The organism is Paenibacillus sp. FSL R7-0273 (genome assembly GCF_000758625.1).
In the GTDB taxonomy this organism is placed as follows: domain Bacteria; phylum Bacillota; class Bacilli; order Paenibacillales; family Paenibacillaceae; genus Paenibacillus_AQ.
Genome location: NZ_CP009283.1, coordinates 642,501 through 700,171, shown reverse-complemented (window position 1 = coordinate 700,171; position 57,671 = coordinate 642,501). Strand labels below are relative to the sequence as shown.

The following is a 57,671-nucleotide window of genomic DNA, read 5'->3' as shown; positions in this document are numbered from 1 at the left end:
CGAACTTGGTAAAGGTTTTGTAGAGCAGCGCGTACTCGTAACCAAGGGCGTCCGACTGTCTCACATTTAGCACTGCGGGAGCAGTCGCGCCTCCTCCCGGGGCATCCGTCGGCACTTTAAGGTCAAGCTCTGAATAGGTAATACCGGACAGCAGGCCCCGGTCAACGAGCGAGGCATAGAGGGCCATTGCATATTGGTTATCGCTGGCAAGCGTCTTGCCAACGGCATCGTGTCCCTGGATACCGATGTCTTCGATAAGAGGTCTTCCGTCATACAGCGGATCGGAGAGCCAGGCGGTATTTAATTCGAGAACCATGTTATATACCGTCCTGGCCTTGCTGCGGGTCGCAAGTCCGTAATCGTTGTAGGTCAGCTTCGGAGGATTGTCAACGATGTAAGCGTCAATACTGCCGTCTTTGTCGTGTCCATCGAGCTTCATGTACTCCGGAAGGTCAGCGTAATTAGCTTTGTAAGCCGCAGCCATCTTGGCGTTGGGGGCTGCGATGTGCGCGTTTTTGAAGAGCAGGTAAATATAATGTCCAGTGATGTCGCCGCCAATCTGATCATCCGAAATGGCAGCTAGCCAGTTAGTGTGTTTAAGGCTCGTTCTCCAGTTGTCCGCATTCGTGGAGATGAGCTCGCTGTGGCGGCTTTCGTGAACCTCTTCGTTGAGCACATCCCATGAATGGAAGGGGATTACTCCACGGGATTCGCTTGAGCCGTACTTCGTATCTGTAGTCAGGAAGTGCCGCATCACATACATGGTGTGATTAAACTGCACTCTTCTTGCCATCTCTTTGTCTACCTTAACCGTAGTGGTAACGCCGTTGCCAAGCCCGTAGAAATCGGCCGAGCCATTGTACCCGGAGGAAAGGTTCGCAGGAATAATCTGTGTCATCCACCCAGGGGCCTGGTTGTACCATGCCAATACATGGCCGTGAGACTTGTACTGTCCGGGAGCTCCGGAATCCCTGATCGCCTGGTAAGAGCTGGTCGGGAAGCTGTATTCAGCTAAGCCAGGGGTTGTAGTTGCGCCGTTCAGGGCTGCTCCGGTAACGCTTTTCAGCCACTCGGGGCCACGGGGATGCGTTCCATCAGCCTTTAAATTGTTGCCGTCGACAAAAATTTCATAGTGATTGGCTCTGGTTCCGGTTACGGCGCCGGTTCCGATTGCGCCGACCATGAACAGGCCATTCTCCTTATTGTAAACACTCTTTAGAGGCGCAACTTCACTCTGGTTTTCCTTGTTGACTACGCTCGGAAGCGCAATGCCGTTAGGATCAGGTGCGGTAATCTGGATATTGGCGACAAGCAGCATACCGGTTTCTGCAGAACGGGCATTCTCGCCATGGAGCTCAAGAATAAAGCTTGAGGAATTGCCCGTCGAGGCGGTAATGCTGTGATGAGCCTTCAACCAGGATTCACCGTTGAAGCTGCCAACCCAGTCAGGATTCAGGTTGTTGTACTGGTACTCCCTGAGGTAGGAATCAAGGTTAGTGTTAGTATTTCTGATTCTCCACCTCATGTATTTGCCCTGTGCACTCTTTGGATAGTAGACATCGAATTCAATCGTTGAACCCTCTGGGACATTTACGGCCGGAGACAACGGGGATTCAATACTTATGCCGCCGAACGTGCTTTTCCCGTTATGGGCATAATTAATCTGGAGCACTTCAGCTTTGCCTTGAGAATCCGCAAAAGGATACGGAATCATTGCGAATGTGCCACCGGCAAAGTCAGCGGGGACGCGATTGTCGAGCGGAGCTCTTGCCGTCCAGTTATTGGTGGGTGCAGTAACTTTTACAGGAACCTTCCCAGGACCCGGATCAAGACGGAAATAGGGATCGGAACCGTCTGATTTAATATTCTCAGTAAAGTTGACTATTGCTTCTTTAAGAATGGCTATAGCTTCGGCGTCGGGAGTATCCGCATGGCGTGCGAATTCAAGAGCAGTATTAAGCGCTTTGAGTTCACTCTCATGCACCCATGGAAGAGCCTGGTTCACATCGGAGCCATAGACGGCACCATAGACAGACTGACTGACCTGGAGCGGGAATTCCCGATTGCCGGTTTTTAGAGCTTCGGCTTGAGCAATGAGATCATTCAGCTCAACAGCCCGTTCATCTCCGGCCGCAGCAGCGGGGACGGGAGTATACGTGAATACGGAGAACAACATGATGACGATGAGGAGGCGGGAGATGCTGATTACACATTTTCTACTGTTCATCTTCGTCTGACTCCTTTTCTTAAGGAAATTTCTTAAGGATTCGAATTTACTCCTTTGGCTACGTCAAGTCTGGCTGGACGATTAATACACCTCCTTTTGAATACAAATGCCGACAAAATTTGAAAACGCATTCACAAAAGCGGACGGATAGACGGCCTCGATTATCTGCAGCCCTTAAACGCTAATTACTTGCTGTAACAGCTTTCATAATATCAACAGGAAGAGAAAGTCTAAATATGGGTAATGCACGAATCATTTTAATATAATACGAAATTAGTTCACTTCTCATCAGATCCTCACAAAAGAGCATCTGATAAACAGCCCTTGCCTAAAAAGGAAGCTCTGGTGGACAATAACAGCAAAAAATTATGCAGCATTGCAGAGCGGTAATTAAACCGATGTATAAATATGGTAGTTTTTCGGAAGTATCTGATTCTTAAAAAGCAGCTTAGGGGTAATATATAGAGCGGCATCCGTCTACATAACAGCTGTGTTGGCATAAAGGACAGTATAGCTGTCCTCCTGCGGATGAGAAGCAAATGATTACAGAACAGGAGAACAAGGATGGAGAATCAAACCCAGGATACATATCGCTTTCAGGTCAACTTAAGTGGCATGATCAACATTTTGTCTAACCATTTGTATAGCAGCCCGAAGGTATTCTTGAGGGAGCTGCTGCAAAATGGCGTAGACGCGATTACTGCACGGCAGGCTTATTCCCAGGGTGGATACGAGGGCAGGATTCATATTGAGGTAAACCGGGATTCAACCGGGGCGACCTTATTAGTAGAAGATAACGGGATCGGGTTAAACGAGCCGGACATTCATGAGTTCCTGGCAATGATCGGACAATCCTCCAAGCGGGACGAGGATTTTCTTCAGACCAATAGCTCTTTTATCGGACGGTTTGGCATCGGGCTTTTGTCTTGCTTTATGGTGAGTGACGATATCGTCATGGTTACCCAATCCGCCAAGGGCGGACCTGCACTGGAATGGCGCGGAAAGCCGGACGGAACCTATACGATCCGCAAGCTCGAAGGGATACACGCTCCGGGAACCAAGGTTTTTTTGCGTTGTAAAGAAGGCTCCGAGCCGTACTTCAAGCTAGAGCATCTGCAAGAATGGCTGTTCCATTATGGAGCTCTGCTGCCCTATCCCATCGAGTTGATGTCCAATCAGGCCACTCACTTAATTAATCCGCCATCCCCGCCATGGGTCAAAGATCCGCAGCTGGCCCGGAAGCATCGCAGCGAGGTGCTGGCCTTTGGCAAGCAGGTGCTTGGGGAGACGTTCCGCGATTTCATTCCCCTGCACACCTCCTCGGGCCGGACGGGAGGCATCGCCTTCATCCTGCCGCAGGCGGTGAACCTGGGCGCCAAACGCAATCACCGGGTGTACCTGAAGCACATGCTGGTCTCCGAGGCCGCCGGCAATATCCTGCCGGACTGGGCGTTCTTCGTTAAATGCATGATCTGGACCGATGAGCTGCAGCCGACCGCTTCCCGGGAGCATTTCTATGAGAACGTCCAGCTGGAGCAGGTGCGGGAAGAGCTGGGGAACACTATTCGTCAGGAATTGATGCGAATGGCAGAATATGATCCCGATCGCCTGCAATCTATCATTTCCCTGCATGCCTTATCCATGAAGGCTCTCGCGGTGGAAGATTCGTCCTTCTACTCGATTATTCACGAGTGGCTCCCGTTTGAGAGCACGTTTGGCACGAAGCCGCTTGGCAAGCTGAAGCAGCAGTCTCCCCTTTATTTTACTGCTACTCTGGATGAGTACCGTCAGATTACCCATGTAGCTTCGGCCCAATCCATGCTGGTGGTGAATGGCGGATATATTTATGATGCCGAGCTGCTGTCCCTACTGCCTCTAATTGATCCGGACGTGCAGAGTGAACGCTTGCTGCCGGAGGAAGTCTCATTATCCTTTACCGATATTACACCTCAAGAGCGGCTTGATTACTATGAATCCGTAAGACTGGCGGATAGTGTGCTGCAGAAATTCCGCTGCCAGGTGCAGCTTCGCCGCTTCAAGCCGGAGGAGATTCCTGTGCTCTATACGCTGTCGCAGGAGTCCGCTCAGTGGCGTGTTATGGAGGCGGCCAAAGAAGTGAGCACCGACGCTCTGTCCTCCGTTCTGGGCAGTCTGGGCGCTACACTCAAAGATGCAGCATACGCAACGCTTTATTTTAACCTGAACAATCCCGTCATTGAGCGGGCCTTTCATCCGGCACACAAGGCCATGCTGCCTTCCATTATCGAGATGCTGTACTGTAATGCGCTGATGATGGGACATTATCCGATGAGCCGCGAGGAGACAACGCTTCTGAACAAAGGCATTATTCAATTTATTGATTGGGGTATGACGGCCAGTCACTCAACAGGAGGAGACAAATAGATGAACCTTACCGGGATGAGTTTCGAAGAGCTGATGGACGAAGCCTATGACATGCCAGGCGGAAAAGCTAAGCTGGAGCTGCTGGAGCAGGCGGTACGGGTGGCAGATGCTGCAGGAGATATCGATCAGGGCTTTGAGGCCCGCAGCGAAATCGTAGAGACAGGCAGCTTCCACGGATATCCAATGAAGGCACTGGTCGCCTTTTCCTGGCAATTAGGGCAATATGACAAAAATCCGGACCGGTTTGACAGCTTCACCCTGCTGTGGTCCTACAAGTGGGTTCTGGACCGCATCACCTCCTTTGCAGATATAAGCCGTGTCCAGATTGAGAATTTGCTGGAGGACATGAAGATACGCTTTGCGGCCGAAGGCTATAGCAGCCGTTCCTATCACTACTACCGGGCGCATATCTTCGCGGAGCTTGGGGAGCTGGACCATTCTCAGTCAGAATGGGACATCCTGCAGGCCATGGACCGGGATGAGATGAGCGATTGTCCGGCCTGTGAGCAGAACCGTCTTGTCGAGTTTCTGGCGAAGCGGGGAGACGACGAAGGGACCGTGAAGACAGCAGAGCCGATTCTCAAAGGTAAAATGAGCTGCGGCGAGGTGCCCCATGTGACCATCTCGAAGGTGCTGTTCCCCCTGCTGCGGCTGGGCCGTCAGCAGGAAGCAGATAAGCTTCAGAAGAGGGGCTTCAAGCTGGTAAAGGGAAACCGCGACTTTCTATATCATCAGGGAGAGCACATCGGATACCTGACCTTGACCGATCCAATCAAGGCGCTGGAGGTCTTTGAAGAGTATATCGCCTCCTCCCTCGATCATGAGAACCCGGTCGACCGGATGATATTCAACGCCTATTCGGCCAAGCTGTTCCGCCAGCTGGCGGAAGAACCCATCCAGTTCCAGGTCAAGCTTCCTGCAGGGCACCCGTGTGAGCACCAGTCCGGGGAGGTAACGTTGCTTGCGAAGCACTTCCAGCAAGCCGCTCTCGCCACAGCGGAAAAACTGGATAAGCGGAACGGAAATGATTACTATACCGCGCTTCTGCAGCGATTGTAGAGTGTGTTCGTGTTCTAGTTTCACATTTCTGATACACCGGGTGGAACAACACCGTACTAAATGGCTCCTATGTTACAGCCAAGGGCTAAGGCAATCCCCGCTCCTTAGAGTTAATATGAAATGTGACCTTATAGAACTGGACAAAAAAACTCCGTGGCGCAAGCCGCGGAGTTTCTAAGTGAGGAGCCTCTTATCTTATTTTATATAAATCACTTGGCAAGATATCCGCCATCAACTGAAATCGTTGTTCCGGTAACAAAATCATTTTCGGCCAAAAATACGACAGCGTGAGCAATTTCTTCCGGGTTACCCAAACGGCCTAATGGATGCTTGGCCACTAATCCGTCATAGAAATCGCCCAGTGCCTCTTTATTAACAAGGCCACTTTCGATAAAACCCGGAGCAACTGCGTTAACACGAATATTGCGGTCTGCATATTCCAACGCAAGTGATTTTGTAATTTGGTTTATAGCACCTTTACTTGCTGCATACGGCATAGAAGTCGGTTCACCAACTGAACCTAAGATTGAAGAAGTACTGATAATGGACCCTCCGCCAGTTTTCAGCATTTCACGGATGGCATATTTCGCACCATAGAAGACACCATCCTGGTTAATTGCTATTACGCGTTTGTACTCTTCATCAGTTAGTTCGTGTGATGGCTTTTGAACGCCTATACCTGCATTATTAAACATGATATCCAATTTACCGAACCGTTTAACCGTTTCAGATACCAGATTCTCAACTTGTTTTTCATCAGCTACATTTACTTTAACAAAAAGGACATCGGAATATGTTTGTTTCAAATCTTGCTCAGCGGCTTTGCCATGCTCTTCATTGTAATCGGCAATGACCACTTTAGCTCCTTTAGCTAAAAAAGCTTTAACTGTAGCCAAACCAATACCGGAAGCTCCGCCTGTAACTATTGCAACTTTGTCTGTAAGGTTAGTCATGATGAATTCCTCCAATAGTAACTAATCATTATATTGTCGGTACAAATGAAATTTAATATACCCTCGAGGATAGCTATTGTCATAGTGCCGAATTGTCGAATACCTGACACAAATAATTCTAAACCTTATAGCTTATTATTGTCAAGTTAATATATAAAAGTTAGTTTATGAGGATAAGTTTAAAAACTCGGAATCAGATGCGATTCCCGGCAATGAACATTTAGGGTCATACATTGCAAAAAAAGCTGATAATGATGCAGCTAACAAGGCGATTGATCTACTATTCTTGCCAAGTACACGGAAACTAAAGCATAAAAAAAGACGACGTATTATAAGCCCTGACGTCGTCCTTTAAATAAATAGTACCAGATATTAGCACACAACAAATAATCACCATGCCGCTATACATTACAGATATAGGGATATATTTCCCTGTTTTAACTCTTCACCAGCACAGCCACGCTCTCCACATGCACCGTATGCGGGAACATATCCACCGGCGTAACCTCCACCGTCTTATACCCGCCATCCTCCAGCACCCTTAAATCCCTTGCCAGTGTCGATGGATTACACGACACATACACTACCCGCTCCGGCTTCATCGCCAGGATCGTATCCAGCAGACGCGGGTCGCAGCCCTTGCGCGGCGGATCGACGACGATCACGTCGGGCGTAACGCCCTGCTCTTTCCAGTTCGGGATAACGTCCTCGGACGCCCCTACCTCGAACACTACATTATTCATATTATTAAGCTTCGCGTTTCCGCGCGCATCCTCAATCGCTTCAGGCACAATCTCTACGCCATAAACCTTAGCTGCATGCTGGGCCAGGAACAGGGAGATCGTCCCGATGCCGCAGTAGGCATCGATGACGGTTTCGTTGCCGGTCAGTCCCGCGTATTCTACGGTTTTGCCGTACAGCACCTCAGTCTGTGCCGGGTTCACCTGATAGAAGGAACGCGCCGAGATGGCGAACTGTACGTCCCCGATGTAATCGTAGATTACGTCTCGGCCCCACAGGACGCGGGTTTCGTTGCCGAAAATCACGTTCGTACGCTGAGGGTTTACGTTCTGGCAGATGCTGACTACATCCGGGAGCTGTTCGCGGATGCTGCCGAGCCAGGCATCCAGGTGCGGGATATCGCGGCCGCTCGTAACAAGGACGAGCATCATCTCACCGGTGCGGAAAGCCTTCTTCACGACGACGTGGCGGAGCAGGCCCCGGCCTGTTTCTTCATTATATGCAGTAATCCCGAGCTCTCTGCCGATGCTCTTCACCGCAGCTACGACGTCGTCGTTATGCTCATGCTGGATCAGACACGTCTCCATATCGACGATCCGGTGGCTGCCGCGGGCATAGAAGCCGCCGACCAGCCCGCCTTCAGTGACGCCGATCGGCACCTGGGCCTTGTTGCGGTAGCGCCAAGGCTCGTCCATACCCAGCGTCGGGCGGACGATGATGCCGTCAGCCCACGCCTCCCCGGCACCAGTACTCGCTTCACCCGCAGGCTTCGCCGCTTCTGCAGCTCCTTCCGCGTCCCCGCTTCCGGCACCGGCACCCGCGCCCTCAGCCAGCCCAGCCGCCTCTGCAGTTCCCTCCGCGCCGCCGCTTCCGGCTATAGCGCCTCTGTCCGGCGCTCCGGCCACCTGCAGCTTACCGATCCGCTGCAGGTTGTCCACCACCAGCTGGCGCTTCCAGGCTAGCTGGGCGGTGTAGTCCATGTGCTGCAGCTGACAGCCGCCGCACTGGTCGTAGATGTCGCAGGGCGGCGCGATGCGGTCACGGCTGGACTGCACCAGCTTCAGCAGCTTGGCATAGCCGTACTGCTTCTTGGTCTTAAGCACCTTGGCCTGGACCTTCTCACCGGGCAGGGCGCCCTGCACAAAGAGGGTAAAGCCATCCACCCGGCCTACCCCCTCACCTTCATGGGTCATGCCGATAATATCGAGCATCACCTCGTCATTCTTGTTCACTGGCAGATCGGCGGCTGGCGCTGCTGCTTCCCGGCTGCCCCCACGGCGTCCGCTGCGGTGTTTACTCATATTGTATACTCACTTCTTTCATGTTCTTCTCATGCCAAAAGCTCCAGCTGACCCGGCGGGCCACCGCACGAATCAAGTGGAGCTTTATCTTGTCTTACTTTTTGCTGATCTCCCGCTTAGTGATTCTGCGCAAAAATCCGCAGATGCTGCGGCAGGATCTCGAACCTGCCCGGCAGGGTACCGCCTAGCTCACCGTCCAGGTTAAGCTGGACGTAGCCCGGAGAGGTAACCTCCATTGCGTCGGTACGGAAGTACACGACTTTCTTGTCCTGCAAATGCTCGCCGCGGATGGCCAGGGTGACCAGACGGATGAACTCGGCAAGGTTACATTTCTTGACTGCAATGACGTCGAACAGGCCGTCGTCGATCCGGGCATCCGGAGCAAGCTTCTCAAAGCCGCCGACGGAGTTGGTGTTGGCGATCAGGAACAGCATGAACTCGTCATGAATCAGCTCCTGGCCGTTCGCGCGGATGTAGAGCTCCTGCGGCGACAGGCTGGCCATTTTCTCGATACCCTTCAGGTAGTAAGCAAGCTGGCCCATCATGGTCTTCAGTCTGCTTGGAACCTCGTATGTCAGCTCGGTCAGGCGTCCGCCGCCGGCTATATTAATGAAATAACGGTCGTTGGCTTTACCGAGGTCAATCAGGCGCGACTCCTGGCGCAGAATCAGATCGCAGGAATCCTCCCAGTTCTTCGGAATGCCCATCGCCCGGGCAAAATCATTGGTCGTACCAAGCGGCAGTACACCCAGCGGGGGCCGGTTAGGCTTCTCCGCCATCCCGTTGATGACCTCATTCAGAGTACCGTCACCGCCGGCCGCTATGATCAGATCAAAAGTGCCGCGTTCAACAGCCTCAGCCGCCGCTGCCGTTGCATCGCCTTCCCCGGTTGTGGCATGGCAGGAGGCTTCAATGCCGCCAATATCCAGCCGCTCCAAAATGTCGGCGAGTCGTCTTTTCATTTCTTCCCGTCCAGAAGTGGGATTATAAATCAATCTCGCAGTTTTCATTACCGGAACGCCACCTGTGTATTTAAAATAGATAACCTTACTGATTATACCCAATTCCGCACCCTACAAGCAATGTTGGAGGCTAATCGGCAAATCTTTTTTGCTATATCATACAAATTGCATCAGCAGGCTATCTAAATATATCTATGCAGCAGAACCCGTTTTAGACTATAAAAGCTCATTACTATCCGCGCACCCGCTGCAGCATCACACGCACCTGCTCTTCAATCCAGTGCGGCAGCAGCGGATGCGGCAGCAGTGTGCGGCCGGTGTAGCCGTAATCCAGCCCCTGGAGCTGCCCCGGAAGTACAACCTTGGTGAAATATCCCTCACTCAAAAAGAGCGGGGCCACCAGCACACCGTAGCCCAGCCCTATCCAATATTCCGCCCGCTCCCGCACCGTCCCGACGCTCAGCAGGCCGTAATCCGCCGCTGCTATACCGCTGACGGCGCGCACCCGCTCCGCCAGGGAGGAGATGCCCGCTTCCCAGCGCTGGCGGAAGCCGTCGTGCTTGCTGCCGTGGCCGACGAGCAGGATGACCTCGCGCTCCGGGCGGACAGACAGCTCCCGCAGCTTGTCCCAGAGCATGACCGCAATGTCCGGGTCGTCGTCGACCGGATAGCCGAAATGGACGTTCGCCCAGACGGTGAACGGCTCAAGATCGGTCTCGCGCTCCGGCGCAGGCTTCGAGCCCAGTGCATATGCTATTTCATCAATATGCGTACTGCCCGATGAAACAAACAAGGGGACCACAATAATGTCTGTGACCCCTGCATGTTCAAGCTCATTTATTCCGTCCTGAATCAGGCGGCCTTCTACCAGCTCGAGAAAGGACACTGCCACCGGCAGCGCCTCCTCCAAGGATAACTGGTTCACTGCTTCATCGACAATCTTCACCCAGGTCTTGTCCCGGGAGCCGTGACTGATGATTAGGACGCCCGGTTTCATATGATTAGCGTCCCAGGCGTTCCAGAGTCATTTTGTAGCCGTCATTACCATAGTTCAGGCAGCGCTTCACCCGGGAGATGGTAGCCGTGCTCGCTCCGGTCTCAGCTTCGATTTGATTGTATGTAGAGCCCTTGCCCAGCATGCGCGCAACCTCAAGACGCTGTGACAGCGACTGAATCTCATTTACGGTGCACAGATCATCGAAGAAGACATAGCATTCTTCCATATTTTTAAGTGTTAAAATGGCTTCGAATAATTGGTCAATACTTTTATCGTTTAGCTTCTTAAGCTGCATCGTAGAATCATCCCCTAAAAAGTTTGGTCAGCATCATCTTCACGGATTAAGCATCATCCAAAACTGGCTTTAAAGCATTAAAGCTGTAAAATCAACAAGACTATCTTGCCTCTACTATATTGCACTGGGGCAGTTTTTTCAAGCATTAACGATTTCACGCTGTAAAGAACGAAAATGATGGACATTTGTCCACCCCAGGCGTACACCAAATGTCGGGTTTGGATTCTACTCTATATGTATCTGATAGGATTTACCGCCTTAACTATAGTACTACATAACCTCTGAAAATCAAGCATGGACACGGTTTCTTCACTTCCGCCGCCCCCTTGTGGGCATCCGCCCTTTTCCGCTCTTATCCCGGTAACCCGGGCGTTTGTCTATACCTTATGTTCGCCCATGACATACAGTATAGCAAACCAACAACAAAGGAATGTGATGTTATGCCTCATCATTACTATAATCATTCCCGCCGGGAGGGGCGCTCGCTGGCCGGTTCATACGCTCCTTCAGCCTATCCCGGCATCGGTCCCTACGTCCAGCCGCCGCCTCCAATTGAAGCCGGCCTGCTGCCGGCATTCGGAGCCGAGGCCGCCGATACAGCGCTTGCCATACCGGTAGCCGCAGCTGAAGCAGCTCCCAAAGCCGGCGGACTGCTTGGTAATCTCGGCAATCTCGGGAACCTGGCTAATCTGGAGCAGATTAAGGGCATCGTGGACCGGATGGGCGGGATCGACGGGATTGTCAGCTCCATGGGCAAGGTGCAGAAGGTCGTTGAGGGCTTTCAGCAGATGGCGCCGATGGTGAAGCTCGTTATGGGCACCTTCGGCAAAAAGAAGGGCTCCGGCTCGTTCGCCGCGGAGGAGGACGCCGCCATGTATCAGCCGAAACGCAAAAAAAGACGCCCGTCCAAGCAGCGCCGCAAATCCCCGGCCAAACCCAAAAACCGCCGGAAGTCCTCGCCTTCCTCCAATAAACGCCGCCGCTCATAGCGGTGGCGTTTGGCTTTTGTCATATAGGTTACTTAAACCAGCCGCTCCGCCGGAACCAGAGGATCATGCCACCTCCAAGCATCAGCATAATCAGCAGAATGACCGGGTAGCCGAAGCTCCAGCCCAGCTCAGGCATTACGTTAAAATTCATCCCGTAGATGCCGGCGATCAGCGTCAGCGGCATGAATACGGTCGTGATGACCGTCAGCGTCTTCATAATGGAGTTCATCCGGTTCGAATTGAGCGAAATATAGCTGTCACGCAGATCGGCGGTCATCTCACGGTCCACCTCGATCATGTCGGTCAGCTTCAGCAGATGGTCATGGATATCGCCGAAATAGACCCGCTCCTCCCCGTTGCTCTGGACATGCTGCGAGTTGACGATCCGGTACATCAGGTCGCGCATCGGCACAATCGTCCGCCGCAGCTTCAGCAGCCGTCCGCGCACCCGGAAGACCTGGCTCATCAGCTCCTCTACGGATTCTTTTTCACCCATGCCCTCAAGATCCGCCAGCTCATCCTCCAGGTTGTACAGGCTTGGAAAATACCGGTCAACCAGCTTGTCCATCACCGTATACGCCGCAGCAACCGGGCCGCCCGACCAGCCTTTGCGGCTGTGAATTTCCGCCTGCACCAGCGCCCAGGCCTCGTCCATTTCCGGCTTCTGCTGGTGGTGATAGGAGACCAGGAAGCTCGGACTCAGGAACAGGTCCACCTCTTCCGCCTCCAGCGTCTGCTCTTTAAGCGCATGCAGCACAAAAAACTGCACATCCTCATAATAATCCAGCTTGGGCCGCTGCAAGGTATGCATACAGTCCTCAATCGCCAGGGGATGGAAGTGAAAATAGCTGTCCAGCAGCCGTGTCTCCTCCGCCGTCGGCGCGTTGAAATCAGCCCAGATCCAGGCATAATCCGAAATAGCCATGCTCTGGAGCGGCAGGCCGGTCAGCACCTCCCCCTCATGGGTTACCGCCAGTGTACGTATCATGAATGAGACCTCCGTTTACTCCTGCTTCCCTAGCTGCAGCGCTCTATTCCTACTATTGTACAGCATGGAGCGGCCTTCGCCCAAATTGCACACCGCTAAGGACTTCTCTGCGTAAAAAAATAACCCCCTGCCCGCGTTAAGCGGTTTATGGCGGTTATTTTATGACATCCTACGCTAGTGTTGTAACCGGCTGTGAGCAGCTGGCTGCGCACCTTGTACCTTACGCAGCCTAATTCCATTAGCCGGCCGGCATTTAGTTCGATTTTCGCTACTTAATTTGCATATCCCAGGGCGTTTACCATGATTAGTTGGAAAAACGTCAGTTAATTCGGCACATTTATTGCTCTGGACGCTTTTTCGGCGAAATTAAGTTACCTTTTTCCAATTAATCGCCCGATAATGGGCTTCTGCCGCAAATTAACTATCTAAATTCCACTTAATCCGATGAAACGCACACCCTGCACACTCTGCACAGCAGTGAGTCGTAAATCAGCCGCTCAGCCGTAACCCGCCTCACCGCCCAAGCCCCTCCAGCAGCTCCAGATGCAGCACCTGCAGAAACTTCTTGATGTTGACCTTCACCTTACCGGAATCCCGGCGCAGCTCGATCTCCTTCATCTTCAGCCGGACCTCCTCGAAGTCGAAATAGAGCGGCGCATAGTGCTCGAACTTCGGATTGCCGTAATCGGTCAGGCCGATCGAGGCCAGGTTCGTCAGACCGGCGGACAGGGCGCGGCGCAGACGCTGCTCAATCGCCTTTACTTCCTTGGCGGCCTCTGCCGGCGAGGATTTATAGGTGGCCGCAGCCATCTCGTACAGCTCCTTGAGCGGGGGTAGCGTGCGGTTATCCTCTCTGGCCGCCACCAGCTCCATCATCAGGATGATGTCACGGCTGCCGCCCTCGGAGATCATGCCCATATTCATCAAAATCGGCTGAATAATCTCTTTAACGGTCCGCTTGCTCACCGCCGCCTGCGCCAGTCCGAACTGCAGCCCCTCCAGCTTACCGAGGCTTGACTTGATCTCATCCAGGTAGCGGTTGATCGCATAACGCTCGTTCACTTTATGCAGCACGGATTCGACCTCAATCTTATTGATCGGCTTGCGGATGAAGAACTCAATGCCGCTGCGGTAGGCGCGCCCGACCATATCGCCGTTCTCGATTTGCGAGATCATGACGAATTTGGAGCGGCAGCCCTGAGCCTGCAGGGAATTGATCGTCTCTATCCCGTCCTGGTCCGGCATCAGCAGATCCATCAGCACAATGTCAGGACGCTCCTCCAGAATCAGGCGCACGCCGTCCTGCCCGCCTTCCGCTGTACCGGTCACCTCTCCAAGCCCGCTGTCCTCGATGATATGCTGCAGCATTCTTCTGGCAGTAGCATCATCATCCACAATACAGAAAGATAACGGCATTCCCTACTCCTCCTTCCGCAGCCCGCTTGTCGGTATTGTAATTTGAAACCTGGCCCCGCCTGATTCCGAAACCGGCTCGACGCTAATCTGTCCCGCAAATAAATGGACAATATCCTGCACATGCGACAGTCCGATGCCCGTAGCCGCCACACCTTCCTGATCGAACTTGGTCGTAAAGCCCGGCTCGAACAGCAGCTCACGGTCACGCTCCTTAATCCCGCCGCCGCTGTCAGCCACAGCAAAGACGGTATTTTCCCCGTCCTCATGCACATCCAGGGTGATGCTGCCGTTACCTTTTATCACTTCAACCGCATTAGCTGTAAGATTACCAAGCAGAGTCAACAGGGGAGTATAGCTGGCGGTAGTATAGTCTGAGGTCATATTCAGGGTGAAATGAATGTGCTTGCCCAGCATTTCGGCATACTTGGCATTGCTCTTCATCGTAAATTTCATGATCACGGACAGCGGCAGATCACCGGTCACCTCGCGGTCGGCCAGCTTCACCAGCCCTGCCAGAATGCGCTGTGAATCCTTCTTCACTTCATGAATCTGCTGCGTAATATCAAGCACCTGGCGGCTGTACGGCTGCAGCGTCTCCTCCGCCTTAAGACTGCGGTACAGATCGTAGCTGCTAAGCGTAACACGCTCCAGGGTACCGATTGATTTTTTCAGATAAAAGACTTCGCCATACAGCCCGGAGCTGAAGCTCATCATCTGCTCCATCCGCCGGTTCTGCTCCCGCTGCTTAATCCGCAGCTGGCTGACAGAAATACTGCTGTAGACACCGGTCGTGAAATACGTGCGGACCACGGCAATTGCCATCAGAAAGGTCCATTCATTCAGCCGGAAGGAGGCGGAATCCAGCACGATCAGCCGGGTCAGCAGCTCCAGTTCATTCGACAGGAGATCAATCACCGCCGCAACACCGCCCAGCACGAGCGGATGGAACGTATCGATCCGGCTTTTGATCAGACTCATCAGCACGGCGAAGACAATATAGTAGATCATTGCCGAGAAATGACTGGTCAGACTCTCAGTAGCCGAAGCTCCGCTGCTGCCTATAGCATCCATCCCGGTACGGAACAGCAGCACCACAATTCCCGTGGCAATCCCGGTCGTGATATAAGGCAGACGCCTCATTAAAAGCAAAAACAGCAGAAACGCGCTGCTGCCCATTGCAATCCGGAAAACATCGCCGTCAAACGGATTGATTTTGAATTCTCCGGCTATTGCTGTACCGAAAGCTGCCATAGCAATCTGTACCGCTCTATTTTTGAGTATAAATTGTCCCATCAACACTACTCCTGCTTATGATGTTGTCAACTATACTACCATAACCTGCATTTGTTTAATATGCCTGACACACTTTTTCTTGAAATTATACCGTTTTATGCTCCAGCCGTCTGGAAATCAGCGACAGCAGATAATTTACGACAAAATACATCAGGGCTACCATCAATAAAATAGGAATGGTGTAGCTCTCCTTCTGGCCCATGACAATCTTCGCATTATGCATGAGCTCCGGCAGCGCAACGATCGTCGCCAGCGACGTATCCTTGAGCAGGGAAATGAACTGGCTGACCAGCGGCGGCACCATATGTCTCAGCCCTTGCGGAAGCACGATATGCCATAGGGTTTGAAAGCTGCTTAAACCGGACGAGCGTGCGGCTTCAATCTGCCCTTTATCTACAGCAGCCAGCCCCCCGCGCACAATCTCGGCAATCATCGCCGCTTCAAATACGGTCAGCGCGGCAATTGCAGCCGTAATCAGCCCCATCTTGATTCCGATCTCCGGCAGCGCAAAGCGCACAAAGAAAATAATGAGCAGCAGCGGCAGATTACGGATCAGCTCAACCAGAAAAAACATGACCGGTGAGAGCACCGGAACCTCCGCATAGCGGATCACACCGACCACAACGCCGATGATAAAGCTCAGAATAATCGATACAAACGCCACAATCAGCGTGATATACAGGCCGTCCATCAAAAAGCCTAAATTAGCGGGTGAAAATGCACCGGCAAAATCCATACTATCCCTCCTCAGGTGCTTCGTTCTAGTATTTGCGCTGCAATCTGCGTTCCCATACCCGTACGCCGTAGCTAAGCGGCACAGTGAGCACCAGATAGAATACCGCTACAAAAATATAAGTATCGAACGTGCGGTACGTCTCCGTGGAAATGCTGTCCGCAAAATACATCAGGTCAAAGCCGGCAACGATCGTCAGCACGGATGAGTTCTTGATCAGGTTAATAAACTGGTTGCCGAGCGGCGGGATGACCAGCTTGATGGCCTGAGGCAGAATAACATTCGTCATCGTCTGGATATAGCTCAGGCCGGACGAACGTGCCGCCTCCGTCTGCCCTTTAGGGACAGCCATTATACCCGCACGAATCGCTTCAGCGATGAACGCCGAGGTGTATACCGCCAGCCCGATTGTTCCGGCCGTGAAGCCGTCGAGCGTGAAGCCGAGTGTCGAAGGCCCGTAATAAAAGATGTACACGACAAGCAGCAGCGGAATATTGCGCACAAACTCCACATAACCCGTTCCGAACCAGCGCAGCGCCTTAACCGGGGTAATGCGGAAGACGGCGATGACCGCCCCGAGCACGAAGCTGCCGATCAGCGCCAGCACACTGGATAATACCGTGCCCCAGAAGCCCTCCAGATACAGGCTGAAATAATCCGTCAAAATCGAAAAATCCATCACTCTCACCTACCCTTGCCTGCAAAATAATAGCGTTATTTAAAAGAAGAAACGGCAGAGCCGTCCTGTACAGGCCGGGTACCGTTTCACTGTTCCTTATAGGACAAGAATACTGTCAGGCTTATTTCGCTGGAGCTTTACCGATCCATTTTGTATAGATTGCATCGTATTCACCGTTCGCCTTCAGTTCAGTCAAAGTATCGTTGACAGCCTGAACAACGTCAGTGTTACCTTTTTGTATAGCAATTCCGTAAGGCTCATCCGTGAACGGTTCGCCTACAACCTCATAGCCTTCATCTTGAGAAGCCATACCGTATAGAATCGCATCGTCTGTTGTCAGCGCATCCCCTTGACCTGCCTTGAGGGCTGCGAAGGCATCCTGATAGTTATCGAATTCGAGAACTGTGATGCCCGGAACCTTTTCTTTGATGTTCTTGATCGAAGTTGCTCCCTTGGAACCCAGGATCTTCGTATCCTTAGTCACACTTTCAAGTCCGGTAATCGGGCTGCCCTTCTTAACAAGCAGGGACTGACCGGCCTGGAAGTATACGTCGGAGAAATCCACTTCCTTCTTGCGATCTTCTGTGATCGTCATCGTAGCAACGACCATATCAATCTCACCGTTGTTAAGCATCGGGATGCGTGTCTTGGACGTTACTTCCTTCAGCTCAATTGCATTTTCATCGCCCAGGATATGCTTGGCAATCGCTTTGGAGATGTCAATGTCGAAGCCTTCCACGTTGCCGGAGGCAGGGTCTTTAAGTCCGAACAGCCTGGTATCATACTTCACACCGACCAGCAGCTTGCCGCGCTCCTTGATTTTGGCAACCGCCGCCGAATCCGTCGTTTCCCCGGCAGCATTACCGCCTGCAGCAGCGCTGTTTCCGGAGTTGTTATTACCACAGCCGGCAATTACGAACAGTGCAGCAACCAGCAGCAGACTTACCCATTTGACACTCTTGATCTTAATCATTTCTCTTCCTCCCCATAATCTGTATATTTGGTTAATGGCTTAATACACGGCTGAGAAACGTACGTGTCCGTTCTTCCTTGGGATTTGCGAAGAAGTCCGCAGGTGCCGCTTCCTCCACAATCTGTCCCTGATCCATGAAGATCACCCGGTCGGCAACCTCTTTGGCAAAGCCCATCTCATGCGTCACAACCACCATCGTCATTCCCTCGCGGGCCAGATTGCGCATAACATCCAGCACCTCACCCACCATTTCAGGATCAAGCGCCGAGGTCGGCTCGTCAAACAGCATAATCTTCGGCTTCATCGCCAGGCCCCGGGCTATAGCGACACGCTGCTGCTGTCCGCCGGACAGCTGGTTCGGATACGACTGTGCTTTATCGGCAATTCCGACCTTCTCCAGATAATACATGGCAGTCTTCTCTGCCTCTTCCTTAGACAGCCCAAGCACCTTAACCGGGGCCAGCGTAATGTTATCAATCACCCTTTTGTGCGGATACAGATTGAAATGCTGGAACACCATCCCGATCTCTTTGCGCAGCTTGTTAATATCTGTTTTACGCTCATTTACCGTTATTCCGTCAACTGTCAGCCCGCCGCTGGTTATGCTCTCCAGGCGGTTGATGCAGCGCAGCATCGTGCTTTTACCGGAGCCGGAAGGGCCAACCACAACAACCACTTCCCCTTCTCTGACATGCAGGTCAATATTTTTCAGCACATGGAAATGCCCGTAATGCTTCTCTACCTGATGAAAATCAATCAACGACAGTCCTCCTTTGCAAGCTGCTTATAGTTAGTTATACAATCCCAAGCCGTTCACTGTCAGCTATGGTAACACTTAGAACACACCTTACTGCGCCGACTAGCGAATCCTACAATATCCTACGATTAATTGTAAAATTTCATGTCATTTTATTTTCTGAAAGTGAGATATTTCATTTTCTTTTTGCCCCAATTAATGTTTTTTATCGATTTAATGTAACTTTTTGTGACCTTTGCTCTTGTAACGCGAAAAAGACACCTCACGGTGTCTTCTGCTGTACTCTGCATATGTATGTTTCCGGGCAATAAAAAAAGATGTCAGCAGCCGTTCGTGGCCTCCATGACATCTTCAGCACCGTCTTTATTAGAAGAAAAGCTTACAGATCAGTCCGGCCAGCACTGCACTGATCGGAATGGTAATAAACCAGGTAACGATGATCCGTCCGGCAACTCCCCATTTCACCGCGGAGAAACGCTTGGCCGAACCTACGCCGAGAATCGCCGAGGTAATGGCATGCGTCGAGCTGACCGGCAGGTGCAGCAGGGTAGCGGTAAAAATAACGGATGCGGCAGACATGTCCGCTGCGAAGCCGTTGATCGGCTCGATCTTGAAAATCTTCGTACCCATTGTCTTGATGATCTTCCAGCCGCCGATCGAGGTACCAAGGGCCATGGACGTTGCAGCTGCAATCTTAACCCACAGCGGAACCTCCATCGTATCCAGGCGTCCCGAGGTCACGAGCGCGAAGGTAATAATCCCCATCGCTTTCTGGGCATCGTTCGTACCGTGCGTAAAGGACTGCAGTGCAGCCGTTATGACCTGCATCGAGCGGAAGCCTTTGTTGACGGTATGCGGACTGCGCTTGGCAAAGATCCATTTCAGGATCGTCATTACAATATAACCGATCACAAAAGCGATCAGCGGGGAGAAAATAAGCCCCTCTACAATCTCAATAAAGCCCTCCCACTTGATGTGGTCGGAGCCTGCTCCGACATACACCGCGCCGGCCAAAGCGCCGATCAGGGCATGTGAGGAGGAGGATGGAATCCCGAACCACCAGGTGACCAGGTTCCAGATAATGGCCGCAATCAGAGTCGCAGCTACTATATTGATCCCGTTATCCAGCAGGGTTGGATCGGTAATGCTTCCGCCGATTTTTTTGGCTACCCCTGTAAACATCAGCGCCCCGACAAAGTTCATGACGGCTGCAAGGATGATAGCGGTACGCGGTTTAAGCGCACGGGTCGAGACGGAAGTGGCGATTGCATTCGCTGTATCATGGAAGCCGTTGATGAAATCAAAGGCCAGTGCAAGAAAGATTACAAAACCCAGCATGAATAATGATGTTTCCATATCTTAGAGCCCCTTATGAGTTGCGCATGATGATCGATTCCAGCATGTTGGCTACGTCCTCGCATTTATCCGTGGTCGTTTCCAGCCGTTCGTAGAGCTCTTTGCGCTTGATCAGCTCAATAGGGTCCTTGACCGTTTCAAAGAGATGTTTGGTGCAGATCCGCAGCACTTCATCACCCTGGTTCTCCAGGTCGTTCAGGCGGATTGTATATTCGCGGATCGCCAGCAGCTTCTTCTGGGAAAGTAAATGAACCGCTTTTTGAATCTCATAGGCAGACTGGCGGAGAATTTCGGCAAATTGCACGATATATTCATCAGCATCCAGCAGGTTGTACATATAGAAACGTGAAGCAGAGGCCTCAAGACCGTCCATGACATCATCCATGCTGGTGATCAAATCCATAATGTCATCGCGTTCGAGCGGAGTGATGAACGTCTTGTTCAGCTCCTTAATGACAGTGTGCGTGTAAGTATCGCACTGGGATTCGTACTTCTTCATCACCGAAGCAAACGTATCGATATTTTCCCGGAGATTACTGATATTCTGAGCGAAGTAATCAGCTGACTGAACGATCGTATCCGCCATATTTTCCAATGTCTCAAAGAAAATATCCTTCTTTTTCAACTTCATTCCTTTAAACCCCTTTACATAATATTGCCGTGAGAGTCTGGAATGCCATCCGAAATGTAAGCAGCATGAAAATGAATGACAACCTTTGTTATCTTATCATATCCGAACTGGGGATAGAAGAAAAAAAAGCGAACTTTTTACGTTATATTAACATTTTGCTCGAACTTAGATGACATTTCTCCGAACCGACATTTTTCGTTCACATTCATTGCGGGGTTGCTGATGCCGTATATTCTATATGACTTGCAAAAGACGGGCTGTTCGGCACGATCAGGACATGGGTGATTCCCGGGTACATCAAGGCCTCGGTTCCATCCTGTTTCACAAAACGGATCATATCATCCGGCTTCCGCGCCCACTTGCCTGAAATGACGGTTCCGCGCTGGAACAGCAGTGCCTCTCCCCCCAGCTCGACATCGATCTGCAGGCGGCCGACATCATCCAACACCTTATGGTCTGCCCCAATTACCATAATATTAGCCGCTTCCACCGGATTATTATTGTTCAGATCCAGATGCGGTTTACCGTTGACTAAGCGTGCGTAGGTCCGGCGCTCAGTGCTGTAGTTATAGCCTACCTTATAGCTCTGCAGCAGAAAATGAATATCCAGGCTCACAGCTGCCTGTCCCTCTGTAGGAAGGTAGTCCGGGTCGGTGAACACGTAGGACGGAACCTCGAAGCTGCCCGAATAGCCCAGCTTGTCAGCCCCCTCCAGCAGCTTGGCTGCATTGCTGTACAGGTTATGCGGCGCCTTCCGCTCCTTATCGCGCCAGAAATAGGCTCCGGCATTGCCGATCTCGTCCATATCCGCCTTCTTCTGCCGCTGGAGAATGGCATAGGCTGCGGGGCTGCCTCCGGCATGCACCGTTATCCCGCCGAAGCTCTCCCCGAGGTCAATCAGGTAGGGGCGGATGCTGCGGATCGGACCGATTTTGACCACGCCGGTATGGCTCTGGAAAATACCGACCAGCCGCGTAATTCCGCCCTCTGCCAGCACCTCATAGAGCACATCCGCCTCGCTGATGCCGGACTGCGGCCGGGCCGCGGGCGCATTGTTGATCATGACTGCCAGCGGACGCGTCAGGCTGCCCTCCTGCACCGGCAGACCCGTCAGGCCGGAGACCTGCTGCACCGGAGGAGCTGTAGTCGGCGAAGCCTCCGGCAGTGCACTTGGCAACGGCGTTGCCGAGGCCGCTGGCGTCGGAGCCGCCTCCGGCGCTGCATTACCTCCGCCGCAGGCAGATAGCAGCATCGAAGCAAGCATAAGCCCGGTGAGCAACCGGGGATAATTGCGGTTTATCATCATTTCTGTTGTTCCTCCTTAAGGTTTGAGCAGGGGGATTTTGGAATCGCTTCCTCTATTTAAGCATAGCCCTATCCCCTTTGTCTTGAAGCAGGCGACAAAAAAAGGATACAGCCTCTTTATCGGCCATATCCTCCGCTTATTTTATTAAGGCTAATCGAACATCCAGCAATTCAGGCTGAGTGTGCCGTACTGGTAGGCCTGAATCATCAGCTGCGCCTGTCTGCCTGCATCAGCTGTTCCCATGATGTAGAATAGCGGAACAAAGTGCTCCTTGCCATAGGATGGAACGGCGGCACGCACATGCGGCGCCTGCTTCTCATAGGCGAACAGCGCGGGCAGATTCCACTCCTGAAGGCCCTCAGCCAGCCAGGCGTCGAATTCCAGCGCCCACGGCTCAGGCTGGTCGTCCTGCTTCAGCATCCGCAGATTATGCACAAGTCCGCCGCTGCCCAGCAGCAGAATCCCTTCCTCACGCAGCGGAGCCAGCATCTGTCCGATGGCATACTGTTCCTTTGGGGAGCGCAGAGAATCAACAGATAAGGCTACAACCGGAATGTCGGCCTGCGGGAACATTTTGCTGAGGATAACCCATATCCCATGATCCAGACCTCTGCCCAGAACGGGCTGATGCGGAAGGTTTCCTTTAGTAAGCAGCTCCGAAATCCGGCTGCTGAGTGCAGGATCACCGGGGGCCGGATAGGCCAGCGAATACATCTCTTCCGGAAATCCGTAGAAATCATGCTGCGCTTCATGCTGTGCATCTACCGTAATCAGCTGCTCGGGACTGTCCCAATGTGCAGAGAAGACAACGATGCCCCGGGGCTTCCCCAGATCCTGGCCCAGGCGCTCCAGAAAGCGGGTATATTCGTTATCCTCAAGTGCAAGGAGCGGAGAGCCGTGTGCGATAAAAAAGGCCGGTAAATTCATAGGAGCCTACCTCCATAACCCAGTATATGGTCTGCCCCTTTATTTTAACGCTTATCGTCAGGGAATGCGAGCCGCACGCTAGATCATCCAGTTCTGCCACTCCTGCTGCAGATGCTCCTGCTGATTCATCCATTCCTTGGTCCGCTTCAGCACCTGCTCCTGGGCCGGACCGGATGAGAAGGTATGATCCGCCTGGAAAATAATCTCCTTATCGCAGCGCCCCTCCGGCCGGGTCCAGAACAGCTTCTGGTAGAGGAAGGCATAGTCTACAGGAATGATCTCATCCGAGGTTCCGTGGATAACCAGCACATCCCCGCTGAATTTGCCGGCCTCCTGGAACGGCTGGAATGCCGCCAGGGAATTGAAATAGACCGGAGTAAAGGAATAGCCTGCATAATCGGCAGCTCCTTCTTTAACGGAGCGGTCGTACGCATCCCTGCCCACAATCTTCACAATGTCATTGAACGGGTAGCCGACTGCAGCCCACAGCACCAGGTTCTTCACCCGGCGGTCCCGGACAGCCGTCAGGAGGGCTACTGCCCCGCCCAGGCTGTGACCGATCAGCGTAACGCGCTGCGGATCGATATCTGCGGAGCTGATACCGTAGTCCAGCACTGCCCGGGTCTGGGCAATCAGCGACTCAATGTCCTGGCTGCCGTAATTCCCGCTGCTCTCACCGCACCCGGCATAATCGAAGCGGATGACCATGTATCCGTCCTTGGCCAGCTCACGCGCAGCCTTAACAAAAATCCGGTCAACACCGATCCGGTTGCCCACGAACCCGTGGCAGATAACGGCCAGCGGTACCCTGTCCTTGCAGCGTCCGGTAGCTCCCTTGTCCCGTGATGGATAATGTATGCTCGCAGTAAGCTCTTCCTGTTCATGCCGGATTACGATATTCCGCTCCATTGCCGTATCCTCCTCTAAAAATAACACTGGCTCAATATAATATTATTCCGATTAACTTAGTATGATTAATATCTTTATTATACTTTTAACATTCTCTTTGTCAACAGTATTACATTAATGCGGCCGGCAGACAAGATTACACTACATCCGGCATCACCCGGCAAAAAAAGCCCCTTCCGCTCCACCGGAGCACAAGAGGCAAATGAACCATACCTGCTCCGACTGTTCAGTCGTAGCTGTTGTGAAACATATCGTGAGTCTCCTGGCGGCCACCCCAGTCCTCGAAGCCGGTCACAGTCTCCTGGCCTGCCGCGTCCCAGAGACTGTAGCCGTCAGAGCCTCCCCAATCGCCGACTCCGCTGTTCTCTGCAGGCGCGAAGCCGTCACCGCTGAATGCCCCTGCCTGTTTTTTGTTCTCATTGTCCATAACGCTACCTGCCCCTTCCTACTGCCGTGTATGTGAAGCTAATCACAAGATTAGTGTTCACTCTTCCAAAATAGATTATTCATGCTGCAGGCGGGTTGTCCTTGCACACAGCAGCCGGGCAAACGTATACTCTAGGTTGAAGGCTTTTGCGTTTACACCCTACCCTGGAGGTTTATAATTCGGCCATGAAAGTTAAAGCTATGATGAAGGAAAATAACGCCCTGCGCGAGCAGATGATACCCTTTAACCGTTCTTACTTTGAGGATATGATTCTGGCTATGCGGGCAAGCCGTGTAGAGCGGGTCCAGGCGGAGGAGCTGCTGCTGGAGGCGGCTGCACTGCTGCTGGAGGGCCAGAGTAAAGGCAGAAATGCCAAGCAGATCTTCGGAGAAGATCCTGAGGATTATTTCAGGGAGGTTATGGGCAGCACTCCTGCACGGAAGGAACGAAGCAGACTGAACTACTATTCTATGATTGCCTGGACCGCCCTGACCTTAATGTTCTCCGTGCTTGCAATAGGCGGACTGATTATGAAATGGAGCGGCGGGTCTGCGGAGCTGTTCAGTAAGGTGAGTGTTTTTACATTGATTGTAGTGGGACTGGGCTCGATTGTACTGATAGAGCTGCTAGTGCGCTGGATGTCGTCCCTGTCCGAGAATGATGCGCCAAAGCCCAAAACCTTTGATATAAAGGCACTCGGCATATATATCGCTGTAGCTGTTGTTGTTATATTCGCAGGTGTTTTCCTGGATAATCTGTTTCCGGTCATTACAGTCTCCCCCTGGGTTAGCCTGGCTTTAGGCGCAGCCGGCGGGCTTGGACTGAAGCTTATATTCTTCCGATCCTAGATTTCTTATTCCATTTCGCACTCTACAGGGGGAAACTTCCATGAAGAAGCATAGCATTCTACTGACTGCACTGGCCCTCATACTCGGCCTGTCTGCTGCTAATTCCGCTCAAGCCGAAGGCACTGCTGGCGATGCTGCTGCAGGAGCTGTCAAGGCTGTCACCTCAAGCACAGGCACCAGCCACGCCCAGGCGGTCTATACAGCCGCATTGCCGCTGCTTACTGACTCCGGCAGGCTGCCTCAGGCTATAAGCTATTTGAACAGCAATATCTATGCGGTTACCTCTTATCAGGCTACTGTTCTCGTGCTGAAGCTGGAGAATGTGCACAAGGCCGGGCTTAAGGTTTGGGAGAGCAAATTTGATAACAGCACAGTACAGCGCAAGCTCGGCTCCATATACACAGCCGGAGCCAGCATGGCCAAGCTTGCCGCAAGCACGGATGACAGCAGCCTGCGCACCCTGCTTAAGAGCGCCGGGGATAGCGGGTATAAGCTGGAGACCGCAGAGGGCTCCTTTTTCCCGGTGATTGATTATGCGGCCTATCGCAAATATAAGCTCTACGTTACAAGCGATATCCATGACTACATTACCATTATGGCTACAGAATCCGCTCTCCCTTCCTCAAAGGATAACGGGCTGGTTATCGGCTGGTCCGAGGTGGCCGCCAGAGCACTAAGCCAGGAGCATTTTGTTAAGAGCCATCCGAAATCCAACCGTACAGGTGCAGTTAAGCAGCTGTACAGGATGTATGAATCTGACACCTTCTACGGCCAGAACAATACTCCGCTTTTCCATTATGACAGTCTGGAGATGGATCTGGAGGCACAGAAGGCCTACAGCAGTATTCTCACCAAGAATACCGGCACAAGCCCCTTCCTGGATAAGCTTGACGGCTTCATGAAGCTGCTGAAGGAGAACGGCTACAAGCTGGATGACGCTGTCGAGAGCTACCGTAAGGCAGAGGTTCCGCTGTCGTAGAGCTGTGAGATTGCAAGACTTGCCAAATCCGCAAGGTTTGCAGGCTGCAGAGACTAGTAAATAGATTCATATAGACCTGCGTGCGCTTTTAAGAATGCTGCAGGCTTCAAGTTCATACAGGCTTCAAGCAACAAGGCCCGCCAGCGGAGAGTTCACCGCTGGCGGGCCTTGTTGTATACATGAGAGCTCCGACACTACCCTTAACCCAACCAATCGCGGTTAACCCGCAGCTCTAGCTGCCGTTAACTGCACTTTATAAAATTAAAACGCCACTTTTAGCTCGCAGCAGCACTTTAACTGCATATGGTGCAACTATAATCCCGCAAAAGACCGGATTGAGCCAATCCGGGCAGATTTAGTTGCACAAACTACACTTATATACTTCTTCGGCCCGTTTCTGCTCCTTTTAAGTGTACAGAATACAGCTAAACGCTAGATCAGCATATTGAACAGATTCGGTTCCTTGTTAATCTCGGTGTAATCGACGCCCTTCTGCTTCATCCGCTCGATCAGCGGCTCATAATCCTCCCGCTGGAACAGCTCGATGCCTACTAGCGCCGGTCCGTTCTCCTTATCATTCTTCTTCGTATATTCGAAGCGGGTAATATCATCATCCGGTCCGAGCACCTCGGCCAGGAATTCCTTCAATGCACCGGCACGCTGCGGGAAATTGATCATGAAGTAATGCTTGAGCCCTTCATAGATCAGGGAGCGCTCCTTGATCTCCTGCATCCGGTCTATATCATTATTGCCGCCGCTGACGATGCAGACAACGGTCTTGCCGCGGATTTGATCCCGGTACATATCCAGTGCCGCAATCGGCAGTGAGCCTGCCGGCTCGACGACAATCGCATTCTCATTATAAAGCTCCAGAATCGTCGTACATGCCTTGCCTTCCGGCACCTTAACCACATCATCCAGATGGCGGGCACAGATATCATAGGTCAGACCGCCGACACGCTTGACGGCTGCTCCGTCCACAAATTTATTAATCTCCTGAAGAGTCACAACTTCACCGCGCTGCAGGGCTTCGCTCATCGAGGCAGCTCCGGAAGGCTCCACTCCAATAACCTTTGTGGCCGGATTTACAGTCTTCACATAAGTGGATACACCAGCAGCCAGACCGCCTCCGCCAATGGTAACGAACACAAAGTCCGCCGGCTTGTCCAGGCTCTCCATAACCTCCATGGCAATCGTACCGTTGCCGGCGATAATCCGCGGCTCATCAAACGGGTGAATCAGCGTCATGCTATGATCAATGCAAGCCTGCAGCGCTTCTTCATAGGCATCATCGAAGGTATCGCCCTTGAGAATAACTTCAACGAATTCGCCGCCAAAGCGCCGGACCTGCTTAATCTTCTGATTGGGAGTCGTGCTTGGCATGTAGACCTTGCCCTTGATCCCGAGTGCTTTGCAGGAATAAGCCACGCCCTGCGCGTGGTTGCCTGCGCTCGCACAGACAATACCCTTGGCTCTATCCTCGGCAGACAGGCTGCGGATCATATTATAGGCCCCGCGAATCTTGAAGGAACGGACAATCTGCAAATCCTCGCGCTTCAAATATACATTACAGCCGTATTTGGCCGACAGCACCGCGTCCAGCTGAAGCGGTGTACGGACGATTACCTCCCGCAGCACATGGTGTGCCCGCACAATATCTTCCATTCCTACGATCCGGTCTTCGCCGTCTCTCATCAAGTTCCTCGCCTCACTGTCTCTATCTAAAATTTTCGCTTCTTGTAACATACTCTCCCAAAGACATTTTATCAAGTACTGTCTGCTTGGGGCAATACTCCAGCCCCGCTGTAAGCTCAAAAAAACAGCCTCACGCACAGGGCAATGAGACTGATGGCAATGATTACAGCTATTAAGCTTTAAAGCGGGCTACAGCCTGCTGCAGCAGAGCAGAGCTATGCTTGATGTCTTCCATCTCGGCGACAATCCCGCCTGATTTGCCGATAATCTGCTCTGCCTGTACAGCGATGCTTCCTGCTCCCTCAGCCCCCTCATTCGTAGCGCTGCTGGTCTCTGCAATAGCTGTCAGCATGCTTTGGACAGAGGCGAGCAGCTGCTCTGAGGTGGCACTGAAATCCGTTACCAGCTCTTCAATATACATAGCGTCCTCACTGTACCGCTGGCCGGTTTCCTGCATGGAATCGTAGTCCCTGCGCACCTGGCCGCCCATGAAGCGCAGCATGGTTTCCGCCCCGTCCACCAGCTTGGTCACAGCGTCCACTACAGCTGCTGTAACATCCTGAATCTCGGAAACCGTCTCACGCGACGTATCCGCCAGCTTGCGGATCTCCTCGGCAACAACGGCAAATCCGCGTCCTGCGTCGCCTGCTCTGGCCGCTTCAATAGAGGCATTCAGCGACAGCAGATTGGTCTGGGCGGCAATTTCAAGAATAGCACCGGACAGCACCTGAATCTGCTCAATCGACCTGGACTGCTCAATTGCACTGCGCAGCTTCTCCTCGCTCTGTCCGTATACCGTATCAGCCAGCAGCCGTGAGGCGTTTGCCGCCTCCTTCAGCCTGTCTGCACGTTCATTGATTCGTCCGGCAGCCTCTGCACCTTCCTGTGCTTTGCGGGCAATTCCGCTCACTGCATGCCCGATTTCATCCGTACTTGCATTCATCTCCTGCATGGAGGCTGCCGTCTGCTGCATCCCGGCGGACAATTCCTCGGTAATCCCCGAAATTTCCGTGATACTGCCATCCAGCGCGAATACATTCTGCTCTGTATTGTCGAGTGCTCTTGAGATACTGCCGGAGCTCATCTTAATATCCTGAATCAGCTTTTGCTGGGATGAGATCATCTCGTTAAAGCCGTCAGCGAGCAGGCCGATTTCCCCTTTGGCCGTCACCTTGGCCCGCACCGACATATCACCGGTCATTGCAGCCCGGAATGCTGCTGTCAGGATCGGAATCTGCTTCAGAATACTATTGGAGACAAAATAGAGCAGAACCGACATCACCGCTACAGCCCCGATAACGGACAGTAAAAAGATCAGCTTGAAGGTCTGCAGAACCTTTTCCGCGTCAGCCCGGGGAACAATCAGCGCAACCGACCACTGGTTCTCCACAGCAGGAGCATAAGAAATATAGCTATCCGTTCCGTCAATATCCGAGGTGATTACATTAGCCCCCCACTGCACCATAGCATCGCCGACAGCCTTCCAGTCGGGACCGAGCTCACCCATCTTTTTCATCAGAATGTTGTCCGGCTCCGGATGATAGATGAATGTCCCTGTCTTATCAATCAGGATGGCAAATCCGCTTCCGTTATAATTGAACTCGCTCAGCGCCCGGGTTATCTGCTCGGTTGAAATATCTACACCCGCTACCCCGATCAGCTTACCTGATTCATTCTGGATCGGTGCGGTGACGCTTACCACCATTTTGCCGGAGCCGGCGTCAATGTACGGATCTGTTACAGTGACCCGGTTATTCCGGGCAGTGGAGGTATACCAGCCCCGCTCCTTCATATTAAAGTCAGCCGGGGGCTCGAATTCATCCTGTGTAACAACCTTGTTCACCGCATCCAGTCCAATATAGACGTTCAGCAGATTTTTATTGCTCCCCTTGATTAGGTTAAGCGTCTCAATGAGCTCGGTATAGCCTTCTGTTGTCTTCACCGCATCTGCCGATTCCACATTTCCGATAAAATTGCGGATATAACTGTTCGCATTCAGCAGCTCCACACTCTCCGAGGCTGGCTGAAGCAGATCATTAACCTTTACATTGATCTTTTCCTTCTCATAGGACAGCGAGCTGTTCAGATCCTCCACGATAATCTGCTTAGCATTGCTATAGATAACCAGGGCCACGGCAATAATAATAGCAACCACCGACACAATGACGGACAAAAACAGCTTGCCCCGGATGCCCATATTGCGGACCGGACCAATCAGTGACTGCAGTGCAGGAAGGGGCTTTGCTGCTGCATTGGTATGCTCTCCCGGTTTTCTCTGCCCCTCTACAGCGGTAAGCTCCGCCTTTTTCCCCTTTTCGCTCTTCACTTCCTTGATTTTTCTTAATGCCATAGGCTCCCCACCTTTAATAAATATGAGCCGACTGTACTCTCTTCTGAAAATGATCCTGCTGTGTTCGACTTATTTCTGCTTATTTCTGCAAAAAAACTCTTTATCCCTTTACCGTTTCACCTCGAGCTGTGAAAATACTGTGACCATGTCAGGTTTTTTCATAAAAACCCATAATTAAATAAACATCTTTATATAAATAAGCATGTGTTTTAAGCGGATTATTGGCAGAAAGATAGAATCAACGGTATTCATGTGAGGTTTGTTATCAAAAATACAGCTTTAAGCCGGATAGATAAATGATTTGAGTATGGCAAGAGGCCGTTAAGGGGTAGATAAAAGAGGATGCAGAAGCGGCAAAGAGCTAGTCCAAGCACTGTGCAAACGTTTTGCCGCAACTACGCAAAAAAAATTCTAACTCTGGGTATCCGGGGCCTGGAGCGTTTAGCTGAAGCTCAGCTGACGCGTCTGCTCAGCATGGTTAGCCTGGGCGGCCGGGGACTTGCTGCGCAAGGCTCCCATTGCACGTCTGAAGCAATACCGGTTGTAATCATTTATAAGTTCATCAAGTACCATCGATTGATGGAGCACCATGGGATGTAAGAGATCAAATTGCTGTTCGAGCTTGTTCAGTTTATAGCGTGCTTGTTCAATGCTTTGTTTCATACATTCCGAGTCTATCACCTTTTATCCCTCCTTTTTATAGTATTGTAAAATAGTATGCGTTTCTCTATATGAAATTTTTTTTCAGATAAATAATCGTATTAAAATCAATCATGCTTATTAACCATGTCACAATTTTTGCCGTCTGAAGCGTTATATGCTTGGGAGTATAAATCGGACATGGGAGACTGAAACCTTGAAAATAAATAGACTGAGGCTGTTAATATGCTATATTTGCGTTTTTATACCGCTATTGATTTTTTGGTATGCTCTAATGGATAATGTTGTGCATAAGCTCGATATTACCGGTGTGGACGGATACAAGATTTCAACAGATGCCTATACTTTAAACCCTAATCTTGAGGTTTTGCTTGCTAAGGATGTGGCCGAGCGGGTTCTGGATGCCCGGATCAGCTGGCAGGAGCAGGCGCCGCTTCCCAATGGTATTTACTACAAGGATCAGGTGGCCGTGCTGATGTACCATCACCTCATCGGGGAACCCGTATCACTGGCTCCGGGTGTGTTAACCGCAGGACAGTTTGATGAACATATGCAGCTGCTGAAGCAGGAAGGTTTTCAGGTTATTACGATGAAGCATTACCGGCAATTTATGCTGGAGAATGCACCCGTCCCCGATAATGCTGTTTTACTGACTTTTGATGATGGATATGAGAGCTTCTATAGGCTTGCATTTCCCATCCTGCAAAAGCACGGCTACACTGCAGCTAACTTCATTATTGCTTCAGACGTTGATCATCCGGATGGAAGGAAGGTACCCAAGCTTACCTGGGAGCAGATGCGTGAGATGAAAAGCGCCGGAATGAGCTTCTATAATCATACCTACAATCTGCATTATTACGGCATTGTCGATGCAGAAGGGGGAACCCGTCCTGCGGCAAGCAACTTGCTGTACATAAATGATGAGAACCGAAACGAGCTGAACGAAGAATACTACAGAAGAGTAATCGGGGACCTGGCTCAGGCAGAACGCAGGCTTAAGGAAGAGCTGAATAACACGGATTCGGCAATTGCTTTTCCTTACGGTTCATTTAATGACAGGCTGCTGGAAGCGAGCAGCTCACTAGGAATCGATTTGAGGTTCAGTATCCGGGAGGGCCTCAGCTCCAGAATGACACCGGTCGCACCGCGGATTAACAAAGGAGACAGCACCCTCACCCCGGCTCAATTCATAGAACCATTGAAACATGCTGAGCCACTGATGGAAATGACTGTGAACTCAAGCAAGGTTCCTCTTGCCTGGACTCAACCGCAGTTGAGGGACGGGGTTCTATTGGTCCCTTTAAGCCCCCTATGCAAAGTGCTGGGAATTGAGATGGACTATGATCAGGACACCCGGACATTGAAGCTGACTCCGGGCGGCCTGGGCACGGATGATGTAACACTGAAGTAGCCAGTGCTTGTCTAAGTGACTGAGCTGCAAAAGTTAATAACAAAATAAAAGACCAGCCGGATGCTGGTCCTTTGGAAGATTTAATTACAGACAGCCATGAATATTGGACGGAGTTATAGGACTTCCTTGAGATACGCCAGGAACAACCAGTACGGCTAATAACAAGCTACTTACTACTAACAACCCTGCTAATTTTCTTTTCATTCAGACCAAGCTCCTTTTTAATTAAATTTTGGTATTGCTGCTGTATATCAAATGATGCGTAATCCCGAAATTGTTCAAACAGCCGCACAAAGGATAGTATACGGGCTTCGTTATTAATAAACTCCGCCTTCTCCAAACCAGCCAGCACATATCGGAAACCCTCTGAATATAGCTCATTCCATAGAGAGTAATAACCTAATTGATAGCAGCACTCTGTAGATTCTTCATCTATAATCTGAGGTGTATAGATGACTGCAGACTCCGACTGCAGCGAAAGATAGGGCATAAGCCGGGGCTTAAACTTCTCCAGAATACTATCGATATTAAAATCGAATCTATTTGCAGCCTTTGTAATATTCAGAATTCCTATCAGCAGTTCTTCTTCATCCTGATCAATGAATTCTGCATAATCAGAAATAATACTCTCATCCCCGATCATGAGTTTACATACGAATATATTGGCTTTGGCCCAACCCTGGAATAGCTGAACCCATTTCTCAGTTTCTTCATCCCTATCCTTAACCCAGCTTAAATCAGCATACCGGTAGGCGTATTCAAGCGCCTCTTCATGAGCACCTCTCGAATCACATACACCGCCGCGCAGCAAATATGAAAATGTTAAATATGCGAACAGGGGCCGTTTCAGCCTCTTATCCGTTGGCTCCCGCTTAAGTCCGGGATGATCAGCCAGCCTGAGCTGAATCTCGGCCTTGGCGCCAAGCTCTGCAGCAATTTCATCAACCTTATCCCAGCGTTGTAATGACTTATATGTATTAGCTAATTCTCTAAGGGCATCCAACTGATCAAGCTCATCCAGCCTGTCCACAAAAGGCTCAAATTGAATGGCTGCCTGCAGATTCCGTTCCTGGTTATCTCCCTGCCTTAGCGTGAATAACCGGTACTGGCAAAAGGCCAGGCGTTCCGAATGCTGCCTTCTTTCACTGGCGGCAACACATTCATAGAGAATAGCAGCCGCTTTCGGTTTGCCGGTGGCAAAAAACTCTTCTGCAACCTCAAACAATAGAGGAGAATACGTCAGATTGTCCAATAGCATCTGCACGGACTGGCGGATGCAATTCAGACAATCCAGCTCAGCACACCGGAACAGAAACGGTCTGATTCTGCGCCAGTTAGGCACGGTCTCTACGATACACTCCTGAATGTACTGCTCATAATAATGGCCCTCAGGCAGACCTAGTACTCTAGTAATTCTGTCCAGCTGGTCAATCGCCAAAATCCGGCTCCCCTTCATTAAGGAGCTGACCGTTCCGGCATTCAGGCCTGCTCTTCTGCCTAATTGGCTGAGATTCAAGCCCTCCCGTTCAATAAAGCCTTCCAGCTCGCTGCGAATCGTGGTTGTGTAGATCATCTAACCACCTCCTGGAGGAACATCGGAAATGCCGGCAACATCGTCAATACCTTCGCTGAAATTTGATATCTTTTACTAATATATTACAAATATAGCCATAAAAAGAATATCCGTCAACAGCTTTTTTTCCTGTTTTCTTACTTTTTTTTGCAATCCATTATATAATGAAAGTTTTGTGAAGCCCTGTCCAAAGGCAGGTGAACCTGCTCAAATCAAAAAGCCGCCGGAAACCTTCCGGCGGCTAGTCAGCTGTACAATTATTAGGTTAAATACTAATGCTATTGCTTCAGCATCCACTTTAACAGGTCAGGCAGACTGGCCCATAGACGGGAATGCATAATAACGTATTCGACCGCTTCGTTGGAATCGCCCATGCCGACAAAATCCGGAAGATTATGCGGCAGACGCTTCACGCCCAGCAGATAATCAGGCACATGCTTGTTCACACCGCGCGCTACACGGTACAGCATTTTGAGCTGGGAGGTAATTCCGTTCTTCTTATATTCAAGGACGATCCGGTCATAGGCAAAGGCAGCAGCGGCATCATCCTCGCCGTATTTCTTCAGGAACTGCTCCGCTTCTTTCAGCTGGTTGCTGTATAGATAGACTGCGGCCAGCAAATAGCGGGCGCCGGTATTGTCGTCCGGATTCAGCTCCAGAATGTGCTCCAGAATCTCTGCCGCTTCCTCCGCCTTGCCGCCGAACCAACAGGATTCCGCATAGCTCTTGCAGATCCGGATATAAGGCCGGGTCTCTGTCAGCCCCCAGAAATAGCCTTTATTCTTGGCAAAAAAAGCTTCGCCCAGCTCCCGCTCACCGGCTGCAATACCCGCCTTCAGAAAAGCACGCGCATCCTGCTCGTTCTCTGATTCTTCAGCAAGCACCAGGTATGCATCAGAGCTGTCCGGATAGATTTCCAGAGCCGCCTCTGCCAGCTGGACACGGCGCTTTCCCGAGGTTGACTCCATCGCCTTATGCAGCAGCTGCTGTGCCTTCTCACGGGCAGTTCCGGCACCGTTCAGCACGAGCAGCTCGTCAGCCTCTCCTTCTCTGCCGTATTCCTCAATGTAATTCAGCATTTCCTTCACTTTACGCGAAATCGTTGCCGTAGTAACCTCGTATTTATCAGCCAGCTCGGCTTGGGAAAGATTGAACCCGTATTCCTCAGACAAAATATACTCAATCGCTGCACAGAATGATCCGGCCTTCTTCACTGCAGGCTTGGTCTGGCCGGAGAAGCCGTTCCAGAGCACCAGTGCTTCAAAAATCAGCTCCCGCTCATACTGGCTGCGCATATGCTCAATCAGCTGCATAGCCAGCTCCTCATGGGCAGGATGCTCCCACTTCAGCTCGCGCGTAACCATTTTTTTCAGCTTGGTCAGTGTAAGCTTGCCTTCAGGCCGGATTGCCGCCTCAGGAGCAGCAGCCTGTGCTGCAATGGCAGCTGCCTCGCGGCCGGCTGCTTCCTCAGCTGTAACAAGCCGCAGAATGGAATCTACCGCAGAGGTTTCTTTATCCAGGCAGCATTTTTTATATTTTTTCCCGCTTCCGCATGGACACAAGTCATTTCTTCCAACCTTACTCAAAGCTAATTCCTCCTATACTTAAAAAACCGATTTAAAAAAGGCCTTTCCATGAAAGGAAAGACCCTTTATCTGTATATATCCGAACATTTTCCCCCGTACGAGTTGTATTATAGCACTTCTTCTATCACTTGTCAGTCCTTTTTTGGGACTTTTTACGAGAAAATTAGGAATAAAGTAGCTGTTTCATACCTTTAGACCAGCGCTTTCATAGCGATGTCAGTGCGGTTTTGCTTGCCGTCAAAATGAATTTTCGCAGCACTTGCATAAGCTGCAGCACGTGCTTCGGCAATATCCGCACCTTTCCCTACTACCCCCAGCACACGTCCGCCGTTTGTAAGCCAGCTTCCGTCCTCTCCCCGTGCAGTTCCCGCGTGGAAGACCAGTCCGTTCCCGGCATCTTCCAGTCCGGTGATCGGCACGCCTTTTGGATAATTACCCGGATAGCCCTGGGACGCCAGTACTACACATACAGCCGCCTCCTCGCTCCATTCAATAGCGGTATCAGCCAGTCTGCCCTCTGCCACAGCCAGGAAGATTTCCAGCAGATCACTTTTCAGCCGCGGAAGCACCACCTGAGTCTCCGGATCGCCGAACCGGGCATTGAATTCGATCGTCTTAGGCTTGCCGTCCGGCGAGATCATCAGGCCCGCGAACAGTACACCGCTGAAGGAGCGGCCTTCAGCTACCATAGCCTTAGCCGTAGGCTCAATGATCGTCTCAACGGCTTCGCGGATAATCGCTTCATCTATGTGCGGCAGCGGGGAATACGTTCCCATGCCGCCTGTGTTCGGCCCTTTGTCGCCGTCGAATACCGGCTTGTGGTCCTGCGCAGCTGCCATCGGGCGTACAGTCTCCCCGTCAACAAAAGCAAGAATCGACATCTCCTGTCCGGCCAGGAACTCCTCTATAACAACCTGGGCGCCGGCTTCACCAAATACCTTGGCAACCATAATGTCACGAAGCGCCTGCTCGGCTTCCTCGCGTGAATACGCAACCGTTACCCCTTTGCCTGCCGCCAGTCCGTCAGCCTTGATCACAATCGGCAGTCTCTGACCGCGCAAATACGCAAGCGCCGCCTCATAATCGCTGAACTTCTCATAGGCTGCTGTCGGAATATTGTATTTATGCAGCAGATCCTTCATAAAGGTTTTGCTGCCCTCGATCTCCGCTGCATTTTTACGCGGTCCGAATACAGGGATCTCCTGTGCTTCAAAAGCATCGACGATGCCTGCCGCCAGCGGATCATCGGGACCGATGACCACTAGGCCTACCGCTTTCTCCTTGGCAAACGCCGTCAGCTTGTCGAATTCAAAGACGCTAATCGGCACACACTCTGCCAGCTGGGCAATGCCGGCGTTGCCGGGTGCACAGTAGATTTTACCGGCTCTTGGGCTCTGGGACAGCTTCCAGATGATCGCATGCTCCCGGCCCCCGCCGCCGACCACTAAAATATCCATTGAACTGAAATCCTCCCCGGTAGTCTAGTGTTTGAAATGGCGGACGCCGGTGAAGACCATAGCGATTCCATATTCATTGGCAACCTTGATCGATTCCTCGTCCTTGATCGAGCCGCCCGGCTGAATAACCGCGGTGATGCCTGCTTTTGCCGCAAATTCCAGCGTATCGCCCATCGGGAAGAAGGCATCAGAGGCGAGGATCGAGCCCTTGGCTTTTTCTCCGGCCTGTTCGATGGCGATTTTCGCTGCTCCGACCCGGTTCATCTGGCCTGCACCGACGCCAACGGTCATATCATCCGCTGCCAGCACAATCGCATTGGACTTGACATGCTTAACAACCTTCCAGCCAAACAGCAGCTGCTTCAGCTCCTCCTCGGTAGGCTTACGGTCAGTAACAATCTGCAGCTCATCCGCATTTACGGAGTGCACATCGCTCTCCTGCACAACCATACCGCCCTCAATCGAGGTCACAACAAAGCTGCTCTTACGGGCCGCTCCGCTGCTTAGATTGCCGATCTTAAGCAGCCGGATGTTCTTTTTCTTCGTCAGGATTTCCAGCGCTTCCTCAGTGAAGCCCGGAGCCAATACGATTTCCAGGAATATATCCTTCAGCAGATTCGCAGTATCCGCATCAATAATCCGGTTAGCGGCAACAATTCCGCCGAAGATGGAGGTTGGATCAGCATTGTACGCTTTTTGATAGGCTTCATACACACTGGTACCCACGCCTACTCCGCAAGGATTCATATGCTTAACAGCCACAACAGCCGGCTCCTCGAACTCCTTCACGATCTGCAGCGCCGCGTTGGCGTCGTTAATGTTGTTGTATGACAATTCCTTGCCGTGCAGCTGCTCGGCAGCAGTCAGTGTGTCCTGCGCCGCCAGCGGCTTGCGGTAGAATGCCGCCTTCTGGTGCGGGTTCTCCCCGTAACGCAGATCCTGGATTTTCTCGTAAGTAACAGTGTAGCGCTCCGGCAGCGGTTCACCGGTAACATTGGCCAGATAATCGGCAATCAGGGCGTCGTAAGCCGCCGTATGGCGGAACACTTTTGCCGCAAGACGTTTGCGGGTTTCAAGGGTCGTATCTCCGCCTGCACGCACCTCTTCAAGCACACTCTCATAATCCGCAGCATCCACAACCACACTGACAAAAGCATGGTTCTTCGCCGCAGAACGCAGCATCGTCGGTCCGCCGATATCGATGTTCTCGATTGCTTCCTCGTAGGACACATCCGGCTTGGCGATCGTCTCCGCGAACGGATACAGATTCACCACTACCAGGTCGATGTAGCCCAGACCCAGCTCAGTCATCTGACGCGTATGCTCCTCGTTGTCACGAACCGCCAGCAGGCCGCTGTGTACCGCAGGATGCAGGGTTTTGACCCGTCCGTCCATAATTTCCGGGAAGCCCGTTACATCGGAGATGCCGATAACCGGTACGCCTTCTTTAGCCAAAAGTGTGCTAGTGCCGCCTGTGGAGATAATTTCTACACCCAATGCAGACAACTCGCGGCAAAAATCCACGATGCCCTGTTTGTCCGATACGCTGACCAGCGCTCTTTTGATACTCACTTGAATAGTCCTCCTCCGGATGATGCAAGATTATGTTGTTTATTAACATTTGCCGCCGAACTTCGCTATGAATGGTTATAATCCTGTCATTTTGCGCACGCTGCAGCATAAGAAGCAAGGTACAGCTGCCGCCAAACGACACTCTATAGACTTTGTGCAATATTTCCCGAGAAATATCAGAATCCGCGGGTGATGTGAAAATTGTCGTTACTCGTGAACAACAACATGTCTGCCCTGCAGCTCAACCTTTCCGTCTGCAAAAGCACGGACAACCTCCGGATACAACGAGTATTCAATCTCGTGAATCCGCTGTGCCAGCAACTCTGCCGTGTCTCCCGGTTCCACTCTAACGCTGCGCTGGGCAATGACCGGACCGGTATCCATCCCGCCATCGACAAAATGTACAGTTACTCCAGTCAGCTTCACACCATAGTCGATGGCCTGCCCGATAGCATCCTTCCCGGCAAAAGCAGGCAGCAGCGAAGGATGGATGTTGATAATCCTTCCCGCAAAAGGCTCCAGCAGCACCGGACTGATTAGCCGCATGTAGCCGGCGAGAACGATCAGACCGATGTCCCGGCGCTTCAGCTCGGCAACAATCTCCGCCTCATACAGCTCGCGGCTGGCAAAATCCTTCGGCCGCAGCAGAAGGGCGGGTACGCCCGCAGTCTCCGCCCGCTGTGCTACAGGCGCTTCCGGGCGGTCGGAGACCAGCAGCTCGATGCTTCCCTCACCAAGCTGCCCGGCTCTCTGCGCTTCAATAAGTGCGGCAAAATTGCTGCCCTGCCCGGAGGCAAATACAGCGATCCGGCTGCTGCTCATCACACCTCAGCTCCTGTAAAGGTAACAATGCGCTCCCCTTCATTCACCGTTCCGATCAGATAAGCGTCTTCCCCGCTTGCCTTCAGCTGCTCCAGTGCACGTTCACTGTCTGCAGCAGAGACTACCAGCACCAGACCAATCCCCATGTTAAAAGTAGTGAACATATCACGGTTCGTTACACTGCCCTTGTCCTGCATCAGGCCGAAGACCGGCTGGATCGGCCAGGAGCCGTAGTTAATCTCAACATTTACGTTATCCGGCAGCATCCGCGGAATATTCTCGATAAAGCCTCCGCCGGTAATATGGGCCATGCCTTTGACGGTCAGCTGCTCCAGCAGGGCCAGCAGCGGTTTTACGTAGATTTTGGTTGGTGCGAGCAGCACATCCACCAGCGGAGCGCCCAGCTCAGGAACAACATCGTTCAGCTCATAACCCGCCTGCTCCAGCAAAAGCTTGCGTACCAGCGAGAAGCCGTTGCTGTGGATACCGCTGGAGGACAGGCCGATTACAGCATCACCAGGGGCAATGTCTGCACCGGTAACCAGCTTGGCCTTATCCGCTACACCTACTGTGAATCCGGCGATGTCGTATTCGCCAGCAGCGTACATGCCCGGCATTTCAGCTGTTTCGCCGCCGATCAGCGCGCAGCCTGCCTGATGGCAGCCTTCAGCGATTCCAGCCACGATAGCCTCAATTTTCTCCGGCACCACCTTGTCGCATGCGAGGTAATCGAGGAAGAACAGCGGCTCTGCGCCCTGCACCACGATGTCGTTCACACACATCGCAACCGCATCGATGCCAATCGTGTCGTGGCGGTCTGCCGCGAAGGCGAGCTTGAGCTTTGTGCCTACGCCGTCTGTACCGGATACAAGCACAGGCTCATCGTATTTATCTTTATTGAGGCCGAACAGTGCGCCGAATCCGCCGAGCTCTGTCATGACCTCCGGACGGTATGTGCGTTTTACATGCTTTTTCATGCGTTCTACCGCTTCATTACCGGCTGCAATATCCACTCCGGCGTTTTTATAAGCTTCCGACACTTTGGACACCTCATTATAATTAGTTTAGAGCGCTGTTTCGGGGCGGCCTGGTTATTGGTGGTCATAGTCGTCATTACGGGGAATGTTTGGACTTCCGGTCGCTGTTATGGGCCGATTTCCTGATTTAAACCGCGATCCGCGGTAGAAATCGGCCCATAAAGGCGAACGCTACGCTCCTACAGTTCCAAACTTCCCCTCCATAACTCAGACCACCCGGGTAAACCCGGCCGCAAGCCGAAGTTTGCGCCTTGCACAGGGGCATGGGCTCGGCGCTCTTGGCGAAGCCAAGCGCCTCGCTTAGCGGGAGCCAACCCGCTTTTGCGGAGCAAACAGGCGGGGGCTCTAGCAACGGACTTCGGGCGCGGGGCGAAGCCGCGCACACCCTCTGGCGAGAGCCAACCCGCTTTTGCGGAGCAGACAGCCGGGGGCTCTAGCAACGGGCTTCGGGCGCGGGGCGAAGCCGCGCACACCCTCAGCGAGTGAACCCCCGCTTTTGCGGAGCAAATAGCCGGGGTTACGAGCCAATGGCCCGGCGGGGCCGCAGGCCGCCAGGGCGCGCAGCGCCGTAGAGCGTGTCCGCAGGACAAAGCGGGCACCCGCACCCACGCCATCTTAGCAAGTTTAGAGCAAACTCCTACCGCCGAGCTTTCGGGTGGCCGGAGGGCCGAGCCCTCCGGAATCCCCCTTTGCAAGGGGGACTTAGGGGGATGGACACCATGACTTAGGGGGATGCATCACTCGATATTAGAGTGATCCCACTAGCAGCTACACCCGTCTTTTTCTTCCCCGCCGAAATCCACCTGCGTCGGGTAATCATTATCGAAGCAGGAGAGGCACAGGCCTCCCTTGTACTCATTGCTGCTGTAGCCGCCGATGGACTGGATCAGTCCTTCCGGCGACAGGAACGACAGGGAATCGGCGTTGATCTCCTCGCACATTTCCTGAATGGTCTTGTACGAGGCGATCAGCTCGCGGCGGTCCGGGGTATCAATCCCGTAGAAGCACGGGTTCTTGAACGGCGGCGAAGTAATCCGCACATGCACTTCAAGCGCTCCGGCTTCGCGCAGCAGATTGACGATCCGGCGCGAGGTCGTGCCGCGCACGATCGAGTCGTCGATCATGACGACGCGCTGGCCTTCGACGACGCGGCGCACGGCGCTGAGCTTCATCTTCACGCCCTGCTCGCGCAGCTCCTGGCTCGGCTGGATGAACGTCCGGCCGGTATACTTGTTCTTGATCAGGCCGAGCTCATACGGGATACCCGTCTGCTCGGCATAGCCGATGGCTGCCGAGATACTGGAGTCCGGTACGCCGGTGACGATGTCGGCATCGACGAAGGACTCCAGCGCCATCCGGCTGCCCATCCGCTTGCGGGCAGAGTGCAGGTTGGAGCCGTTAAGGTCGCTGTCCGGGCGGGCAAAATAAATATATTCCATCGCGCACAGCGCTTTGCGTTTCGGTTCAGTGAATCTGTCTTCCAGGAAGCCGTTCTTGTCCAGCACCAGCAGCTCGCCCGGCTCGATGTCACGGACTAGGGTAGCTCCGATAACCTCAAGGGCACAAGACTCGGAAGCGAAGACATACGCTTCACCAAGCCGGCCCATCACCAGCGGGCGCAGCCCGTGCGGGTCAGAAGCAACGATCAGCTTGTCGTTAGTCATCAGCAGGAAAGCGAAGCCGCCGACCAGCTGGCGGAGCGCATCCTTGGCCGCCTCGACAAAATCCTTCGGCGAGCGCGCAATCAGATGCGCCAGCACCTCAGTATCACTGGTGGTCTGGAAGATCGACCCGCTCATCTCCAGCTGCTTGCGGATCAGCGGCTCGTTGACGATGTTGCCGTTAGTGGCAATCGCCAGGTCGCCGTCACGGTACTTGAAGACCAGCGGCTGCGCGTTAGTCAGCCGGCTGTCTCCGCTGGTGGAGTAGCGCACATGTCCGATGGACATATCGCCGACCAGCGAAGCGATTTTGTCCTTGTCGAAGACTTCCTTAACCAGGCCCATGCCGCGGTGGTAGTTGAAGTCGCGGCCGTCTGCTACACAGATGCCTGCGCTCTCTTCTCCCCGGTGCTGCAGGGCATGCAGCCCGTAATAAGACATGGAGGCGGCCTCCGGGTGTCCGAAGACCCCGAAGACGCCGCATTCTTCTTTTAACGTATCAAAAATATCTCCCGAGCCCGTTCCTTCATTGTAAAAGTCGCCGGTCCACAGGATGGGGGTCTCCTGCTTGTTCCCGGTCTTTATTTCATAAGACATGGAATAGCATCCTCCCACACGGATTTAAGTTCAGATACAGCCTCATCAAGTGCAGATGCACCGCCCAGGGACACGCGCAGTCTGTCTCCACCGACAGCTCCGATGATTTCCACCGGTACGCCGTAAGCAGCAACAGCGGCTTTGAGCTCCTCAGCACGGTCAGGTGCCGAGGTCAGCACAATGCGGGACTGGGATTCGCTGAACAGGGCCACATCATGGCGCAGTCCGCCAGCAGACAAGTCCACGTTCGCACCGATGCCGCCGCTGATGCAGCTTTCTGCCAGTGCAGCAGCCAAGCCGCCTTCCGACAGGTCATGCGCCGAGCGGACCAGACCGCTGCGGATTGCAGACAGTACAGCATCCAGCAGTTTTTGCTCTGTAGCCAGATCAAGCGCCGGCGGACGGCCTTCTGTCAAGCCGTGAACAGCATATTGGAACTCACTTCCGCCAAGCTCAGCTTTGGTTACACCAAGCAGCAGAATGACATCGCCTTCCTGTTTAAAGGCCTGAGTTGTAATGTGATCGGTATCTTCAACCAGACCCACCATGCCGACAACCGGGGTCGGGTAGATGGCGCCGGCAGCATTTTCATTGTACAGGCTGACGTTACCGCCGATAACCGGCGTATCCAGCACCCGGCAGGCTTCAGCCATACCATCAACAGCACGCTCCATCTGCCAGAAAATCTCCGGCTTCTCCGGGCTGCCAAAGTTCAGGTTGTCCGTGATTGCCAGCGGCTTGGCGCCGGAGCAGACAATGTTACGTGCTGCTTCGCTCACCGCGATGCGTCCGCCCACTTCAGGATCGAGATAGACATAACGGCCGTTACAGTCTGTAGTCATGGCCAGGCCTTTGCGTGTACCTTGAATGGTAACCACTGCCGCATCGGAGCCCGGACGGACTGCAGTGCTGGTGCGGACCATGTAGTCGTACTGGTTATACACCCAGGCTTTACTTGCTACTGTTGGCGAACCCAATACCGTCCGCAGAGCACCGCCGAGATCGGTAACCTCTTCATAACGCAAAGTATCTACCTTTGCATTCTCTTCATAATAAGCCGGAACTGTGGAAGGCTTCTTATAGATTGGACACTCGTCCACAAGCGCTGTTACCGGCATGTCGCCGACAACCTCGCCGTGATGGTAAAGCTTCAGGCGGCCATCATCTGTTACCTTGCCCACTTTACGGCAGATCACGCCCCAGCGGTCAAAAATCTCCTGTGCCTGCGCCTCATCCTTAGGCTCAACCACAAACAGCATGCGCTCCTGGGATTCGGACAGCATCATTTCATAAGGCGTCATGCCTTCTTCACGCTGCGGCACCTGATCCAGATACAGCTCGAGACCGTTGCCCGCCTTGCTGGCCATTTCGGCACTGGAACAAGTAAGGCCTGCTGCGCCCATATCCTGAATACCAAGCACGATACCGCTGTCGATCAGCTCAAGGCAGGATTCCATGACCAGCTTTTCCATGAACGGATCGCCGACCTGTACCGCTGTCTTCTTGGCTTCGGATTCCTCGCTCAGCTCAACGGAGGCAAAGGTTGCCCCGTGAATACCGTCGCGGCCGGTAGGAGGACCTACGTAGAACACCGGGTTACCTACACCTTTGGCGACACCGCGCTGAATTTTATCATGATCAATCAGTCCTACGCACATTGCGTTAACCAGCGGATTGCCGTCATAGCTGTTATCAAACATAATTTCGCCGCCGACAGTCGGAATTCCGATACAGTTACCGTAGCCTGCGATCCCGGACACGACGTGCTCGAACAGATATTTTACCCGGTCGCTCTCAAGCTTCCCGAAACGCAGGGAATTAAGCAGCGCAACCGGTCTTGCCCCCATGGAGAAAATATCGCGGATAATCCCGCCCACCCCGGTCGCCGCGCCCTGATAAGGCTCAACAGCCGACGGATGGTTATGGCTTTCTATTTTGAATACAACGGCCTGGTTGTCACCGATGTCTACAATCCCTGCGCCTTCGCCCGGTCCCATCAGGACACGCGGTCCGCTTGTCGGGAAACGTCCGAGTAACGGCTTGGAGTTTTTGTAGGCACAATGCTCGGACCACATTACGCTGAACACACCGATTTCGGTGTAATTAGGCTTACGGCCCATAAAAGAGGTGATCAGCTCATATTCGCTGTCCGACACACCGAACTGGCTGTAGATTTTCTGCTCCGCAATCTGCTCTGCGGTCGGCTCCTTAGCGGATACTTGCTGCGTCATAACGTTCCCTCCAAGTCTTGAGAATGGATGTAAACATCCGTTTGCCGTCTTCCGAGCCGAGCAGACTGTTAGCTGCACGTTCCGGGTGAGGCATCATGCCTACCACATTGCCTGCCGCGTTGCTGATCCCCGCAATATCGGCTACCGAGCCGTTCGGGTTATCGCTGTATGTGAACACGATCTGATTGTTCGCCTGCAAAGAAGCAAGCGTCTCTTCATCACAGTAATAATTGCCTTCGCCATGTGCGATCGGAATGACAATCTCCTCATCCTTCGCATAATCAACCGTAAACGGAGTGGTGTTGTTAACGACCTTAAGCACCGTGTCATGACAGCGGAACTTCATCGACATGTTGCGGCGCAGCGCCCCCGGCAGGAGGCCGGCTTCGGTCAGAATCTGGAACCCGTTGCAGATGCCGAGCACGAATTTGCCCTGCTCCGCCGCCTTGGCTACTTCAGCCATTACCGGAGCGAACCGGGAAATCGCGCCGCAGCGCAGATAGTCACCATAGGAGAAGCCCCCTGGCACGAGAATGCAGTCATACGCCGACAGGTCGGTTGCCGTATGCCACACATAATCAACGGGTTCACCGAGGCTTTCTTCTACAGCCTTGTAGCAGTCAATGTCACAATTGGAGCCCGGAAAGACAAGTACAGCAAATTTCATGACATTTAGTCCTCCAATTCGTAGCGGTAATCCTCGATCACCGTGTTGGCCAGCAGCTTTTCACACATTTCCTTGAGGCGTCCTTCCGCTTCAGCGCGGTTGTCCGTGTCGAGCGTAAGCTCCATGTACTTACCGATGCGCAAACTTTCGACTTCCTGAAAACCTACCGAATGAAGAGCTCCCTGCACGGCAACACCTTGGGGATCGAGCACGCTTTTCTTGATGGTGACATAGACTGTCGCTTTTAACATACGCTTGTAGTTCCTCCTAAATTTTAATGGCTGATTAGCTTTGATCAAAAAAGAGAGTTGCCTTACAAATCCTTACCGGTAAGCCGGTGATAGATATCCCGGTAGCGGCGGCTGGTCTCCTCTACCACTTCCTGCGGCAGCGGATCAGGCGTGCTGTTCTTGTCCCAGGAGGATGCGGAAAGGTACGTCCGGACCGGCTCCTTGTCCATGCTGTCAATCTCGATATCAAGTGCATATTTGTCTTTAGCCCAGAAGCGGGAGGCATCCGGCGTAAAAATCTCATCGATCAGAATCACCTTGCCGTCCAGCAGCCCGAACTCGAACTTGCAGTCTGCGAGAATGATCCCGCGCTCCTCACAATACGCTCTGGCAAAAGAGAACAGCTTCAGGCTTTTCTCCTTCAGCTCCAGTGCAAGCTCTGCACCGATCTGCTCCTGCATTTGTTCAAAAGGAATGTCTTCATCGTGCCCGACATCATTTTTGGCAGCTGGCGTGAAGATCGGCTGGGCCAGCACGGCGTTTTTGCGCAGACCCTGCGGAAGCTCAATCCCGTTGACCTTGCCGGTCTCCTGATACTGCCGCCAGCCTCCGCCGGTAATGCAGCCGCGGACGACACATTCAATGTCAATTCTTTCGGCTTTGCGCACGACCATGATGCGGTTTTTGAGCGCTTCCCGGTCCTTTACAATACCGCCGAGCTGATCGACATCAATGTGCACGACGTGGTTTTCGATCAGGCTCTTCGTCAGCCCGAACCAGAAGGCGCTCAGCCGGTTCAGCACATTGCCTTTGTCCGGCACAGCCGGATCGAGCACATAATCAAACGCGGAGATCCGGTCCGTAACCACGATCAGTACCTGTTCCCCCAAATCGTACAATTCGCGGACCTTTCCTTTATAGAGCAGCGGTGCATTTACGAGCTCCACAGCCGTGGATACGGCAGGGTGTGTCATGACCTTTCCTCCCTCAACTTTTTATTGCTTTGTTTCTCCTAAATCAGCTCCAGCTTGCGGAAAATCGTGTCCACATGCTTCAGATGCCAGGTCGGATTGAAGGCATCCTCAATCTCTTCTGGGCTTAGAACGGCGGTGATTTCCGGAGTGGCTTCAACGATATCACGGAACTGGGTCTGCTCTTCCCAGGCCTGCATTGCACGCGGCTGAACGGTATCGTATGCCTGCTCGCGGCTGAAGCCCTTGTCGATCAGCTTGGTCAGGATGCGGCCGGAGAACGGAACGCCGAAGGTACGGTTCATGTTGCGCTTCATATTTTCCGGGAACACGGTCAGGTTCTTCACAATGTTGCCGAAGCGGTTCAGCATGTAGTTCAGCAGCATAGTTGCATCCGGCAGGATGATCCGTTCCACTGAGGAGTGCGAGATATCACGCTCATGCCAGAGCGGCACGTTCTCGTAGGCGGTTACCATGTGGCCGCGGATTACGCGGGACAGGCCGGAGATATTTTCACAGCCGATCGGGTTGCGCTTATGCGGCATAGCAGACGAGCCCTTTTGACCCTTGGCAAAAGCTTCTTCCACCTCGCGGATTTCGCTCTTTTGCAGCGCGCGGATTTCCGTAGCGAACTTGTCGAGCGATGTGGCTACCAGCGCCAGTGCAGCCATGTATTCCGCATGGCGGTCACGCTGCAGGGTCTGGGTGGAGATTGGTGCAGGGCTCGTACCCAGCTTCTTGCAGACGAATTCCTCTACGAACGGGTCGATGTTGGCATAGGTGCCGACTGCGCCGGAGATTTTGCCGAACTGAACGCCGCCCGCCGCATGACGGAAGCGCTCCAGGTTACGTTTCATTTCCTCGTACCACAGGGCCATTTTCAGACCAAAAGTTGTAGGCTCCGCATGAACACCATGTGTGCGTCCCATCATCGGAGTGTCCTTGTAAGCTACCGCTTTGTCTTTGAGAATCTCAATAAAGTTAATGATATCCTTCTCCAGAATCTCGTTCGCCTGACGCAGCAGGTAACCCAGTGCTGTATCAACAACGTCTGTTGAAGTCAGTCCGTAGTGCACCCATTTGCGCTCTGCACCCAGGCTTTCGGATACGGCACGTGTAAAGGCGATAACATCATGGCGGGTTTCCAGCTCGATTTCATTGATCCGGTCAATATCGAATTTTGCATCCTTGCGCAGCTTGGCGGCGTCTTCCTGCGGAATGACTCCCAGCTCGGCCCAGGCTTCACAAGCGCAAATTTCTACTTCAAGCCAGGCGTTGAATTTATTTTCTTCGGTCCAAATGGCCCGCATTTCAGGTCTGCTGTAACGTTCGATCATAGCTTTCAGTTCCTCCAAAGGTTAGTTTGCTCTACCCAGGACAGCCCGTCGCCGGTATCCTTGCAGAGCAGGTTGATATGGCCCATTTTGCGGCCGGTCTTGCTCTCGCTCTTGCCGTATATATGAAGCTTGGGTACAACCCCCAGCTTGTATGCCGCTTCATCAGCCTGTCCTGTCCGTTCTATTACTCCGTCCAGATGCTGCCCCAGCACATTTACCATGACCACAGGGGTCAGCAGCCTCGTATCCCCAAGCGGTAAATTGCAGACTGCCCGGATATGCTGCTCGAACTGCGAGGTCGCGCAGGCATCCATTGTGTAGTGTCCCGAATTATGCGGCCGCGGCGCCAGCTCGTTGACGAAGATTTCCCCGTCTTCCGTAACGAACATCTCTACAGCCAGCAGTCCGACAGCATCCAGTCCCGCGATCAGCCGTTCGGCCAGCTCGCAGGCACGCTGCAGAATCTCTTCAGAGACCCGGGCAGGCACGATCGACAGATGCAAAATGTTGTTCACATGGATGTTCTCCGCCGGCGGGAAGCTTTTCACTTCCCCTGAGGTGCTGCGTGCGGCAATGACCGAAATTTCACACTGGAATTTCACGAATTTCTCCAGCACCAGCTCCGGGGCTTCGGCTCCTTCCGCAGCGCCAGGCGCTACCTGCCTGAACGCGGCTTCCAGCTCCTCCGGCTGGCGGATGACGGCTTGTCCCTTGCCGTCATAACCCCCTGTGGCGGTCTTCAGCACACAGGGCAGGCCCAGCCCGGCAGCTGCAGCGATAAGCTCCGCCAGGCTGCCGACCTTGCGGTACGGGGCGACGGGCACGCCCGCAGCCTCGATCGCCGCCTTCTCGCGCAGCCGGTGCTGCGTCGTATACAGCAGCGCGCTGCCCTGCGGCACGTACGATTCCTCTGTCAGCAAGGCGGCTACGCCGGCATCGACATTCTCGAACTCGTACGTGATCACATCTGCGCGCTGCGCCAGCTCCCGCGCCGCGCCCTGGTCGTTGTATGCCGCGGTAATCTGCGGCGATACCTGCCCGCAGGGCGCATCCGGCGCCGGGTCCAGCGCCACAAAGCGGTAGCCCATGGCGCTGCCAGCGAGCGCCATCATCCGGCCGAGCTGGCCGCCGCCGAGCACGCCGATCGTCGTCCGTCCCGGCAGCAGCGTGCGGGGGGCTGCGGCACTTTTGGCCTCACCATTGGCTTGTCCGGCATGCCCCTGTTCCTCGCTCATCTGCCCGGCCGCCTTCAGCTCCTCCTGCCTCATAAGCTCTCGCTGCTTTCCAGCACTTCGCGCTCGATTCTTTCGCGCCGCACCAGCACCCGGCTCTGCACTTCAGGGTCAAACGCGCCGAGGATCTGCGCGGCCAGCAGCCCTGCATTGACCGCTCCGGCCCGGCCGATTGCCACCGTTGCCACCGGAATGCCGCCCGGCATCTGCACGATGGACAGCAGCGAATCCAGCCCGTTCAACGCTTTGGTCTGCACGGGTACACCAATTACAGGCAAAATCGTCTTCGCAGCCACCATCCCCGGCAGATGCGCCGCTCCGCCTGCTCCGGCAATAATAACCTTCAGTCCGCGGCCCGCTGCCTCCTCCGCATAACGGAACATCAGATCCGGTGTGCGGTGCGCTGAAACTACCTTTTTCTCATACGGTACGTTCAGCTCCTCCAGCACCGCACAGGCATGCTCCATCGTCTCCCAGTCCGACTTGCTGCCCATGATTACTCCAACCTGCACTGACATATTTCAACCTTCCCCTCCGCTCGATATAGAAGCTCTTTTGTCGTATGCTCTCTAAGTTTGTCCTATTTCAGACCCATTTTCCATAAATCCGAAAAAAAAAGCCCGGATTCCAGACGCATGCTGCTGCGGGTGGACCCAGACTACTTAAGGAAGCAGGGGAAGACAGCCTCCGGCACGGAGGCATTACGAACAGCTCAGCCGCAAAAGCCAGCCACTCCGTTATGAAGCGGTGCCAAGGGCTGTTCCAGTCAACCTATTTCCTCGTAGTCCGGCGATTTACGGTTACCGGGTAGAAACTTCCGGGCCCTATTCCCGGTTTTATACGAGCTCTTCATAGGTTCAGTTTAACAATGCCCTACACTTCGTGTCAACTTAAACACGAACATTAATATGTTGACACATGAAATCGTTCGCTTTTTGATATAAAAAAAGGGAGAGACACAGCAATGTCCCGCCCTTTTCATCTATTATTTTACAACCAGCACCGGAATCCGTGCACTTTGCACCACATTGTGGCTGACACTGCCCAGAACAAATTCGCGTATTCCGCCGAGTCCGCGGCTGCCGATTACGATTACGTCCATTCCCTGCTCCTTGGCATAGGTGAGAATTACTTCAGCCGGAGAACCCTGCAGCAGCTCAACCGTCGCATTCAGGCCTTCTGCTTCCAGACGCCCTCTGACCTCATCCGTAGTCTGCACAGCCAAATCATAATAATCCTTGTTCACTGAAGCCGGCAGAGGCGCGAGAGCTTCCCCGATGAAGAACCGCGGGAATTCAAATGCGTGTACGACGTAAATGGAAGATCCGGGAGTTACCTTAGCCAGTTCGATCGCCCGCTCAAGCGCTTGATTGGAAGCTTTGGAACCGTCATAGGCGAGCAAAATTTTAGAGAATAACATGTACGCCACCTCTTTTTCATTTTGATTAACCAGCAGTCCAAGTACAAACCGCTATCTTAAAAAATACCCGTACAGCAGAATGTTAAGCAGCAGCAGCAGCGGAATGCCGATCCGGAAGGAAGTATGCCTGGTTTTATGCCGTTTGCGGTACATGGCAATGAGTATGCCCAGCGCGCCGCCCATGAACGCCAGCAGAAACAGCGTTTTCTCCGGCACACGGTCCCGTCTTGCCCGGGCCTTATTCTTGTCCTCGGACATCACCACATAGGCAATAATATTAATCAGCACAAACCATATCAGTACCCCTTTGACCATCGTTCCGGCCCCTCCTCCTTGCATTCTACCTGTCTCTTATTATATTCCCCTTTGCTGCAAAAAACCAATAACCTCACATAAGCTGCCAAGGTACTAACCTGCTCTGTTAAGCTTTTTGGCAGAGACGCCGGTATCCCGCAGCCATATCCACGACAATAATGCAGCCAGCGCTGCAGCCATTCCGCCCAGCCAAAAACCGCCCTTCAGCCCGTATGCTGCACTCATCCAGCCCGCCACAAACGGGCCGCCCGACATCCCTACCGCATAGACAGCCTGATAAAAGCCCATTGCGGTTGCCCGCTTAAACGGCGCCACATCCGAGACAGATTTACCAAGCAGCAGCGGAAAAATCAGCCCTTGCATAAACCCGTTGCCCACCTGGGTCGCACAAAGCGCAGCCAGCGTCGGCATGGACGGGATCAGCAGTGTAAACACAGCACTTCCGGCAAAGCCCAGCATCAGTGTCCCCCTGTCTCCGAGCAGCCTGCCGAACATGCGTGAGCCGTACAGCGTAGCTGCAGCATGTGGTACCATAAAAGCCAGCGTCAGCCAGCCCAGGCTCTCCTTGCTCGCCCCGATATCCAGCGCCTGATTCGGCGTGTACCCGAACATCGTAATGAACAGTACACAATGCGCCAGCACCGATAAAAGCGAGACCTTGACCAGGAGCGGCTCCTTCATCACACCTGCAAGGTCTTTCAGCCGGATTCCGCCTTCACGTTTCTCCTGCCTCTGCTCCGGCAAGCGCAGGACGAGCAGCATAGCGAGCACCGCTACAATGCTGCCGACGATAAAGGGCATGTTCCAGCCCCAGTGCTCCACCATGTAACCGCTGATCATCATGCTCGACAGCTGGGCAATTACCGTAGTGAACTGCAGCATGCCCATCGCCTTTCCGGCTTCCTCTTTAGGAAAGTATCCTGCGAACATCACCGAGTATACGACCCAAGCGGATGCCGCAATCCCCGAAACCGCCCGTGCTACAAGTGCCCACACCGGATCTGCCCCGGCCATAAAAATCAGGCAGCTTGCTCCGCTTGCAATCAGCCCCAGATAAATGAACGGCCGCCGCCGGTTCAAATAGTCCGACCCGATACCGATCGGCAGCCGGAACAGAATCTGCATCAGCCCGTATACGCCAAGTACTGCACCGACCATAACATACGATGCGCCCAGGTGTTCCACATACGGTGAAAGCACAGGTACATAAATATAAGAGGAGAACCAGAACATAAAGACGATTGCCAAAAAGAAAAACCGGCTGCTCCCCCTTCCGCCCGGAGCTTGTGCTGCCGACTGTACCTGCTTCTGCTGCTTTTCTATAAGTGCCATATCTGTCACCCGCTCCATTCCTGTCTTCAGGAAGCCCCGCTCCCTTACTAGCTTGTCTATCTCAGTTATTACAGTACAACATATCCTGCTCACATGTAACAGTAACCTTATACAATCTTTTCTTTTATCACGTAAGTAAAAATAACAGAAGCATCCCGCAGCTGTGACCGGTACGTTCCCCCAAGCTGAATAAGACTGCGGAGATGCTCCGCAGTCTTGTTTTTGGCTTCCCTGATGTAATTCGGCATTTCCTGCCTTCATTCAAAACGAATTATTTCCCCTTCGCCTTGGCCTCCATAGCTGCTTTAAGCAGATCGCCAAGATTCGAGCCGGCACTTTCCTGCTTGCTGTACTGCTGCACCAGCTTCTGCTGCTCGCGCTTGTTAATATGCTTGTGGTCTTTATCCATCGTTTCTGTTATCCCGCAGCCGAGACACTGCACATACAGGCCGGCTTTACCCTCTTTTAGCTCCATTTTCTTGTGGCACTGCGGGCAGCGGCGGTTCGATAGCCGCTTCTCGCCAGCCCGGGTATAGCCGCAGTCGTCAGCCGGACAGACCAGCAGCTTGCCGCGCTTCGTCTTCTTCTCCAGCATTCTCGTCCCGCATTCCGGACAATGGCTGTCCGAGACATTATGCGGCTTGTATTCCGCTCCGCTGCCTTTTACACCGGAGACCAGCTCCTGTGCCATGCTGCGGATGCCCTGCAGGAACGGCTCCGGCTTACCCTGTCCGCGCGCGATCCGCTCAAGCTCGCTTTCCCAGCGTGCCGTAAGATCCGGCGTGCGTAGCTCCGCTGACACCAGCCCGATCAGCTGCTTGCCTTTACCTGTCGGATGAAGTAAATTACCCTGACGCTCGATCGTATCTGAGCTGACCAGCTTCTCAATGATATCCGCGCGGGTAGCCGGCGTACCAAGCCCGTGCTTCTCCATCTGGGTCAGCAGAGATGCTTCATTATAACGCTTAGGCGGCTGTGTCCGTCCGGGACGTACAATGCAGCGCTGAACCTTAACGGCTTCCCCCTCACGCAGCTCCGGCAGCTTTACACTGCCGGCCGCCGGCTCATCAGCAGAACTCTCTTCATCCTCATCGCTGCTCATATCTCCGCCATAGACCTCACGCCAGCCGGCATCCTTTACTGTCGTGCCTTTGACATGGAAGCTTTCGCCCTCAACGCTCACTGTCACCGCTACAGCATCATAACGTGCCGGCGGATAGAACAGGCTGATGAACCGGCGGACAATCAGATCATAGAGCTTCCGCTCCTCTGCACTAAGCTGATTCAGTAAGACAGTCTGCTCCGTTGGAATAATGGCATGGTGATCGCTTACCTTGCTGTCATCCACAATCCGTTTAGTAACCGGAAGAGGCTTACGCAGCAGCGGGCGTGCCAGAGCAGCATACGGCCCTACAGCAACACTGTCCAAACGTTCTTTCAGTGTACCTGTCATATCTGATGTCAGATAACGGCTGTCCGTACGCGGATAAGTAACCAGCTTATGCTGCTCATACAGCTTCTGCAGCACACTGGAGGTCTGCTTGGCCGAGAAGCCGAATTTGCGGTTGGCATCGCGCTGCAGCTCTGTAAGATCATAGGCCAGCGGATGCGGCTCGCTTTTTTCGCTTTTCTGCACCTTGGCAATCCGGCCCGAGCGTCCGGTCAGCTTATCCTTGAGTGCAGCCGTCTTCTCCTTATCAAAAATCCGCCCGTCCCCGCCCTGGGCACGCCATCCCGCCTGAAAGCTTCCAAAATCAGCAGTAAGCTGCTCATACTCCTGTGAGCGGAACCCGGTAATCTCATTTTCCCGGTCCATAATCATGCCGAGAGAAGGCGTCTGAACACGGCCTGCCGACAGCGGCGCACCGAATTTACAGGTCAGCGCCCGGGTCACATTCAGCCCGATCATCCAGTCTGCTTCGGCACGGCAGCGCGCGGACTCATAGAGCCGGTCGAAGTCCCGTCCCGGACGCAATGAAGCGAAGCCCTCTTTGATCGCTTTATCCGTCTGCGAGGAGATCCACAGCCGCTTAAACGGCTTTTTCCAGCCGGCCATATTCATTATCCACCGCGCCAAAAGCTCTCCCTCACGCGCAGCATCCGTAGCCACGATCAGTTCCCCGATATCCTGCCGCTTCATCAGCTGCTGTACCGCCTTATACTGCTGGCTGGTCTCCCGCAGCACCTTCAGCTTGGCCTTCTCCGGCAGGATCGGCAGATCCTCCAGAGCCCAATTTGCAAACTTACTATTATAATCCTCCGGCTCCGCCAGGCCGACCAGATGCCCGAGCGCCCAGGTTACGACATATTTAGGGCCTTCAATATAGCTTTTCTGTTTATTTCCGCAGCCCATTACACGTGCAATCTCACGCGCGACCGAGGGCTTTTCTGCAAGCACCAATATCTTCATGATTCTCTCCTTTCCCTTTCAACAACTCATTATACCATTATTCAAAAGACCGCAAATATCGTCAGGCAAAAATCCCTTCATCTAATATAAACTGAATTTATGTTAAAATGTTTGTCAGCCGAAAGGAGTCACAGCCAATGTCCGCTTCAGAAATATATAATGTAGTTCCAGTAGGTGCAGTCTCCGGAAGTCAGCATAACCTGCAGATCGAGATTAAGGCTGAGTATAGAGCAGCACTCAAGGGATTAGAGGAGTTCAGCCACTGCCAGATTCTCTGGTGGATTCATGAGTTTGCCGATGATATGTTCCGGACAACTACACAGATTGAGCCTCCTTATGATGCTCCGGTAACAGGTGTATTTGCCTCCCGTTCCCCGGTTAGACCCAATCCTATTGGACTTAGTGTAGCAGAGATTATCTCTGTTGATTCGGTTGAAGGGATTATTGAGGTTGGCGGGCTGGATGCTTATCCGGGAACACCAGTGTTAGATATAAAAGCTTACTTTCCCACTACGGACCGTGTCCGCCATGTGAGGGTTCCAGCTTGGGCATCCTCATGGGGTGAATGGGTAGGAGAGTAAAGCTACAACTTGGGGGAGATCAAGTGGATAACCGGCAGCTTATTATGACAGCAATTGATTATATAGAGGCCAATCTCCGGCAACCGGTATCTGTCCGCTCTCTCTCCCAGTTCACAGGCTATTCCATGTATCATTTTATCCGGCTGTTCCAAGGGATTACCGGCCTTACACCCGGCGACTACATCGCCAGACGCAAAATTACAGAAGCCGTGCGGGATATCCTCAGCAAGCCCAGACGTTCTTTGCTGGATATTTCACTGGACTACTCATTTAAAGACTATGAAACCTTTGTGCGCACCTTCAAAAGACTGCTGCATACCACACCTACTATGCTCCGCCGGAAAACAAACGCTGAACTTCCTCTGCTGCTGCATCGGCTCTATAGTCATGATCTGCAGCAATGGCCCCTTCAACATACCAGCCGACCGCAAACCGTTGAAATTGGTGAAATAAAGCTACAGGGAGTACAAGTCACAGTTCATGATGATCCTTCACTTATCAGCAATGCCTGGAAGCAGCTATCCGGCAGTTTACCTTCTATTTCAGAGCGTGTGCTTCCTGAGAGATTCTATCAGCTGGGCTACTGGACTGATAATTACGGGGATGACGGAATCCGTTTTCTGTGCGGGTGCGAGTTAACTAATACGTCTTCGTGCGCTTCCGCCCGTTCCCTGACAGGACAATCGCTATTGTCTCCTGAACTCTCTGTCCACAGCTTGGCCCCGGCTCGTTATCTGAAATTTCTGCATACAGGAAGATCAGCTGATATTTCAGCAACCTATAAATATATCTACGGCGTATTTCTGCCCAAGACCGATTACCGGCTTACGCTCCCCTATGAATTTGAGTATTATGGAAAGGACTACCTTGGACCAGAAAACCCCGCATCCACCAGTGAGATTTATATTCCCATTTCATCACTCTGATTACTAATAACACAAACAAGCCCGCATCTGCCCAGCAGACACGGACCTGGATTTATTAATTCAATCTATATTATTCTTCACGGAATCACGATTGTAGTCTCAAGCTCTTTGTAATAGGTTTTTATACGCTCCCCGTTAACATCCTTCAACAGATTCAGCTCATTATCTAAAGTACACGTGTAGGGTCTGACCGTAATCGTCTTAGGCACCTCAGGGAAAGTATTATAGGAGCTGTCCAGGATCGGATGCTGAACCGCCTTGCCTCTCGCATATCCCAACTGTGAATTCAAAACGTTGCCTGAATCATCTACAAGTTCATAGAACACCGAAGTTGGAGCATACTCCCCCGTCTGCTCCGCCGAAACAGGTACTTCCCCTTTACTGGTTATAATCAGTCTCATCGTAACAGGCGTGATATCCAGGCTCTTAACCGTATAATGGAAGGAGTCTTTGCTTGCTTCCTGATCCGGTTTAAGGCTAATGATTCCCTCTTGTACCTTTTTCACAGTTACCTGAAACTCAAACGGCTCTGCGATCTGCGCAACCGGCACACGGATATCAACCTTAAATTCATCTCCAAGGGCTGCGGTGTTCCGAAGCTCATTCATCTCTAATAAAATCATATTTGATTGTCCATATACGCCTCCTATGGATGAGGAGCCGGAGCTAACCGGTTCGCCTGTCGGCAGGGTTACAACCGGTAACCCCAGTAGACCTTTAGTCGTTTGATCAAATTCATGGGTACGGAAATTAGTGATCTCCGCCATTACCCGCTCATCCACAACTCCAGCTCTTTCAAAACCAACAGCCAGCCGGGTACCGTCATATAATACTTCTGTAATACTTAAGGTCACCCCATCATGAGTGACACTCAAGTTAGGTAAAGTCGTCAGGCCCTTTTCCGCCGCGAGCTTTAAGCCCGGATTTTCCGTATGCTTGAACACACTGCTGAAAACCGGAAGCTGCCTTAATGTATCTGCCCACGCCGGAGAGATGAATCCGGCTGTTATTGTTCCTATTACAAGGAGTATAGTTAAACTTGCGGCTACTAATGTTTTCTTAAGTAATTTCAATCTCCTTCCTCCTTTCAACTCCAGTTGCTCTATACGGTTCATAATCGGTTTGTTATAACTGTCCACAGGTAATTCAACCTTTTCGATGCTGCGGCGGATATGCTCCATTGTTTGCCGCTCAGTTTGACTCTGCCACTTCTCCATGACTGCAGCCTCCCTCGTTCGCTTTTTGCTGGACCAGCTTTTTCCGGAGCCGTTCGTATTTCTTGCGGAGAGCCACCGAGCTGTGCCCGGTAATCTGCGCAATCTCATCAAAGCTGTATTGTTCAACCACACGAAGAATTAAAAGCCCTCTTTCTTCCGGATTAATATCCTTAAACAGCTTGTCCACAGGGGAATCGTCCGGAGCTTCATGATAATTCCGCACAAATTGCAT

General features: G+C 52.7%; 51 protein-coding genes and 1 riboswitch (2 of these 52 cut by a window edge). Of the genes, 8 read left to right on the top strand and 43 right to left on the bottom strand.

The annotated features are described in order from the left end of the window. Positions 1–2,227, bottom strand: partial view of an S-layer homology domain-containing protein gene (locus R70723_RS31845; protein ID WP_052421169.1) — the 5' portion only. Its footprint begins 1,769 nt before the window's first position; only the first 2,227 of its 3,996 coding nucleotides appear in the window; it begins with the start codon at positions 2,225–2,227; its stop codon lies beyond the left edge, outside the window. Positions 2,228–2,791: 564 nt separating this feature from the next. Here R70723_RS31845 and R70723_RS03065 point away from each other — a divergent pair. Together R70723_RS03065 and R70723_RS03060 are read left to right on the top strand one after the other, a co-directional pair. Further along, on the top strand, positions 2,792–4,630 hold the full coding sequence (locus R70723_RS03065) for an HSP90 family protein (protein ID WP_039869696.1): 1,839 nt from the start codon (positions 2,792–2,794) through the stop codon (positions 4,628–4,630). Next, positions 4,631–5,689, top strand: a complete 1,059-nt coding sequence (locus R70723_RS03060) for a hypothetical protein (protein ID WP_039869694.1) — start codon at positions 4,631–4,633, stop codon at positions 5,687–5,689. A 209-nt stretch (positions 5,690–5,898) separates the two neighbouring features. Here the strand turns inward: R70723_RS03060 and R70723_RS03055 are convergent, their stop codons facing one another. The 5 genes from R70723_RS03055 to R70723_RS03035 all read right to left on the bottom strand — a co-directional run bounded on the left by R70723_RS03055 (position 5,899) and on the right by R70723_RS03035 (position 10,938). Next, positions 5,899–6,642 (bottom strand): SDR family NAD(P)-dependent oxidoreductase, encoded by a 744-nt coding sequence (locus tag R70723_RS03055; protein ID WP_039869692.1) that lies wholly within the window; start codon positions 6,640–6,642, stop codon positions 5,899–5,901. A 437-nt stretch (positions 6,643–7,079) separates the two neighbouring features. Beyond that, entirely contained in the window at positions 7,080–8,684 is a 1,605-nt protein-coding gene (gene rlmD, locus R70723_RS03050) for a 23S rRNA (uracil(1939)-C(5))-methyltransferase RlmD (RefSeq protein WP_039869690.1), read from the bottom strand. 116 nt (positions 8,685–8,800) lie between these two features. Then, a complete protein-coding gene (locus R70723_RS03045; RefSeq protein ID WP_039869687.1) occupies positions 8,801–9,694 on the bottom strand; it encodes a diacylglycerol kinase in 894 nt (297 codons plus the stop codon). A 184-nt stretch (positions 9,695–9,878) separates the two neighbouring features. Beyond that, the gene (locus R70723_RS03040; protein WP_039869681.1) at positions 9,879–10,643 is read right to left on the bottom strand and encodes a sirohydrochlorin chelatase; all 765 of its coding nucleotides are present in this window, start codon (positions 10,641–10,643) and stop codon (positions 9,879–9,881) included. Positions 10,644–10,647: 4 nt separating this feature from the next. After that, positions 10,648–10,938 carry a YerC/YecD family TrpR-related protein gene (locus R70723_RS03035; protein WP_039869680.1) on the bottom strand — a complete coding sequence of 97 codons (291 nt, stop codon included), beginning with the start codon at positions 10,936–10,938 and terminating at the stop codon, positions 10,648–10,650. 440 nt (positions 10,939–11,378) lie between these two features. Here R70723_RS03035 and R70723_RS31400 point away from each other — a divergent pair, with 440 nt between their 5' ends. After that, positions 11,379–11,927, top strand: coding sequence for a hypothetical protein (locus R70723_RS31400; protein WP_047171009.1), 549 nt, complete (start codon positions 11,379–11,381; stop codon positions 11,925–11,927). A gap of 28 nt (positions 11,928–11,955) precedes the next feature. Here R70723_RS31400 and corA read toward each other — a convergent pair whose 3' ends face one another. From corA to R70723_RS02965, 13 genes are all read right to left on the bottom strand, one after another. Beyond that, on the bottom strand, positions 11,956–12,915 hold the full coding sequence (corA, locus tag R70723_RS03025; RefSeq protein WP_039869679.1) for a magnesium/cobalt transporter CorA: 960 nt from the start codon (positions 12,913–12,915) through the stop codon (positions 11,956–11,958). A 513-nt stretch (positions 12,916–13,428) separates the two neighbouring features. Then, complete coding sequence (locus R70723_RS03020; RefSeq protein ID WP_039869677.1) at positions 13,429–14,331, bottom strand: response regulator; 903 nt, start codon at positions 14,329–14,331, stop codon at positions 13,429–13,431. A 3-nt stretch (positions 14,332–14,334) separates the two neighbouring features. Beyond that, positions 14,335–15,624 (bottom strand): sensor histidine kinase, encoded by a 1,290-nt coding sequence (locus R70723_RS03015; protein ID WP_039869674.1) that lies wholly within the window; start codon positions 15,622–15,624, stop codon positions 14,335–14,337. Positions 15,625–15,709: 85 nt separating this feature from the next. Continuing rightward, positions 15,710–16,360, bottom strand: a complete 651-nt coding sequence (locus R70723_RS03010; RefSeq protein WP_039869672.1) for an amino acid ABC transporter permease — start codon at positions 16,358–16,360, stop codon at positions 15,710–15,712. Between the two features lie 25 nt (positions 16,361–16,385). Further along, complete coding sequence (locus R70723_RS03005) at positions 16,386–17,039, bottom strand: amino acid ABC transporter permease (protein WP_039869671.1); 654 nt, start codon at positions 17,037–17,039, stop codon at positions 16,386–16,388. Between the two features lie 118 nt (positions 17,040–17,157). Next, complete coding sequence (locus R70723_RS03000) at positions 17,158–18,009, bottom strand: glutamate ABC transporter substrate-binding protein (protein ID WP_039869670.1); 852 nt, start codon at positions 18,007–18,009, stop codon at positions 17,158–17,160. A 31-nt stretch (positions 18,010–18,040) separates the two neighbouring features. Beyond that, positions 18,041–18,769 (bottom strand): amino acid ABC transporter ATP-binding protein, encoded by a 729-nt coding sequence (locus tag R70723_RS02995; protein WP_039869668.1) that lies wholly within the window; start codon positions 18,767–18,769, stop codon positions 18,041–18,043. Positions 18,770–19,132: 363 nt separating this feature from the next. Further along, a complete protein-coding gene (locus R70723_RS02990; RefSeq protein WP_039869667.1) occupies positions 19,133–20,122 on the bottom strand; it encodes an inorganic phosphate transporter in 990 nt (329 codons plus the stop codon). A gap of 13 nt (positions 20,123–20,135) precedes the next feature. Further along, complete coding sequence (locus R70723_RS02985; protein WP_039869664.1) at positions 20,136–20,753, bottom strand: DUF47 domain-containing protein; 618 nt, start codon at positions 20,751–20,753, stop codon at positions 20,136–20,138. Between the two features lie 205 nt (positions 20,754–20,958). Beyond that, positions 20,959–22,059 (bottom strand): DUF3048 domain-containing protein, encoded by a 1,101-nt coding sequence (locus tag R70723_RS02980; protein ID WP_081957170.1) that lies wholly within the window; start codon positions 22,057–22,059, stop codon positions 20,959–20,961. 150 nt (positions 22,060–22,209) lie between these two features. Next, entirely contained in the window at positions 22,210–22,986 is a 777-nt protein-coding gene (locus tag R70723_RS02975; protein WP_039869662.1) for a DODA-type extradiol aromatic ring-opening family dioxygenase, read from the bottom strand. A gap of 78 nt (positions 22,987–23,064) precedes the next feature. Then, positions 23,065–23,895: an alpha/beta hydrolase family protein gene (locus R70723_RS02970; RefSeq protein WP_039869659.1), complete on the bottom strand. Its 831-nt coding sequence runs from the start codon at positions 23,893–23,895 to the stop codon at positions 23,065–23,067. 226 nt (positions 23,896–24,121) lie between these two features. Further along, positions 24,122–24,322 (bottom strand): hypothetical protein, encoded by a 201-nt coding sequence (locus R70723_RS02965; RefSeq protein ID WP_039869656.1) that lies wholly within the window; start codon positions 24,320–24,322, stop codon positions 24,122–24,124. A 185-nt stretch (positions 24,323–24,507) separates the two neighbouring features. Between R70723_RS02965 and R70723_RS02960 the strand changes: the two genes are divergently transcribed. Together R70723_RS02960 and R70723_RS02955 are read left to right on the top strand one after the other, a co-directional pair. Next, on the top strand, positions 24,508–25,170 hold the full coding sequence (locus tag R70723_RS02960; protein ID WP_039869654.1) for a DUF1129 family protein: 663 nt from the start codon (positions 24,508–24,510) through the stop codon (positions 25,168–25,170). 40 nt (positions 25,171–25,210) lie between these two features. Continuing rightward, on the top strand, positions 25,211–26,149 hold the full coding sequence (locus R70723_RS02955; protein WP_039869652.1) for a hypothetical protein: 939 nt from the start codon (positions 25,211–25,213) through the stop codon (positions 26,147–26,149). A gap of 432 nt (positions 26,150–26,581) precedes the next feature. Here R70723_RS02955 and ilvA read toward each other — a convergent pair whose 3' ends face one another. The 3 genes from ilvA to R70723_RS02940 all read right to left on the bottom strand — a co-directional run bounded on the left by ilvA (position 26,582) and on the right by R70723_RS02940 (position 30,875). Next, positions 26,582–27,844 (bottom strand): threonine ammonia-lyase IlvA, encoded by a 1,263-nt coding sequence (gene ilvA / locus R70723_RS02950; protein ID WP_039869651.1) that lies wholly within the window; start codon positions 27,842–27,844, stop codon positions 26,582–26,584. A 172-nt stretch (positions 27,845–28,016) separates the two neighbouring features. Next, positions 28,017–30,194, bottom strand: coding sequence for a methyl-accepting chemotaxis protein (locus R70723_RS02945; protein WP_039869648.1), 2,178 nt, complete (start codon positions 30,192–30,194; stop codon positions 28,017–28,019). Positions 30,195–30,635: 441 nt separating this feature from the next. Then, positions 30,636–30,875, bottom strand: coding sequence for an aspartyl-phosphate phosphatase Spo0E family protein (locus R70723_RS02940; protein WP_039869646.1), 240 nt, complete (start codon positions 30,873–30,875; stop codon positions 30,636–30,638). 253 nt (positions 30,876–31,128) lie between these two features. On the opposite strand from R70723_RS02940, the gene R70723_RS31395 reads away from it, so the two are divergent. Next, positions 31,129–32,265, top strand: coding sequence for a polysaccharide deacetylase family protein (locus R70723_RS31395; protein ID WP_052421168.1), 1,137 nt, complete (start codon positions 31,129–31,131; stop codon positions 32,263–32,265). 166 nt (positions 32,266–32,431) lie between these two features. On the opposite strand, the gene R70723_RS02930 is transcribed toward R70723_RS31395, so the two are convergent. The 19 genes from R70723_RS02930 to R70723_RS02845 form a co-directional block, all read right to left on the bottom strand. Beyond that, a complete protein-coding gene (locus tag R70723_RS02930) occupies positions 32,432–33,838 on the bottom strand; it encodes a helix-turn-helix domain-containing protein (protein WP_039869644.1) in 1,407 nt (468 codons plus the stop codon). A 278-nt stretch (positions 33,839–34,116) separates the two neighbouring features. After that, positions 34,117–35,424: an SEC-C metal-binding domain-containing protein gene (locus tag R70723_RS02925; protein ID WP_039869642.1), complete on the bottom strand. Its 1,308-nt coding sequence runs from the start codon at positions 35,422–35,424 to the stop codon at positions 34,117–34,119. A gap of 191 nt (positions 35,425–35,615) precedes the next feature. Next, a complete protein-coding gene (gene purD, locus R70723_RS02920; RefSeq protein WP_039869640.1) occupies positions 35,616–36,881 on the bottom strand; it encodes a phosphoribosylamine--glycine ligase in 1,266 nt (421 codons plus the stop codon). A gap of 24 nt (positions 36,882–36,905) precedes the next feature. Next, positions 36,906–38,453, bottom strand: a complete 1,548-nt coding sequence (gene purH / locus R70723_RS02915) for a bifunctional phosphoribosylaminoimidazolecarboxamide formyltransferase/IMP cyclohydrolase (RefSeq protein WP_039869639.1) — start codon at positions 38,451–38,453, stop codon at positions 36,906–36,908. 207 nt (positions 38,454–38,660) lie between these two features. Continuing rightward, positions 38,661–39,275 carry a phosphoribosylglycinamide formyltransferase gene (purN, locus tag R70723_RS02910; RefSeq protein ID WP_039869636.1) on the bottom strand — a complete coding sequence of 205 codons (615 nt, stop codon included), beginning with the start codon at positions 39,273–39,275 and terminating at the stop codon, positions 38,661–38,663. Then, complete coding sequence (gene purM, locus R70723_RS02905; protein ID WP_039869633.1) at positions 39,275–40,315, bottom strand: phosphoribosylformylglycinamidine cyclo-ligase; 1,041 nt, start codon at positions 40,313–40,315, stop codon at positions 39,275–39,277. The genes purN and purM overlap by 1 nt, the downstream gene beginning before the upstream one ends. A 758-nt stretch (positions 40,316–41,073) precedes the next feature. Further along, complete coding sequence (purF, locus tag R70723_RS02900; protein ID WP_039878185.1) at positions 41,074–42,570, bottom strand: amidophosphoribosyltransferase; 1,497 nt, start codon at positions 42,568–42,570, stop codon at positions 41,074–41,076. Continuing rightward, the gene (purL, locus tag R70723_RS02895) at positions 42,555–44,801 is read right to left on the bottom strand and encodes a phosphoribosylformylglycinamidine synthase subunit PurL (protein WP_039869632.1); all 2,247 of its coding nucleotides are present in this window, start codon (positions 44,799–44,801) and stop codon (positions 42,555–42,557) included. Before purL ends, purF begins: the two co-directional genes overlap by 16 nt. Continuing rightward, positions 44,779–45,468, bottom strand: coding sequence for a phosphoribosylformylglycinamidine synthase subunit PurQ (gene purQ, locus R70723_RS02890; RefSeq protein ID WP_039869631.1), 690 nt, complete (start codon positions 45,466–45,468; stop codon positions 44,779–44,781). Before purQ ends, purL begins: the two co-directional genes overlap by 23 nt. 5 nt (positions 45,469–45,473) lie before the next feature. Continuing rightward, entirely contained in the window at positions 45,474–45,719 is a 246-nt protein-coding gene (gene purS, locus R70723_RS02885) for a phosphoribosylformylglycinamidine synthase subunit PurS (protein WP_019913657.1), read from the bottom strand. A gap of 62 nt (positions 45,720–45,781) precedes the next feature. Continuing rightward, positions 45,782–46,672: a phosphoribosylaminoimidazolesuccinocarboxamide synthase gene (locus R70723_RS02880; protein WP_039869626.1), complete on the bottom strand. Its 891-nt coding sequence runs from the start codon at positions 46,670–46,672 to the stop codon at positions 45,782–45,784. 38 nt (positions 46,673–46,710) lie between these two features. After that, positions 46,711–48,006, bottom strand: a complete 1,296-nt coding sequence (gene purB / locus R70723_RS02875) for an adenylosuccinate lyase (RefSeq protein WP_039869623.1) — start codon at positions 48,004–48,006, stop codon at positions 46,711–46,713. A gap of 5 nt (positions 48,007–48,011) precedes the next feature. Continuing rightward, a complete protein-coding gene (gene purK, locus R70723_RS02870; protein WP_039878184.1) occupies positions 48,012–49,241 on the bottom strand; it encodes a 5-(carboxyamino)imidazole ribonucleotide synthase in 1,230 nt (409 codons plus the stop codon). A gap of 29 nt (positions 49,242–49,270) precedes the next feature. Beyond that, on the bottom strand, positions 49,271–49,756 hold the full coding sequence (gene purE, locus R70723_RS02865; protein WP_039869621.1) for a 5-(carboxyamino)imidazole ribonucleotide mutase: 486 nt from the start codon (positions 49,754–49,756) through the stop codon (positions 49,271–49,273). Positions 49,757–50,000: 244 nt separating this feature from the next. Beyond that, positions 50,001–50,102, bottom strand: a riboswitch (purine riboswitch). Between the two features lie 121 nt (positions 50,103–50,223). Further along, the gene (locus tag R70723_RS02860) at positions 50,224–50,658 is read right to left on the bottom strand and encodes a universal stress protein (protein ID WP_039869618.1); all 435 of its coding nucleotides are present in this window, start codon (positions 50,656–50,658) and stop codon (positions 50,224–50,226) included. Positions 50,659–50,709: 51 nt separating this feature from the next. Then, positions 50,710–50,973, bottom strand: coding sequence for a DUF1294 domain-containing protein (locus R70723_RS02855; protein WP_039869616.1), 264 nt, complete (start codon positions 50,971–50,973; stop codon positions 50,710–50,712). Between the two features lie 93 nt (positions 50,974–51,066). After that, a complete protein-coding gene (locus R70723_RS02850) occupies positions 51,067–52,305 on the bottom strand; it encodes an MFS transporter (protein ID WP_039878183.1) in 1,239 nt (412 codons plus the stop codon). Positions 52,306–52,412: 107 nt separating this feature from the next. Beyond that, positions 52,413–52,553, bottom strand: coding sequence for a hypothetical protein (locus tag R70723_RS33200; protein WP_156123773.1), 141 nt, complete (start codon positions 52,551–52,553; stop codon positions 52,413–52,415). A 23-nt stretch (positions 52,554–52,576) separates the two neighbouring features. Then, the gene (locus R70723_RS02845) at positions 52,577–54,715 is read right to left on the bottom strand and encodes a DNA topoisomerase III (protein WP_039869614.1); all 2,139 of its coding nucleotides are present in this window, start codon (positions 54,713–54,715) and stop codon (positions 52,577–52,579) included. 137 nt (positions 54,716–54,852) lie between these two features. On the opposite strand from R70723_RS02845, the gene tsaA reads away from it, so the two are divergent. Together tsaA and R70723_RS02835 are read left to right on the top strand one after the other, a co-directional pair. Beyond that, on the top strand, positions 54,853–55,296 hold the full coding sequence (gene tsaA / locus R70723_RS02840; RefSeq protein ID WP_047171008.1) for a tRNA (N6-threonylcarbamoyladenosine(37)-N6)-methyltransferase TrmO: 444 nt from the start codon (positions 54,853–54,855) through the stop codon (positions 55,294–55,296). A 23-nt stretch (positions 55,297–55,319) separates the two neighbouring features. Continuing rightward, a complete protein-coding gene (locus R70723_RS02835) occupies positions 55,320–56,222 on the top strand; it encodes a helix-turn-helix domain-containing protein (RefSeq protein WP_039869613.1) in 903 nt (300 codons plus the stop codon). A gap of 77 nt (positions 56,223–56,299) precedes the next feature. Here R70723_RS02835 and R70723_RS02830 read toward each other — a convergent pair whose 3' ends face one another. After that, positions 56,300–57,439, bottom strand: a complete 1,140-nt coding sequence (locus R70723_RS02830) for a DUF4179 domain-containing protein (RefSeq protein WP_039869612.1) — start codon at positions 57,437–57,439, stop codon at positions 56,300–56,302. Further along, positions 57,414–57,671: the end of an RNA polymerase sigma factor gene (locus R70723_RS02825; RefSeq protein ID WP_231574815.1), read on the bottom strand. Its footprint extends 336 nt past the window's final position; the window shows 258 of its 594 coding nt (coding positions 337–594); its start codon lies beyond the right edge, outside the window — the gene reads right to left on this strand; the stop codon is at positions 57,414–57,416. Before R70723_RS02825 ends, R70723_RS02830 begins: the two co-directional genes overlap by 26 nt.

Coding starts and splice junctions, on each gene's coding strand:
- R70723_RS02930 (WP_039869644.1), bottom strand. CDS start 33,838: ATGATCTACACAACCACGATTCGCAGCGAGCTGGAAGGCTTTATTGAA.
- purB (WP_039869623.1), bottom strand. CDS start 48,006: ATGATCGAACGTTACAGCAGACCTGAAATGCGGGCCATTTGGACCGAA.
- R70723_RS02990 (WP_039869667.1), bottom strand. CDS start 20,122: ATGGAAACATCATTATTCATGCTGGGTTTTGTAATCTTTCTTGCACTG.
- corA (WP_039869679.1), bottom strand. CDS start 12,915: ATGATACGTACACTGGCGGTAACCCATGAGGGGGAGGTGCTGACCGGC.
- purS (WP_019913657.1), bottom strand. CDS start 45,719: ATGTTAAAAGCGACAGTCTATGTCACCATCAAGAAAAGCGTGCTCGAT.
- tsaA (WP_047171008.1), top strand. CDS start 54,853: ATGTCCGCTTCAGAAATATATAATGTAGTTCCAGTAGGTGCAGTCTCC.
- R70723_RS02860 (WP_039869618.1), bottom strand. CDS start 50,658: ATGTTATTCTCTAAAATTTTGCTCGCCTATGACGGTTCCAAAGCTTCC.
- R70723_RS02970 (WP_039869659.1), bottom strand. CDS start 23,895: ATGGAGCGGAATATCGTAATCCGGCATGAACAGGAAGAGCTTACTGCG.
- R70723_RS03065 (WP_039869696.1), top strand. CDS start 2,792: ATGGAGAATCAAACCCAGGATACATATCGCTTTCAGGTCAACTTAAGT.
- purN (WP_039869636.1), bottom strand. CDS start 39,275: ATGAGCAGCAGCCGGATCGCTGTATTTGCCTCCGGGCAGGGCAGCAAT.
- R70723_RS03015 (WP_039869674.1), bottom strand. CDS start 15,624: ATGGGACAATTTATACTCAAAAATAGAGCGGTACAGATTGCTATGGCA.
- R70723_RS02855 (WP_039869616.1), bottom strand. CDS start 50,973: ATGGTCAAAGGGGTACTGATATGGTTTGTGCTGATTAATATTATTGCC.
- purK (WP_039878184.1), bottom strand. CDS start 49,241: ATGAGCGAGGAACAGGGGCATGCCGGACAAGCCAATGGTGAGGCCAAA.
- R70723_RS03045 (WP_039869687.1), bottom strand. CDS start 9,694: ATGAAAACTGCGAGATTGATTTATAATCCCACTTCTGGACGGGAAGAA.
- ilvA (WP_039869651.1), bottom strand. CDS start 27,844: ATGAGAGACGGCGAAGACCGGATCGTAGGAATGGAAGATATTGTGCGG.
- R70723_RS03000 (WP_039869670.1), bottom strand. CDS start 18,009: ATGATTAAGATCAAGAGTGTCAAATGGGTAAGTCTGCTGCTGGTTGCT.
- R70723_RS02845 (WP_039869614.1), bottom strand. CDS start 54,715: ATGAAGATATTGGTGCTTGCAGAAAAGCCCTCGGTCGCGCGTGAGATT.
- R70723_RS03040 (WP_039869681.1), bottom strand. CDS start 10,643: ATGAAACCGGGCGTCCTAATCATCAGTCACGGCTCCCGGGACAAGACC.
- R70723_RS02975 (WP_039869662.1), bottom strand. CDS start 22,986: ATGAATTTACCGGCCTTTTTTATCGCACACGGCTCTCCGCTCCTTGCA.
- R70723_RS31395 (WP_052421168.1), top strand. CDS start 31,129: ATGGATAATGTTGTGCATAAGCTCGATATTACCGGTGTGGACGGATAC.
- R70723_RS02965 (WP_039869656.1), bottom strand. CDS start 24,322: ATGGACAATGAGAACAAAAAACAGGCAGGGGCATTCAGCGGTGACGGC.
- R70723_RS03020 (WP_039869677.1), bottom strand. CDS start 14,331: ATGCCGTTATCTTTCTGTATTGTGGATGATGATGCTACTGCCAGAAGA.
- purQ (WP_039869631.1), bottom strand. CDS start 45,468: ATGAAATTTGCTGTACTTGTCTTTCCGGGCTCCAATTGTGACATTGAC.
- rlmD (WP_039869690.1), bottom strand. CDS start 8,684: ATGAGTAAACACCGCAGCGGACGCCGTGGGGGCAGCCGGGAAGCAGCA.
- R70723_RS02985 (WP_039869664.1), bottom strand. CDS start 20,753: ATGAAGTTGAAAAAGAAGGATATTTTCTTTGAGACATTGGAAAATATG.
- R70723_RS02955 (WP_039869652.1), top strand. CDS start 25,211: ATGAAGAAGCATAGCATTCTACTGACTGCACTGGCCCTCATACTCGGC.
- R70723_RS31400 (WP_047171009.1), top strand. CDS start 11,379: ATGCCTCATCATTACTATAATCATTCCCGCCGGGAGGGGCGCTCGCTG.
- R70723_RS03010 (WP_039869672.1), bottom strand. CDS start 16,360: ATGGATTTTGCCGGTGCATTTTCACCCGCTAATTTAGGCTTTTTGATG.
- purD (WP_039869640.1), bottom strand. CDS start 36,881: ATGGATATTTTAGTGGTCGGCGGCGGGGGCCGGGAGCATGCGATCATC.
- R70723_RS02960 (WP_039869654.1), top strand. CDS start 24,508: ATGAAAGTTAAAGCTATGATGAAGGAAAATAACGCCCTGCGCGAGCAG.
- R70723_RS03060 (WP_039869694.1), top strand. CDS start 4,631: ATGAACCTTACCGGGATGAGTTTCGAAGAGCTGATGGACGAAGCCTAT.
- R70723_RS02880 (WP_039869626.1), bottom strand. CDS start 46,672: ATGACACACCCTGCCGTATCCACGGCTGTGGAGCTCGTAAATGCACCG.
- purL (WP_039869632.1), bottom strand. CDS start 44,801: ATGACGCAGCAAGTATCCGCTAAGGAGCCGACCGCAGAGCAGATTGCG.
- R70723_RS03055 (WP_039869692.1), bottom strand. CDS start 6,642: ATGACTAACCTTACAGACAAAGTTGCAATAGTTACAGGCGGAGCTTCC.
- R70723_RS02850 (WP_039878183.1), bottom strand. CDS start 52,305: ATGGCACTTATAGAAAAGCAGCAGAAGCAGGTACAGTCGGCAGCACAA.
- R70723_RS03035 (WP_039869680.1), bottom strand. CDS start 10,938: ATGCAGCTTAAGAAGCTAAACGATAAAAGTATTGACCAATTATTCGAA.
- R70723_RS02980 (WP_081957170.1), bottom strand. CDS start 22,059: ATGATGATAAACCGCAATTATCCCCGGTTGCTCACCGGGCTTATGCTT.
- purE (WP_039869621.1), bottom strand. CDS start 49,756: ATGTCAGTGCAGGTTGGAGTAATCATGGGCAGCAAGTCGGACTGGGAG.
- purF (WP_039878185.1), bottom strand. CDS start 42,570: ATGTCTTATGAAATAAAGACCGGGAACAAGCAGGAGACCCCCATCCTG.
- R70723_RS02830 (WP_039869612.1), bottom strand. CDS start 57,439: ATGGAGAAGTGGCAGAGTCAAACTGAGCGGCAAACAATGGAGCATATC.
- R70723_RS33200 (WP_156123773.1), bottom strand. CDS start 52,553: ATGCCGAATTACATCAGGGAAGCCAAAAACAAGACTGCGGAGCATCTC.
- R70723_RS02945 (WP_039869648.1), bottom strand. CDS start 30,194: ATGGCATTAAGAAAAATCAAGGAAGTGAAGAGCGAAAAGGGGAAAAAG.